The organism is Butyrivibrio sp. (assembly GCF_015056685.1).
GTDB lineage: Bacteria > Bacillota > Clostridia > Lachnospirales > Lachnospiraceae > Butyrivibrio.
The window spans coordinates 1-56,663 of the sequence record NZ_SVFW01000024.1; the positions used below are offsets into that span (position 1 = coordinate 1).

Genomic DNA, 56,663 nt, shown 5'->3' on the forward strand with positions numbered 1-56,663 from the left:
CTACACCCTTAGCAGGGGCGCCTCTTCAGCCACTTGAGTATTTCTCCATGCCTGAATCCCTCTACCAATATGTGGTTTTGAATTCATGCGCCTATGTCTAATAACCAAGACGCAAATGTAATTATACAAAGACCCAAAGGCTTTGTCAATTGTTTTCTCACTATTTATTATATACCAAATTTCTTTAAATCAACTTTTCCATTTATAACTTCAACGCCTTCTTTTAAAAGAAGACTCTCCTGCACACCTTCTCCAAAAGCAAAATTGCCCGCGAGCTTTCCCTGTGAATTAACCACTCTAAAGCATGGTATGTTATCAGGGTCCGGATTGTTATGCAAGGCATTACCTACAGCTCTGCACATTCTCTTATTTCCCGCCATTTCTGCAACCTGTCCATATGTAGCAACATGACCTTTTGGAATTCTTTTCACAACTTCATATATCCTTTTTGTAGGCGAGTCTGTAATAGGTAAAGACAGACCATATTGAATAACTTCTTCTCTCGACTTCATTTAGTATTACCTTCTAGTTTTTCTCATAAAGATTGTTTCCTTTAGAATCAATTACTACAATTGCAGGAAATCTCTCAACTTTAAGCTTTCTGATAGCTTCGGTGCCAAGGTCATCATAGGCAATTACTTCTGACTCTACGATAGCTTTGGACAAAAGAGCTCCCGCTCCGCCAATAGCTGCAAAGTACACTGCGTCATTTCTTATCATGGCATCTATTACTTCTTTTGATCTTTTGCCTTTTCCAATCATTCCGCCGAGACCAAGGTCAAGTAATGCCGGAGCATATTTGTCCATTCGGCTTGCAGTTGTGGGGCCAGCGGACCCTATTGGGCGTCCTTCTCTTGCAGGTGATGGTCCCATATAGTATATGAGATTTCCTTCCATATCAATCGGGAGTGGTTCTCCTTTGGCAAGCGCTTCAGACATTCGCTTATGGGCTGCATCTCTTGCTGTGTATATGGTTCCTGTAATATAAACCATATCGCCTGCCTTAAGTTCCTTCATTTTATTCTTATCTACGGGAGCCTGAATTTCTATATCCATATTGTTGTCTTCCATACTCTTTCAATTATGTATTTTTGCCGCTTCATTTATAAAAGCTTGTTGTCCACATTTAATGTACAATTACTTTTATTTATCCACATTACTTTGGTCAATATTCATTATTACAGTGTCTTCGTCACATGTCTGTTCACATGACAGCATATATTAACTGCTACAGGAAGTCCTGCAATATGAGTCGCATAAGTATTGATGTTTACTGCAAGAGCTGTTATTTTCCCGCCAAGACCGGCCGGGCCAATACCTGTCGAATTGATCATTTCGAGGATCTCTTTTTCCATATCACAAACGTATTCTATCTCAGAATGTTCTCCAACAGGTCTTGTCAATGCTTCTTTTGCCATTTCCGCGCACTTCTCAAAGGTTCCACCGATTCCAACTCCCACTACCATAGGAGGGCAGGCGTTTGGACCCGCATCTTTTACTGCCTGTACAACTGCTGCCTTGACGCCTTCTTCGCCATCAGCGGGCTTAAGCATGAATACACGGCTCATATTCTCTGAGCCAAATCCTTTAGGCGCGCAGGTGATCGTAACCTTATCACCAGGCACTATATCATAATGAATTACAGCAGGGGTATTATCTTTTGTGTTCTCTCTTATCAGCGGATCTCCTACAACCGACTTTCTAAGATACCCTTCTGTATATCCCTGACGAACGCCTTCATTTATGGCATCGTTTAAATTTCCGCCCACGAAATGTACATCCTGTCCAACCTTAAAAAAGAACACGGCCATTCCCGTGTCCTGGCATATTGGAATCTGATCATTTTCTGCAATCTCAAGATTTTCCTGAAGCTGAGCAAAAATCTTTTTCCCAAGTTCTGATTCTTCTTCATTCTTTGCTTTATCAAGAGCTCTCTGCATATCAGGTGAAAGCTTGTAGTTAGCACTGATACACATATCTTTTACTACCTGTGTTATTTCTGAAACGTTGATCTCGCGCATTTAAACCCCTTGTATATTATTTATAATCTGCCATATATTCCTTGATGCCATGATTTAACGCACTTTAGAATATATGGTTTATAGAAAAATAAGTAGACCCACAATGTGTGAATCTACTTAATATAATATCAGCCAATAATTGTATCTTTTATCTGAACAAGTTCTTCTGCTGAAGGACTTGTAGGATTCCAAAGAATCTTTTGTCCATCATTTTCATATCTTGGAATTACGTGAAGATGAAAATGCATAACAGTCTGACCTGCTACAGGTCCGTTGTTCTGCACAAGATTGAGTCCGTCACATGCAAGCTTCTCTTTCATAAGACCTGCTACTTTTTTAGCAACCTTAATTGCTCCTGCTGCCTTTTCTTCAGGAATTTCAAAAAGATCTGCGTAATGCTCCTTAGGAAGGACCAATGCGTGTCCCTTTGTGGCAGGGCCGTTGTCCAAAATTACTCTGAAATCGTTATCCTCATATATTGTGTTTGATGGAATCTCTCCATTTGCAATTTTACAAAAAATACATCCGTCCATTATGCCAAGCCCTCCATAACTTTATTATTGCTAAATACTACTATATTAATAACTCCCAGCACAAATCCTGTAAGGAATCCTCCCAGATGTGCCGGTGTATTTGCTCCTTTTTGAAAAAAGCACGCTTCAACTACAAACACCAATAAAAACAGCATTCTTACAGCAGTTCCTCTATTCTTGAGAAAGGTCTTTCTGTTGGCTATGATCCAGGCAGATAAAAAACCTACGATTCCCATGATAGCACCGCTTGCTCCAATAGAAAACCATGTAAGATTATTTCTGACCTCATAGGCCATGGAGAGGATGTTACCAAAGAATCCCGATAGCATGTAAAGAACTACATAATAAATATGACCTGTGTAATTCTCAACAACCGCTCCAACAAGAATCAAAATAGCCATATTGTTGCAGATATGGTCGATATCTGCATGGAGAAACATGGACGTGAAAATCCTGTAAAACTCTCCCTCGCCCAATATTTTCTCAGTTACCATGGCGCCGTCAGCATACATCCATTTGGCAAAGTGCTGACTCATAATAAATATGATCACATTCAAAAGAAATATGGCAATACTAATGTAAGCATGTTTATAGATTTGTTTCTGTCTTTCCCAAAATTCTTCTTCCTGCATATATGTCACCAAAAATTATCAGCCTTTTGTTTCCATAAGTTCAAAGAGTTGATCCATGCTTCTAAGGAGTTTAAAATCTCCCTTCATCTTTATGCTTCCGGCCATAAAGGCTCTTTGGAATGTCATATGACCATCAAGGATTTCTTCAAATATTTTCTGGTCTGTGGAAATAACCACGTCGCACCCTTCCTCTTCAGCCACACGGCAGCTGCACTTTGAATTGTTTATATCGATAATGATGGGTTTAAGCTTTCCTCCATCAATGAAGTTTATTCTGTACTTGGCATTTATGCCTGCCACAGGAGTAAACTTCTTTAAAAGAACTTTCGCATATTCCTCAGAATTACCTGATGCTGCGCCATCCTGTCCCATCTTATCCCTGAAGATGCTTGCAAGTTCCTGAAGATCTTCTTTTTGTTTCTTTACATATTTATCATCTGATGCATATTCCGAAAGCTGCTCAGATTCCTGAGGTGTGAGATCAATGCTGTTGGCAATTGCAACTTTATTGATAACCGCCTGATTGCTGGCAGGGAAAACAGGCATCTTTTGATTTATTGTCCTGTAAATGTTTTCAGCTTTTTTATCTATTATCTTGGTATACTCAGGGCTGTTCTCCAGCTTTGTTGTATCAGCGATGTATCCGCATATTCCCTCGCAGGGAAGTCCCCCAAGCATCTCCCAGGCAGCCGCAAGACTCATCATGCCTTCGCGCTCTCCATGGGTTGTAGACATGACAACCGGTGCCATGTATATCTGCTTTATCTTCTCTTTGTCGCCATAGAGCCAGCATGCATCCAAAAACTGCATCATGTAGCCGCCAACACCGAACCATTCAACTGTAGATGCAAGAATAACTCCATCCGCATCCTTCAAGGTGTTGGGCAAAGCCGTAATGCCGTTTCTCTGCTCATAGAGATTGTACTGCTGTACTTTAACATTTAATTCCTGTAAAACTGCTGTAATCTGCGAGATAACGCATAAGGTGGGATCATCGATGATTCCTCGTCCACCGTAATAGATATTAATCTTCATGAATACCCCTCCAACCAGTTAAGGATAGTATATCACATTTATCGAAGGTCAAAACATATTCTGCCCAATTTAACTTCATCCCCCTCATCAATATAGGTCTTTTTCTGTGCCGCAATCTTAAGGCCGTTAACGAACGAACCATTGGTAGATCCGAGATCGATCAGAGCGATTCCATTCTGATCCTTTACTATCCTGCAATGAAGTCTTGAAACGCTGCTGTCGGGTATAATTCTGTCAACGCAGCCCTCCATCTTTCCTATTGTTATAGGAAGCTTATCAAGCGCTATGCGTATGGTCTTATCAAGGTTTGTGCTGTATAGAGTCATCTCTTTTTCTTCATTATCTGTAAGAACTACTGTCTCTGCGTCGCAGTAGTCATTATGAGACCCGGATGTCATCTCGCCGGAAAAAGACGAAGTTACTCTGACCGGAGATTTGTAGGCTTCGTAATTTTCATCCTCAAAATCATCGTAATCCTCATAGGTCTCGTTATCATCCATTTCTTCTGTGGCTTTGTTTTCTTTTAAAGTCCCAGTTCCCTTCATAGTCTTTATCCCGCCAATAAGTGCCACAGCTCCCGTAATTCCTGATATTAGCATGATTCCTATAGACAAAAGATTCTCTTCCTTAGTTAGTATATAGTTCATTCTCACATACATTATTCCTGCAATAACAGCTATGAACATGAAAAAGAAAAGTATCTGAACTTTTCCACTAAGCTTCCTTTTTGAGCGCTCCATTCTGCTTTCTTCCACAGGGTCATCCTCAGGCTCATCAAAGCTATACTCATCCTCTGCGTAGAAATCCTCCTCAACCGGCTTTTGCTCTTTTTCCTCAACATTCTTCCCAAGAACATCTTCAAGAACATCCAAAAAGAGCATCTCTTTTATATGGGCTTTATCGCACAGATCATAGATCATATCAACAGCGCCCTCGTCGTCATGATCCACAATATCAAGAAGCTGCTCCGCAAACTCCTCAAAGCTCTTTTGTTCCTTAAGATAGGGGTAATACATAAAGCTGTACTCGCCTGATGAGAGATTTACAAAAACATTTTTTGTATCCAGAACTATCCCCTCTTCACCCATGAGAAATTCTGAGAGATTCTCCATCATTTCTTTCATATCTGAGAGGAGCTTTAAAAGCTGATCTTTACCAAGACCTTTAGCAGAAAACCTGTCAGCAATATTTATCATTGATGTAATGTCATAATATAAGAAGTTTTCCTGATTGATTGCTCGTATATTGCACTTTAGAAGCCTTTTTACTCTCCCGCTTTCAAGGATTTTCAGCTGATACTTTGCGTCTTTGTTCTCTTCATCGTTATCACAGTTACAGACCATGTAGCTATGCTTTAGATCTCTATAAAATTTAAATTCCATTTCTTCTCCTATTCCAAAAGTCCTTCCCCAAGATCTTTGTATCTCTTTATCTTTCTGATATGCCTGATGCAGTCCAGGTCTTTGGCTCTGCCTGCTGCCATGTAATCCCAACCGGTTTTTGGTTTCAGGAAAAAGTTGCCCATGGCACGGGTCCGCACATTCGCATATCCCCTAACAATCACTTCATTTCCATTTACTTCTGTCTTTATAACAGGCTTAGTACTCCCAAAATACTTATTTCCAAGCTTCTCATCTACCTTTAAATACTCTTTCGAATCGGCGATGCTTGTTCTGAATGCCAGAATATACGCATCCTGTGACAATATGCACCTTCCATATAAATAGTAGGCAAAAGATATTATGATTACGAAAACACATATGACCATGGGCACAATAAGTGAGGCCTCTAAGGTCATATACCCTTTTAATCTACGCAAACATACTCACCACCATTCCCGCAAATATAAATGGGACAAAGGGGAATGTGTCATTTCTTTTTGCCTTTCTTATTGTTATAAGGAGGATTGACATGATCCCACTTGTAAAAAGAGCTATCGCTATTCCAACAGCAAGTTTACTGATTCCAAAGGTCATACCTATTGCCAGGATTATCAGCCCATCTCCGTAGCCCATGCTTTGACGGCTCAAAAGAGCCAAAAGCATCATTACAGCTCCCGGAATAAGGCATATTGCCAGGTCCTCAATAGTTCTTTTCCCATTAAATAAAGCTATTGCTCCATCAGAAAGCGATAAAAAAGCCATACAGATGACAATCCATAGAGATATCTCCTTTTTTCGAATATCAGAAATAGCCGATAGCATCAGTAAAAAAAGCTGAGTTATATTAAAAATCATTTCCATATTATCCTCCGCATCCACTGCAGGAGTGCCTTCCTCCTACTTCAGAGATTGGTATTGTGTATATCTTTCTTTTAAGCCCCGGGCAGTCGACCTTGCTGTGATATCTGTTTCCATAGTCAGTTATGAACACGTTTCCACCATGCACCTGCTGCCCGCAGTATTCACAGGGGTAGTATTTTGAGCCATCATTATTTCTTGATTTCCCCAGTTCGTTATATGAAATGCTTCTGGTGCTTGTTTTCAGATATTTACAGTTTATGTCCCTGTGATAGACTTCTCCATGCTCGGTAACATAGACCATTTCTTCTTCAGAGGCTTCTTTATAGCCCCCACCTTCAAGGTCATATCCCGTCCAGGCATGGCCAAAAAATCTTCCTTCCACCGGAAACTCTCTAAAGCCCACAATTGGGATCATAGGCTTTACCTTGTAGGCCGCTACAATATCTATGTAGTCATTTCCTAAGAGAATCTGAGAGGACAAAAAGCTAAGTTCTCCTCCCGAAACAATCCCCTTTTTGAGTTCTTCTCCAAGGTAGTTTTCCACATTATTTTTGGCATATAGTGTAGATACAGCTCCGACAGCTGTGGAAAGGGCGGAGTTTTCTACGCCGACCACTTCTTCTGCGCTCTTTTCATCAAAAGCAAGAAGCATCATTTCACTCCCAGTCTGGTGCAAAGCTGCTTCTACATCGCACTGGATCTTGATGATGTTAAAAAGCATAAGGATGTTTGCAAAGAAGAACAAAAATAGGGGAAGTGCTATGGAGGCTTCAAGGGTCATAGAAGCAGTTAGAGACACTTCTTTTCTGATCACCTGGAGAAGCGACTGAATTATCCTTTTATTTTTTGTATAAGAAGTGCCTTTAGCTGCTCCTATTTTTGGTGTCTCACTCCTCATAACCATACACTCTTTCGATTGTTGCTCCATAACCATAACTTGTTCCTATTTCAATCTCTGCCCTAAAACAGTCAAGACAGTGATCTATTCTAAAATCTGCATTTCCTGCAGTTTTCCTTATGTCCATCTCCATTATGTCCATTAGCCTCTGTGTCTTTTTATCAAAATCAGTCATAAAAACTATCATCCGGAGATAATCCCTGTAATACAGCCCTTCACCACAGTCTCCTCCATCGCTGTCCCTGAAAGAGAACATGGCTTCTAATCCCAGGCGCCAGGTATCATCGCTTTTCATCAATGGAACCCTTCCTCCACTGAACAGGATTCGGAGGTCCGAAACACTCTCCGCAAAGGTCCATGCGAACAGTATTGAATATTTCACCAGTTCTTTTAACTCCGGAACCATCATCACTGCGGTCAAAAGAGATGCCATAAGATCTGCCGCATCGACTTTTGGCCTGCAGTTAAAAAGGTAAAGCATATTTGAGGCCTGCCTCCAGAAAAGAAGCGTCTTTGCTACCTGTTCAAGGTTGGCGTAGTCGCTGCTCTCGCCATAAGCCAGATACTCCATCTGATATTTCAAGAGAGATTTGTCCATCTCAGCGCCGAAATATCCGCACTTTTCATAGTAGTACTGCTCGATAAGAGCTCTTTTGGAGAGTGACATATCAAGCCCATCATCAAGACCTGTGCCTTTATTCTTTTCTCTGTGGGATACATATTCAGAAAGATTCACTGACGCATCTGATATGCGGGATTTGTCGGGAATAGCCAGACTTAAAGCGCCAATTCCTCTTTGAGAATTGACTGTATCTGCAGGGTTTCCAAGGCTTATCTGTTCCTCTTCGCCCTCTTCATTAACTATAGTAGGAAGTTCAACCGCATCTATCTGTTCCTGATTTTCTCTTGCCATCTCATCTACATCCGTCGTGTCAAATCCGGATTCCTTAAGGCTTCTGACATTCTCCTCAACATCTGTAACAAGACTCCCCATCACGTCTGCACCCATATAGGCAAGGATCTGCCGGTTCAGCACTGCGCCATCATTATCTGTGGCAAAAGAGCTGCCGGTAATCTTAGCATCCTTGCAGTACATGCCAAGCATGGTGTTTCGCCCAAGTGCCCTGCCCTGAAGCGATAGCTCGAGATTTTTTTGGACATAGTTTCTTAGATGTTCTTCTGTATTTACAATAGAATGACTTCCCGTTCCATAAGAAGTATCTACCATTAAAAGGCCATACTGCTCATAAAGCTGTCTGCTGTATTCTGCAAGAACAGAATTCATGGAGATGTCTGCCACGCATTCTGTCTTCATTTTTACTGCTCCGATCCTGGCTCCTTCATATAAAGCCAGGACCAGAGAAAGTATTATCGTGATAGAAAGGGATAGATAGACGGTGAGATACCCTTTAGTTTGTAACCGCACGGGTTTCCTGTCTGATAGTTTTAAAGACATCTTCGACAATTCCTGAAATCTGCTCCTTGAACACGATTACCAGGCCGATCAGAACTACGATTATCAGTATAACTTCTACTGTTCCCATTCCGGATTCATCATTCCAGAAATTTTTAATTCCTGTCATGATCCCTTCTCCGATTGCTTTTGTCTTTTTTACTAATTTATTCATTTTTCCTCCTTTTGCGCTCTGCGCTATATTTGTAAAAGCAGCATCTGCTATTACTTAAAATGCCATGTATGCCGGTATCATGATCATCACCATGACCACAAGAAGCATAAGTATCATGGGAAAAAGCAGTTTAGTTCCCGCTTCTTCACCAAGTTTCCTGACTGTATCCATTTTTTCATTGAAAGCGTTCTTTGATTCTTCATTAAGAACTTTTAATAGTTCTCCATTACCCTTTCTTAAGTTCTGTGAAAGAAGTGTGGAGAGTCTTGAGTATTGCTGACTTGCGCACCTTGCGCCAAACCTTTCATAGGCTTCTGCTTCAGATATTCCACTTGCCAGCTCTCTGCAGGTTCTCACCAGCTCTTCGTAGACGAAGCGCTTTTCTTCACCTTTTTCTCTTTCTTTAATGTAGTTTTTCCCAAGCTTTTCAAAAATATTTCTGACTGTCATCCCTGCTCCAAGGTAAAGAACAAGCTCAGACACCAGCTGCGGATAGTCTGTAAGCATCTGTAGATTTCTTTTTTCCATTTCTGCCTTAAGTTCTTTATCTTTTACCATGTAGCACAGGCAGGCGCCTATAATTGCCAGCGCCAATATGAGGATACTATTATCCTCAACATGCTCTGACCAGATGATCTTTTCTCCTTCAAGGTCTGTTGGGAGCTGTATTTTTTCATCATAAGTAGTCTTCCCGTCTGCTTCTTTTAGCAGATCTCCCAGATTTTTGGCTATTCTCTCCTTAGGCGAAAGAGCTTTTGGAAGCAAACGCATTACAAATTCCTGCTGCCATGTCTGTTCGTTATACTTGTAAATCGCCGTTACATTAACCAGTGAACCCTCTTTGGGAATCTTGTCCGTCTCAAGACTTCCGTCAGAATGCATGAGTTCAAAGTTATCAAGTTTCCACGAAATCAAAAATGGATATCCAGGAACGCTATCTATTAAATTTATGTCATCTCTTATCTCATCAAACGTTGGATTATCTTTTAGTATTAGTTGTTCAGCCTCTTTACTTGCTCTTTCAAAGAGCTCATTTGCTTCCTCGGCTGAATAAAGTCTCTCATTTACAAGGAAATCATATTCACCAATTTCCTCCCCGGTTTCATTTTGGGCCAAAAGACTGGCCTCAAACTCACCTTCCCCATAGTTTTTTCTGTAAATAATGCTTCCATTTTCCAGATACTTACTATTTCTGCTACTTATGAACACTGCTGCCGCCAAAAAACTTCCGGCAAGCATCATCGCCAAAACAATAGAGATCTTTCGTATAAAATACTCTGTCTCCATTTGTTCTATGTCTTTTCTGTTGTTTAGGGCCAAGAGATACCCTCTGATTTTTCCTTCTTCAATGGGCCTCTTTTTTCTACCAGTCTTTTCATAGATAAAAAGCGCTATCTTAAGAAATTCTCTGCTTATACCTTCTTCATTTATTCCTGAAGGCAGAGTCATATCTTTTGCCTTGATCCATAAGACAAAAAGAACTATCGGCGGTATAAAATATAAAACAATCATCTTTTCTTCCTTGCTTTGGGTATAGTTAAACTACGATATTTATGATCTTTTCAGATAATAGATATGCTGCAAGATACACGAGCATACAGATAGTCATAAGAACAATTCCAAACGGGTTATGATACAAAGGATTAAAGAAGCCTTTGCTGGTCAGACCTATATAAAAAATAATGAAAAATGGCACGCCATTCATTATTCTTGCTTCCATTCTCTTAGCACTTACCAGGACCTCGATTTCCTTTTCCACTTCTATCTTTCTTGATATTACAGAAATGGTCCTGCTTATAATTTCTGTCAGGTTTCCACCGGTTCTTTTGGCAACAGAAAAGACGATCGCAAACTCCAAAATATCTTTGTTTTCGCTTTCAACGCCAAAGTTATACAGAAGTTTTTCAAGTGGAATATTGTTTTTTAGTCCTTTGAGAATTCTGTGAAGATGATCACATATCAGACTCTTTTTTCCGTATAGAAGTTCTATGTCTCTTGTAGCCTCTTTAAAGGCATTTTCAACGGAATAACCCGCCTTAAGATTTGTAAGGACTGCGGCTATCGCGTCTTTAAACTGTATTCCTAAAAGTCTGCAGGCTCGTCTCTTTAAGATTTTTTTCTGGTAAAAGAACCAAAAAAGAGAAAGAGGCGACAATATGGCCATCGCCACATATGAGTCATAGAAAACTTTTCCGAAAAGTACAACCACTCCTATTCCCTGAAGTGCAATAGGGATGTCACTGATATTGGGACGGTAGTTTAAAACCTGCTGCCACAAGCTTTTCAGTATTCTTAAGTTCACCGGTTTTCCTCCATGATCCTACTATTCTCCCCTCTTTATCCACATCGTTTTCCTCAAACCTGAACAATTGGTTTACACATATTTTCCCGGTTAGAGGATCCAACTCTTTTTCAAGTTCACATATTTCCAGCAGTTTCCTTGATCTGTCCCTCAGCCTTCCAAGGTGTACAATAATGTCAATTCCAGAAGCTATCTGACCTCTGACTGCAGATAGGGGGATTTCCATTCCCATAAGGACCATGGTCTCCAGTCTTGAAAGCATGTCACCTGCGCTGTTAGCATGACCTGTTGACATTGACATGTGGCCGGTATTCATGGCCTGCAGCATATCAACTGTTTCCTCTCCTCTGACTTCGCCCACTACTATCCAATCCGGGCGCATTCGGAGGGAGGACTTGATAAGATCCCTGATAGTTATCTCTTTGCAGCCCTCAACATTGGCATTTCTGGCTTCAAGCTGAACCAGATTGGGAACCTGCCTTATCTGCAGCTCTGCATTATCCTCGATAGTTATAAGTCTTAGATCCTTAGGGATAAAATTGGAAAGTGCATTCAAAAAGGTTGTCTTTCCTGACCCGGTTCCACCTGAAATGAAGATGTTATACCCCGCCTTTACCAGGACTTTGAGGTATTCCTTAAGATATTCAGACAAAGCTCCAAGATTTATCAGATCATCCATGGAAAAGGGATTTTCCGGAAATCGCCTTATAGTTATGATTGGGCCGTTTAAGGCTATAGGATTGAGAACCACATTGATACGTGACCCGGAAATCCTTGCATCTACTATAGGCGATGCTTCATTAACTACTCTGTTGCAGGAGGCAACAATCTGCTGGACAACATCCTGAAGTTTTTCTTCTGACTCAAAGCGGCTTTCACTCTTAAATATTGAGCCATTTTTTTCAACAAAAATATTGTCTGTGCCGTTTACCATGATTTCCGTGACATCAGGGTCATCAAGCAGCTCCTGAAGAGCATCCAGCTTTCTTATAGAGTAAAAGACCTGCATTCTTACCTGTTTTCTTTGATTGGTGGAAATAGATAAGTGCCTTATTTCATCAAAGAGGGCCTTATCAATAAGCTCCAGCATCTCATCATCGGAAATGTCTTTGGAAAAATCCATGTCTTCGATTACTCTTTGCCTGACCCGAAGTTTTAGCTCATCAGCCTGCTTTGCCACTGATTATTTCCTCCTTCTTTAGAAGGTCACAGGTAAATCGGGAAAAAGAAGCAGTATCTTTTACGTCTGGAAGACTGATCTTTATGGTTGAAGCAAAAATATCTTCATATCCATTTTGCCTGAGTACATCTTCATACATCTCAATTCTGTAGGCATCAGCACCTGTCTGCCTTGTAATGGTAAACAGCTTGTCGCAGAGCTTTAAGATATCAAAGAATCCTTCAGGATATTCCGACAGATCAAGCAGTACATATTCATATCCCGCCTCGTGCACCAAAAGATCAATGAGCATCTTTAGTGATTCGGCGCTAATATCTCTGATCTGCATTGCAGTCCTTGCCGGCATGATAACATCAAGATTTCCAACTGCCTTTTTTATTTTTTCAAGATAAATACAAAACTTGTTTTTATCACCTTCTGAATAATACATAAGGTCGGTGATACTTCCATCAGATTCAACATTCAGGATTTTGGGAAGAGATGAGAAGCTGTCAAAGCTAAGCATGATTGTTCTTCCATAAGACGAGAGAATTTCTCCCATTTTCAGAGTTAAAGATGTCTGTCCACATTTAGATATTGGTGAAAAAAGCCCGATTACTTTTCCTTTATCGCTGTTAAAGCCTGCAGTCAGGCCATCAAAGGATTCTGCCTTTTCCGCACAGAAATCAACTATCGTATCAACTATCTTTCCAGCCTTTTGGTATTTTGTCGTATGGGCTATGTTCTGTTCGCCAAAAGAGCTTTCTTCCTCTTTTACACCTACAAAGTCTTCATCAAGGATCAGTATATTTTTAAAGTGCTCTGTTCCCGCTATTTCCCTAAGTTCCATAAGCGCTGACTCAGACACGATCAGGAGCGACGCCGTATTTTTCCTGGCGAAGTCCACCAAAATATCTACAGAAGTAAATGCTTCAATTTTAAATTTTAGTTTTAAGTTTTCTTTTAAATACTCGTAAAGCCTTCCGCAATAGGTCTCATCAAGATCACAGAGCGTTAGCAGTGGCCTTGTCATAATGTACCTCCAATAATAAACAATGCACTAATAAGCACCGGTACCGCAAAGTGTATCGTTCTTTTTTTGTTTCTTTTAAAGATCAAAATAAAAAGTGAAATAATACCAGCTATCAGGAATGATAGAATGATGCAGGAAAATGTGTCCTGCACTGACATAAAGGATGCTGCCGTCATGAATAACTTAACGTCTCCTGCGGCAATGCCTTTAAAAAGATATACAGGAAGCAAGATAACAAACGAAAAAGCGATTGCTGTCATTGCAGCCAGTAGAGATTCCAGCCCGCCCAAGGCTGCTGTGATGATTCCAACAAGTAATCCGGGAATCAACCAGAGATTATAAATCTTGTCTTTGTAAAGATCGGTAAATACCGCTCCAGACAAGAGGGTCAACAAAACCGTATCTATATAAGCTCACTCCTTTCTGTTTTTCTTCGAGCTCGCGAATATAGAATTTATCAAATTTGAGTTTTGTTGTAAACCCCCTTTTTCTGAATCGTCACTTTGCATAAATTAATTCAAACTACATAGCCTCTGTTCATGGAAAGTGCTGTAACATCTTCGTTTAAGCTGTGTTTTCCGTATGTGAGGCCTGCATAGACTTTCTGAGTGTTGTTCATCATAGGTTCACTGTTATCATTTTTTTCCAGCTCCCTGTAGGCTTCGTGAAGAGCTTTGATATTTTTCTTCACTCTCCAAATTCTATGAAGACTATGATTTGCTCCGGAAACAATTAATTCTTTTTTCGAAAAAATGTAAATTTTATGGAGCATTTTTCCCAAATCTGTGTGCAGATTTACTGAACGTATTAATTCGTCCAAACAGTTCTGAGCTTTTAATAAGCTCTTTTCACCCTCAGATTTCTGTCCGACGCTTATCTCATCCAGCGCATCGTTGAGATAGTCAATGATCATCTCGTAAAGAATAGTTATCATCTGGGTTTTGTTGGCCTGAGTTATTTTTAATGTGAATTCCTGTTTTTTCTCCTGAGTCATGTGGCACCTCGATTCGTTACAAGTCAGCGTTTACGGGTTACTGCAGAAGCTGTAACACCTGTGATGGTCTCTCATTGGCCTGTGCCATCATAGATGTTCCTGCCTGTGAAAGAACCTGCTGAGTTGAATAAACAGTCATTTCCTCTGCCATGTCTACATCCATGATCCTCGAATAAGCTGCAGTCATATTTTCAACTGTTATATCAAGTCCGCTTACTGTGTGTTCAAGTCTGTTCTGATAAGCACCAAGTCTGCTTCGAATTGCACTGATCTCTGAAATAGCATTCTTGATGCTGTCGATTCCCTCTCTCGCACCGACTTCATTGGCAAGATCAAGGTTATAAAGTCCAAGGGTCGTAAGAGAAATCTTATTTATTCTGATGTCAAGGGTCTGACCCTCGTTTGCGCCGACCTGCATTGTCATGGCGCCCGTTGTTGTAAGTTCCACATTGAGGTCACCGGCATATGGCTCATCAATCTGAATTGAGAGCTTTTTTCCTGTGCTGTCCGACAATGTAAGAACGTCCTCCTGGATTGAAACAAGCATATTGTTTGTCATGTACTCTTCGCCATCTTTATAGATCTTAATATCTTTTAGGACTTCTTCTTCGCAGAAGATTCCTTTTTTATCAACTCCGGTTGTACCAACAAGATTTATATAGCTGACATTTAGACCGGTTATCAGATAAGAGCCCTGATCCATGTTGTCAGAGTATGTGCTTACTTTAATGTTTGGATTGGTCTTTCCATCCTGATCGGTTACATATCCTTTCAGGTCAAAAGAGCCATCGAGAATGCTCTGGCCATTGAACTGAGTTGTGTCGGCCATTCTTTCTATTTCTTCTTTCAAAAGAGTTACCTCTGCCTGGATAGTCTGACGATCAGAGTCAGTAAGGGTTCCATTACTTGCCTGAACAGCAAGTTGATTCATTCTCTGAAGAACTTCATGAATCTCAGATAGCGTTCCATCTGCAACCTGAACAATTGAGATCGCATCATTTGAAGAAGCGTTTGCTACTCCAAGTCCTTCTATCTGGGAATTCATTCTTCTGGACATTGCAAGGCCTGATGGATTATCTTTGGCATTTGCAATCTTAAGACCACTTGATAATCTCTCTAGAGATTCAGAGAGAAGTTTGTCGTTTTTCTGAAGTGAATTATTCGCGATCATAGCTGATACGTTGTAGTTAACTTTCATTTTTACCTCATTTCTGCACGTACCTGGCTCTTATCAAAGAGCTTCAATAAATGCTTTTGCCATTCTAAGTAATGTACCTGTATTTGTAATTTTTCTTTCGCCGTCCATGGCCTTTGCATCAATCGTGCTGCTAATTTGAGGCACCTTCACTCCATAAAGGATTCCTATCTGATTTTGGTCTACACCCAGATCCTTTATCTTTTCTGAAAGTTTCCTGCACAGCTTCTCTTTTACACCTACAAGATATTCAGACTCTTCGCGGCTTTCCGACATGGAAGTGGTGATCATTCCTTTTATTGATCCACCTTCTTCGTAGAGACTGGCTGTTAAAAGCCCATACTCATAGGTCTGAATACTTGCGTCCATCCTTGTTTTTAAAGTGTCATCGCTTTTTAGGGTGACATGCATCGAAACGCTGGTTCCTTCTATTTCCACAGGAACATCGAAATCAGCATTACCCGATGCTTTTTTCATAACTGAAATCTGTTTCTGCATGAGCGTGATAGCTTTCACATCGATGTAGCTATCTTCTGTGCTCATCAAAGCCTCTGTCAGTTTTTCTGAAATCTGATCCAGCTTTTGTCTGTAAGAATCTTCATAATTATCTTCATCAAGAAGTGTCAAAAGATCTTCTTCGTCCTTCTTGATAGAGCCATCAATTTCCGAGGCTTTATCCCAAAGCTTTCCTCTTTTTCGCTCTCTCTTGTTTTCGATCATGGCTTCCAGGTTGTTGAAGTTTAACTCAACCTGCTCAGTTTCCATTTCATCTATAGCTGCCCCGGCTTCTTTGGATTCGCCGACCTCTCTGATATGCCTTAGATTTTCTTTTGTATACGCCTTCTCAAGTTCCTCATCGATGTCGCTTTCACTTAGCTTTTGGGAGAGCTGTGTTAAAAGAGTATTCTTTTTAGGATCTGCTGCCTTAAGTTTTTCAGGTTCAAGATTCTCGTATACTATATCGGCATGAGCCTTATAAAACATAAATGCCGAATTGATCTGTTTATCAATTCTTTCTCCTTGAGCGCTATTTATGCTCTCAAGGCCACCAAACGCATCGTCTACTGTATAATCAATTCCGCGATCTGCCTTCTTCTGAGTTCTTGTGGCATCAAGAAGATTTCCTAAGGTCATCTCTTTTCCTGTCTTTAAAAGATCACCTATTGCCTTGTGATCATTTGCCTTCAGGGTATGAAAGAGTCTGTAGATTCCTATAAAAGTTTTTCTTTCTTCTTTAGTTATTCCGTTGTTCTTTTCAAGCTTATATAAAAACTTTGAGTATTTCTCGTCGGATTTTTTACCGGAGTCATTCTTGTTATTTCCGAACTGGTTCTGATCAAGGTCTTTTGACAGCTCTTCTATGGTCATTCCGAGCGGATTTTTCCCGTTACGGATAAGATCCAGCACAGCTCCGGGCTTAAGTCTGTCCATAGTCTCTTTAAGTCTGAGATCATAAGCTCTTACTTTTTCAAAATTCTCTTCATTTATTTCAAGGGAATTGTAGCCAAGAATCCTTATTGCCCTTCTGTTTTCATCAGTGATCTCTTGTCCCAGATCCGCAAGTCTCTCATCAACATTTCTAAAGGCTTTTTTGATGCTGTCTCCAAGATCTGCTCTCGGAGCAGTTTCCATCTTTTCATAGCCTTCTCTTGCTGCCCTGAATTTCTGAGTAAGGTCAAAAGAGACACTGCTGATTTCCGAGAGAGTTGCTGTCTCAATATGATCAAGCATGGCCCCTGTCACATCTACAGGCCCCTGTTTTATAATATCTACTCTGGTCATAGTCATACTGAAAATGTATGCTTTATTTTCAGCATTGACCTGAGTTTTTTCGTCTATTATTCTTCCTGCCAACTCACCTGACAGGCTCTTTAGCTCTTCCTTTATAAGCTCTACAAATTTCTCCATCGGCTTTAAGTCGATTTCAAAATTCTTATCAGCCATTTTAGAGTTTGCCTCAGCACTCATCTTTATCCTGCTTTCTTCAAGCTGTAATCTCTGGGTCAGAAGCTTTTTTGATGAGCTTTCAGGATCATGAAGATTTGCTTCTTTGGCAGCTTTCCCATCAGCAAGAGCTGCTGCTATAGCCTTTGCTCCAAGCTCTGTTGTCACAGGAAACTCTATTTCTTTTATATCAATTACTGCTTCAAGATTCTCTTTAGTAAGAGGTATTCCCTGCTCAATAGTCCACTTTGCCTGCTCGATGTTAGTTTCATCACTCTCATCAAGGCCGCTTTCCTTAACTATCTTCTCTATCTGGGGGCGAACCTGCTCAAGATCAAGGTTATCAGCTTTTTTTGCGTAATACCCGTAGGAATCCTGGGCATAAAAGCCTCGACCATTTGCATTTTGTCCATTGGTACTATGCTGGGCCAAATAGATATTGTTGATGGTAGGCTCTTTCCCATTAAGAACAAGGTATTTGACCGCAGAGTCATCTATTTTTTCAATATCAGATATCTGCTCAAATGCCTGCTTTGCCTCACTAACATTTTTAGTTGTAACTGGAATATCGTTTTCTGAAAAGCTCTTTAAAAGAGCTGATGCAAAAGACCTGTTTCCAGTGATCTTTTCAAGCTTATCAAGGCTAAGATCATCGTTGTAACCTGTGATAACTGTCCCTGCTTCTAAGAGGACACTTTTTATCTTATCCATTATGGTTACAGTCTCTGCGCTATTTAGATTTCCAAAATCAAATCCACCTTCAAGGACAGCTGCGTAGTCCTCATCAGACATGGTATTTGATAAAAGAGCCATGTAATTATGCTTATTTTGAACATCCGTGTTCTGTGCCAGATTCTTTACATCATCAAGGCTTTTTGTGCTCTGCGCATATGCATCGCTGCTAAAAAAGCTTGAATCCAGATCAACCATAAAAGAGTTTGCCTTTGTCTGCTCTATTCTGTTTGATCCTGTATAAATCCTATTATCTGCTTCCGTGCTTTTGATAATCTGTTCATTAGCTGACCTCTTGTCGCTAATAGTCTGAAAAGTTAAACTCATATATGCCTTTCTACGGAAACTTGTTTGTACGAAAAAAGGTGATGGATATCATCCATCACCTTCTATTTCGGCTCTTAGGAAAAAAATCTTAAGATTTCTTTTGGGTTTTCTTAGTCTGGAAAACAAAGACCTCTGCTCCATAGGGCGGCAGATCAAAGGTTATACTGTAGTCCTTGTAATCGCAAAGTCCTTCAACCGCTTCTATCTTCTTTGGAATGTTACTACCAAATCCGCCAAATTTCTTTTCCGCGCTGTCTAATATATGAGTGTAAGTGCCAGCAAATGGAACTCCAACCATGAAGCCCTTTCTCTCAACAGGCGTCATGTTAAGAACAAACAGAACATTGTCCTTACCATTTATAGCTCTTCTATAGAAGCTGTAAGTACTGCGCTCCTTATCATCGGCATTTATCCACTCAAATCCGCCCCAGTCATCATCAACTTCATATAATGCAGGGTATTTTCTGTACATTTTAAGGAGCTCGCCCACATAGTCCTTCATTCCTCTGTTGAGATCATTTTCAAGGAGGAACCAGTCAAGCTCTCTCTTTTCGCTCCATTCTCTCTCCTGTCCAAATTCCTGTCCCATGAACAAGAGCTTTTTACCTGAATGTCCAAACATGAATGTGTATCCGGCACGAAGATTGGCGTACTTATCAACCTGATAGCCTGGCATCTTCTCAACCATAGAGCACTTCAAATGAACAACCTCATCGTGAGATAGAGGTAAAATATATTTCTCAGAGCTGTTGTAGCTCATGGCGAAGGTCATCATATAATGTGCGCCCTTCCTGAAATATGGGTCAAGCTTCATATATTCGCAGAAATCATGCATCCATCCCATGTTCCATTTAAAGGCAAAGCCCAGTCCGTCCTCTTCAGGCGCAGCTGTAACCTTAGGCCAAGCCGTAGATTCTTCTGCTATTGTAAGAACCTGTGGATAAGTTCCTCTTACTACGCTGTTAAAGTGTTTAAAGAACTCAATCGCCTCAAGGTTCTTGTTGTCGCCATATTTGTTTGGAACCCACTGACCATCTTTCTTACCATAGTCAAGGTAAAGCATGGAAGCAACCGCATCCACTCTAAGACCATCTACGTGGAATTTCCTTATCCAAAAAAGAGCATTTGCGATAAGGAAGTTTTTAACTTCCGGCTTTTCAAGATTGAATATCTTTGTACCCCAGTCAGGATGCTCTCCCTTCCTTGGGTCCGGATGCTCATAGATACACTGGCCATCAAAGCAGGCAAGACCAAACTCATCTGTTGCAAAATGCGCTGGTACCCAGTCAAGGATTACACCAATGTTATTCTTATGAAGCTTATTCACGAGATACATGAAGTCTTTAGGCTCACCATACCTGGATGTCGGTGCATAATAACCTGTAACCTGATATCCCCATGAGCCATCAAAAGGATGTTCTGCAATTCCTATAAGCTCAATGTGGGTGTATTGCATCTCTTTTAAATACTCGACAATTCTGTCAGCAAACTGTCTGTATGTATAAAATCCATCTTCTGTGCCATCGGGATGTTTCATCCAAGATCCTATGTGGCACTCATAAATTGATAAAGGTTGACGATTTATGTCTTTTCCCTTATTGTTGTCAAACCACTTTGAATCAGTCCACTTAAATCCGGAAAGATCTGTAGTCCTTGATGCATTGCCCGGACGAAGCTCTGCAAAGTTGGCATAAGGATCTGCCTTGTAAAGCTTTCTTCCATCCTGAGTTGTAATAAGGTATTTGTACAGTTCTCCTATTCCTACCCCCGGAATAAATCCTGTCCAGATGTTTCCTGTCTTTGTCCTCTCAAGACGGTTTGCATTTTCATCCCAGTTGTTAAAAGAGCCAACTACATGAACATCTGCAGCATTGGGCGCCCATACGGCAAAGAAGTATCCCTTTTTCCCATTTTCCGTTGAAGGATGCGCTCCAAGCTTTTCATATATTTCGTAATGCGTTCCCTGACCAAACAAATACTCGTCTGCTTCGGAAATAAATACTTTTTCTGCCATAAACAGCCCCCTCAAATTTTTAAAGTATTTAATGCATAAAGTCTTTTTCTCTTAAAATAACCATGTCGTTTTCGTCATAGCGCTTGTTGACGATAACATCTACAAAATGAGATATTGATCTCTTCTCTGCGTAGTAAATTGCGTCATCAATGATGTCTTTTACCTCAGAAACAGTTACCTCATGGTCAAGTGTCTGTCTCTCTGAAATTCTGGTGTGAAGAGCCAGAATTCCGAGGTTATCAATAGAATACTCTTTTTCAAGAGCATACTGTTTTGCGTACGCTACAAGTGAATCATCGTCGAGAGCTTCTATGTCAACTCTTACGTTAAAGCTCTGTTTGAGAGATGGATTCTTATCAAGGAATCTGTTCATATCCTCCTTGGTATCTTCCATTACGATGATAAGGCCCTTATTCTCTTCCTGAAGCACTTTTAGAAGTTCGTTTACTGTTTCAGGCTCAAGGTCCGCTGCTCTTTGTATGATAAGTGCTCCGTTTGCAAGTTTATCAAAGATGCTTCCAACACTCTTTTTATTGAGAGTGTTTGCTGTTATCTTGGCAACCTTACCACTGAAGTTGGAATCAGATGCCTGCACTGCCTTTATAAGACCCTTGGCAAGGTTAACTGTTCCTGCGCCTTCTTCACCGGTCACGATAGCATTTCCGCTAAATGCATCCATGCTCATGTTATCGATAGCATTGATAATCTGGCGTCTTGACTTTTTGTGGTGGATATATGGTCCAAAGAGCTGCTTCTCTTCAGGAGTCATTGTCCTTACGCGCTCTTCGATCTCTCTGTTTCCAATATGTCTCTTAGCTGCGCCGTTCTCAGCTTTTTTATTATTTTTATCTTTTTTCTTATCTGCCTTTTTATTCTTTTGAGGCTCTTTTGGCTCTTCAGACTCCTTGGACTTTTCAGGTGATTTTTCTTCTTCCTCATCATCCTGATCTTCTTCGTCTTCTTCAGAATCTTCTTTTTCTTCTGTAGCTTTCTCTTCTACAAGAGCTTCATCCTCTTCTTCATCTTCCTCTTCTGAAGATTTATTTGAGGTTTCTTTTTCCTCTTCCTTAGGCTCTTCTACGTCCTTGGCTTCTCCGTCATCAAGCTCCTTGGAGTCTTCTTTTTCAGGCTCCTTAGCATTTTTCTCTTCAGGCTTTTGGTCTTCTTTTGCCTCTAAAAGATCCTCTTCTACGATCTTCTCAAGCTCTGCTGTCTCATCAAGGAATACCTCTTCCTTGCTATCTGAAGCCTCATCGAGTTCCTCGGATTTAATAACATCGTCAACTGCATTGTCGATTATATCTTCTTTATTCTTGGACCAGTCGCCTCTTCCTGACGCTTTTTCATGACGTTCTCTCTTCAAAGCATCAGCAATTGCCTTCTCCATCTTTTCCTGAAGGCCGACTTTTGTCTTTTCATCGAAGTCAGCAAAAAGATCTCCTGTCTCCTCAGCTACAAGTTTTTTAACTCTCTCAAGCTGCTTCTCCTGCTGGCTCTTTTTATAGCTCTCCCAGTTGAGCATGTATTCGTCGATACTGATCTGACCTGTTATCTGCTTTTCAACTTCAGGCTCAGGCTCAACAGCCATCGATATCTGACCGTCGTATTCCTGTGAAAGGAAATTGTCGAAATGGCTTGGTGCCTGGTATGCAGCGTTAGGATGGATAACCGCTCCCGGAACTTCATCCTCAAGTGGCTTCTCATCATATACAGGAGTATGGCTTACTTTTTCCTCACCCAAAATTGGGCCGTTTCCACCATACTTAATCTCAATATTCATGGAAGGCTCTTCCGGAATAGCACTGTCTTCCTGCTCCTCAAGATCTTTTTCTGCTGTTGCCTGTGCAAAGATCTCCTGCATTCCCATATCAGATTCTTTTTCTACTTCAAAAATCTCTGATGTTATAGGCTGAACAGGGCTGACAGGGCTGGTTTCCTGATCTGTTACAGGAGTATAATTCAGCTCCTGATCAGGATCGCTGTCGTTCATGACTGCCTTTAGATTCTCGGCAAGTGCCTCCTGAAGGTTCATAGTGTTATACGCACTTACATCAACAGATGGCTCTTTTATTTCGCTGATATGTGGATAAACAATCCTGTCCATTTCTCTGGTAGGACTGTCTGAAGAAATATCTGATGTATAGGTTTCCTCTGCAGGCTGACTCTGTTCTGCAAAAGAATCCTCGTGTGCAGAAGCATTATATGCCGCAATATCTGCATCTGTTACAGGTGGCATTTCTTTGGTTGGCTGTTTGATCTCAACAGTGCGTGGATCATCATTGCCGACCTGATCAAGAGCCTTGTCTATAACAACGCTCTTATCAACGTATCCGCCGTGAGCCTGTTTATATCTGACATATCTGTCCTGCTGTTCCTTGGAAAGAGGCTCATGAAGCGCCTTAAGTTCAAGGGCCTTCATAACATAATTGCCATCACCAAGCCACAAAAACATCTCATCACAGGTCTCGATACACTCTGTTGTGAGACCTACGCGATGATACAAGTATGCCAGCTCATATACCCATTTTTCCTTGTAGTCGTGTTTTTTGTACTCTTCAAGAACAGCTATTCTCTCTTCAAGGCTTACATCCTGTGCCTCATAGAGCTTGTACTGAAGGATATACCTTCCTGTATCCCTTGGAGCTATTCTTACGAATTCTTTGTAATACTCAACTGCCTGAACAAACTCACCCATTTTAATAGCAAGTTCGCACAAAGAATAAACTATAGCCCTACCTGTAGGGTGTCTATCGTAAGCCATAAGGAGAACATCTCTGCTCTCTTCATAGCGCCTGTTTATCTTATACAGATCGCTTATCATGCAAAGCATCTGCACGCTTCTGACCTTTTTCCAGTCAATTGTGTCCGCGATCCTAACTGCTTCGGCAAATCTGCCTTCCCCCACCAGAGCTTTTATTTCGTCAGCTCTGATCTTGTACTCAACTTTATCCAAAATATCCACCTCTTTGGTGCCTAAAATACTATATATAGTGTTAGTTTATCATAGCACCACTGCTTTGTAAAATGTCTGAAAGCTCCGCAAACTGTGATAATGCGAGAACTTCGCCCCTTGCTTTTTCGTCAATCCCCATTTTTACAAGAGCATCCTTAACCTGGTCTCTTGTGACTCTCAAAGAAGGGTTATTTGAAAGAGAATTAGACAGCGTCTTTCTTCGCTGATTGAAGGCTGTTCTAATGATCTCGAACATATACTTTTCATCTTTTACCCGAACCGGTCTGTTCTCATGTCTTTTGAGATAGACAACTGCAGATCCGACTCCGGGCTGTGGAATAAAGCAACTCGGAGGAACATCCATGATGTTCTGTGCCTTTGCATAATATGCAACCGCAAGTGAAAGAGATCCATAATCCTTGCTTCCCGGCCCCATTACCATCCTGTCTGCAACCTCTTTTTGAACCATTACTGTTACGCTCTCGATTGGAACGCCGCTTTCAAAAAGTTTCATTATGATCGGAGTTGTAATGTAATATGGAAGGTTGGCGACTACCTTGATAGGCTTGCCTCCATTGTACTCTTTGACAATAGCCTCTATATCAACCTTTAGTACATCCTCATTTATGACAGTGACATTATTATACTCTGAAAGAGTATCTGCCAAAACAGGTATCAGTGTCTTATCTATCTCAACAGCAACAACCCTTCCTGCTGCCTCTGCAAGATACTGAGTCAGAGTTCCGATTCCGGGTCCTATCTCCAGAACACAGTCGTCTCTTGTAACACCTGCTGCCTCAACTATTCCATCCAGGACATTTTCATTTATCAAAAAATTCTGACCAAACTTCTTTTTGGCACTCATATTGTATTTGGCCAATACCTCTTTGGTCTTTGTACTATTTCCTAAATATGCCATTTACACCTCCGCAACAATACCATACATGCGCTTGGCATTCTCGGTTGTCTGTCTGATCACTTCTTCTTTTTCAATGCCCTTAATAGCTGCTATAGCATCTATAACATAAGGCAGATTCAAAGAGCTGTTCCTCTTTCCCCTGAAAGGTTCAGGTGAAAGATATGGACAATCAGTTTCAAGTAAAATCTTTTCCATAGGTGTCTGCTCAACAACCTCTTTTAATTTCTTGCCATTTTTAAATGTTATTACTCCGCCGACTCCTATATAAAAACCCATATCCACACAGATCTTAGCAACTTCTTTTGAATATGAAAAGCAGTGTACAACGCCGCCAATCTCCTCAGCGTGCTCACTCTTCATTATCTCAATAGTATCTGCAGCCGCGTCCCTTGAATGAATGATCACAGGAAGTCTTTCCTGCCTTGCAAGCTGCAACTGCCTTCTAAACCACTTTTTCTGAAGCTCAGGTGAAGGATCAGGCCAATGGTAATCAAGCCCTATCTCTCCTATAGCAACACACTTGGCATCTGTGCTCCATTCTCTTAAAAGCTCAATATTATCCTCATTAAGCTCTTCGACTTCACTGGGATGAACTCCAACTGCTGCATATATAAAATCGTATTTATGAGCAAGCTCTAAAGCCCTTGCTGTAGAATCTATACTTGCTCCCACGTCAACCACATGATCAACACCCGCTGCCTTAACAGCTTCAATAAGCTCTTCTCTATCTATATCAAATTGCTCATCATCGTAATGAGCATGTGTATCAAATATCATTATTTCTCCATAAAAAACTTCATCTTTTGGGTTACCATAAATACAATACCACAAAAAAAGCGGTCTGAAAACCGCATAAATACGCACTTTTTAAAAAAATTTAAAAAAACTTGAAAAAAGTACTTGCATTAATGTCTATGACGTAGTAATATATCACTTGTCGTTAAGAACGGCACACAAATAAATGCGCTGCTAGCTCAGTTGGTAGAGCACCTGACTCTTAATCAGGTTGTCCAGGGTTCGAGACCCTGGCAGCGCACGCCGAGTACTGTTTTCGCAGGTATATCCTGTGGGGATGGTACTTTTTTTCGCGTAAAAGTGAGCCACGCAAGACAAATAAACAGGATACGAGTTCGTGAGGAGTTTACTCATCTAAGAACTTGTATCCTGTTTATTTGGTTTATGCGGCGAACGCCGCGTAAACGAGAAATCAGCGCAGCTGATTTCGAGTCTTGCGCGCCTCCATGTCGGCATGGCTTATTTTGGGTCAACCGCGCATCACGCGCCCTTTATGCCTTCTTCATTTTCTGTTTTCGGCTTAGCTTTAAAAGCTGCTAAAGTTCCGTTTTCTCTCTTCTCTTTGATGTAGTTTTCATACTTCTTCTTGGTATGCTTCTGATGAGCCCAGATTTCATCAGCCACTGGCGCCCACTCTTTTGCATACTCATCACATTTTCCGCAAAGATGCTCTACATCCTCTTCAGATTCCTCATTTGTTCCATGCGCTCCCGATCTTTCAACCATTTCCCTAAGGAGCTGTGGATTCTCAAGCATTGGACAAGGTCTTAAGTGATTGCGATTAAATGGCTGGCCTTTGTGATACTCCATGAATAACGGGCTCTGAAGCATCTCAAGTATTGAATGCGTATGAATGTTTGTATTAGAAAAATGAATAAATACGCAAGGTTCTGCATCTCCGCTTGAATTGATGTGGAAATAGTTTCTTCCGCCGGCAATACATCCTCCAACTGACTCTCCGTCGTTTTGGAAGTCCATTGGGAAGAATCCTATATCACACTTATCACTTCTTAAGTATCTAATCTGATCTACCATCTTACGTCTCTGCTCAACTGTAGGCATAAGCTCAGGAACAGCATTATTTCCAACAGGCATGTAATGGAAGAAGAAGCCGAATCTTGCTCCTTTTTCAGCGATAAACTCTATAAACTTTGGATCTGTTACAGCTTCAATATTGTTCCTTGTATAACAAATTGAAGTTCCATAGACTATTCCATATTTCTTAAAAAGATCCATTGCTTTCATTACCGCATCGTAATGACCTATTCCTCGTCTTGCATCATTGGTTTCAGGTGTTCCTTCAATAGAAAGCTGGAATGTGATATTTCCAAGTCTTACTACTTCTTTACAGAAATCTTCATCAATGAGCGTAGAATTATCAAAAATTGAAAATTCCACATCGTTATGTTTCTCAGCAAGTCTTAGGATATCATTTTTACGTACAAGTGGTTCTCCACCTGTCATCATATATAAGTAAACTCCAAGTTCTTTTCCCTGAGTAACTATCTTGTCCATATCCTCAAAAGAGAGATTGTGCTTCGGGCCATATGTTCCAGACCAACAGCCTTCACAATGCATATTGCAGGCGCTGGTAGGATCGAAAAGAATAAGCCATGGAATATTACAATTATATTTTTCTCTGTTAGCTCTTATCATCTTGGTTCCCCTGAAAAATGCTTCATATCCAAGATTGAGCATCATCATTTTTGCTACATGTGGATCTGTCTCATCTACCACTCGATTAATAAACTTAACCCATCTGTTATTCGGATCCTGAAATGCTTTTTTAACGAGTTCAAGTTTCTCCTTGTCTGCTCCCTCACCCCAGAATTTCCCCGCTTCATCTACAAGTTTAAGATAAGTTGCTGTCCTGTCCTCTGATTTATCCAGATGTTTTAAAAATCTGTCTATAAGAATACTAAACGCTTGCCTTTGAGCTTTGTGTGAAACTTTTTCCACAAATGTTGTCATAATATACCTCCGTCCTTTTTACACACGTATTGGTCAATCTCTCCCTCTTATTTGGATTATATAATCGGAATTTTGTTATTACATCGGACAAAAAAATGGTCATGTGACATTTTGGGACAAATCACTCGATTTGTCCGTGTCCTTATAAATTTCATTTATCTACTATATATGTTGAAGTTATATTAACCGAGAAGGAAAAAAATGGATTCAACAAAGTTAACTGTAGCCATGATTGACACTGCCGTCAGTCGTGGATTAAAAGATATGGAGAATAATCCTAAAAGAACCATAAGAAACCTGGCGGATATGGGAAAACGGTTTTCTACAGGTAATTTTCAACAGGTTCTTTTTGAAATATTTCAAAAGCTACTCCAAAACGAAGAAAGTCCTTATTACGACCTTATTCAGTATGTTTTGCTTCACACTGATCATGAAAACCTAAAAAAATTTGGAATAAATATGGGATACTATAGTTGGACTCATTATGCCAAGGTTATAAGAGCAAATTCAAAAAAAGAAGGACGTATACTTCCATGGAAAGAAGACTTTATCTATTGCACTGATGATCAGCCAAATGCATCCACATCTTTAGCTAATATCAGAAAAAGGATTGCCGATGTCAGAAAAGAAGGCATCAATACCTTTTCTATCACACTGGCAGGTCAATCCACACCACTAAACGATCTGTTTTCAATTTTTGAAGACTTTGATGAAAGCGCCTTTTTATTATTTTTAGGTGACACTCAGATTACTGTGGCACAGCAGGGAATGCTTAAAAAATGTGGCAATGTTTTGCTTTGTATAAATGCTGCTTCAAACGATGCTGTTTCCACTTGTGAAGCTCTAACATCATCCGGCAATCTTTATTCCATATATTACAATTATGTGGATCAGGATATCGTTTTATTGAAGGAAAGGAGTTTTTACGAAAAGTTAAAGGCCTTTCCATCATGTATGCTCATTCTTATTCCAGCCAATGAGAGCGTGATGAGTGCAGGCCCCATAGTAAAAGAAATACGCCTGGAGCAAAAATCCCCTTATTTTATTTGGGATTTTCCTTATGACAACAATCTTATAAGTTCAATCATCTGTAAATAAATACAACCCGTATAGGCTCTTTTAGCCTATACGGGTTAATTCATGTTCTCATCTTCTATTACTTTTTCAGCCAGCCCTAATGTGATTTTATGAATCTTTTTCATAAACTGATCCGGAGTAAGGTTCATTCCCTCTTTTACCCAACGCATAATTGCTGATAAAAAAGCATCGCCAAAAAAAGTTACAAAAAACTCTTCATCATCACCAATAACCTTACTGCCTTGTAAAAAGTATCGTGTTATTGGTTCAAAAGTCTCTAGAGCATACTCCCTTAACGAGTTCTGTCCCTCAATTTGAAATGCTGTACTATAAAATTCTCTATCAGCATAAAAGCTCTTGCAAAGGTCATACATAACGTCCCAGCCTCTCTCATATGCTGAAAAGTTGAGCTTCCCTATACAACCAACATAGAATATCCAATTAACCAGATCATACTTGTCCTTGAAATGGTAATAAAAGCTCTTTCTGTTCATTCCACAGTCATCGCATATATCAGATACACTTATCTTTTCAAAAGGCTTTTCCCGCATTAGCTTTTTTAGTGATGTAGCCAGTGCATTTTTAGTGATATTTGAATCTGCCATATTTCACCTACGATTTAGCTTTTCTGCGCCTTGTCCGGGTTCTCCAACATCTCCTGCATGGTATGCCATCCAAGAACTGCACATTTAACCCTCGCAGGCATGTGTGCAACATCCTGAAGGGCTGCTGCCTCATCAAGCTCTTCAAGGCTAGCCTCGTCATTGATATCACCTTTGATCATTCCCATGAATGTTCCTGCAAGTTTAATAGCCTCTTCTTTTTTCTTTCCAATGATCTGATCTACCATCATATCAACAGATGCCTGTGAAATGGCACATCCACTGCCATCATACATGCCATCTTCTATTACTCCGTCTTTTAACTTAAGCTGCAGTGTAATATCATCTCCACAGCTTGGGTTTACACCACGAAGTACCAGATCCGGATTCTCCATTTTGCCCTTGTGAACCGGATGAAGATTGTGTTCATTAACTATCTCACGATATAACTGCTTAAGCTCCATAGCCCATGACCTCTCTTACCTTTGAAAGCTTATCGAGGAAGACTTCCACTTCCTCTTCCGTATTGTAGAAATAAACACTTGCTCTTGCTGTTGAGCCCGCTCCTATGAACTGCATGAGAGGCTGTGCACAATGATGTCCGGCTCTTATGCAAACATGGTCATCATTAAGTACTGATGCCATATCATGTGGATGAACTCCTTCCATTGTGAAAGTAACAATTCCGCAGTGTTTAGCAGGATCCTCAGAACCATACACTTTGATATAAGGCATCTTTTTAAGGCCTTCCATCAAAAGAGTTGTAAGTTTTTCTTCCTGCTCTTTTATTGTATCAAATCCTACGTTTTTAAGATACTTAATTGCTTCAGCAAGTCCTACTGCATCACCGGCATTAACTGTTCCAGCTTCGAACTTGTGCGGAATCTCTGCATATGTAGCACCTTCTCTTGTTACATATTCGATCATCTCACCACCTGTTAAAAATGGCTGCATCTTCTCAAGAAGCTCATATCTTCCGTAGAGTGCTCCTATTCCCATCGGTGCAAGCATTTTGTGTCCTGACAGAGCAAAGAAATCTGCTCCGAGATCCTTAACATCAACATGCATATGTGGTGCAGACTGAGCTCCATCAACAACCATGATAGCACCCTTTGAATGAGCGAAAGCCGCAATTTCCTTTATAGGGTTAGTTACACCCATAACATTTGAAACATGGCCAACTGCTACTATTTTGGCTTTGTCCGTTATCTTACTTTCGTATTCTTCTTTGGTGATTGTACCGTCTTCTGTAGGCTCCATATATACAAGATTAGCCTTGCACTTTTTGGCAACCATCTGCCATGGAAGCATATTGCTGTGATGTTCCATTACAGTTATTACGATATCATCACCCTCATGAACATTCTCAAGCCCATAGCTGTACGCAACAAGATTAAGAGACTCCGTTGTATTGCGGGTAAAAATAATCTCTTCCGGTCTGCTTGCTCCAATAAAATCCGCAACAACAGCCCTTGCATTTTCATACTGTTCTGTTGCCATCATGCTAAGATCATATAAGCCACGAAGCGGGTTTGCATTAGAAGTTTTATAAAAATTTGATACTGCATCCAGAACCTGCCTTGGTCTCTGAGAAGTCGCAGCATTGTCAAAATATACATAGTCGCCAGAATTTAAAATATCGAAATCCTTACGAAAGTCTCCCAAACTAGCCATTGTTTCTCCTATAATAACGAAATATTTTTACCCTTAGACAATTCCCTGAATATAATACAGAACTTTCTGCATGATCTCCGGATCTGGGATCATACGTGCAACACTCTCAAGCCTTGCCTTGGTAATAATCCTCTTTGCCTCTTCCTCATCAATGCCTCTTGTCTGCATGTAAAACAGAATATCCTCGCCAAGCTGTCCAATGGTAGCGCCATGTCTTCCATCAACATCTTCTTCCTGGCAAAGAATTACAGGCATTGTCTTATTCACTACATCCTCGCTAAGAAGCAAAGCATCTTCCTGCTCATCACCTACAGAGCCAGAACTACCATTTTTAAAATCAATAGTTCCTCTGAAAGTTTTGGATGCATTGCCCATGAGAACGCCCTTAAACTGCATAAGCGCTTCAGTCTTTTTGCCTCTGTGGTCAGATACATAGTTTATATCCAGTGAATGGTCATCTCTGCAAAGATATCCCATATTGCTGTTAAACACAGACTCTTTTCCCACAAGATTTGTGTAACATCCTGTCCAGCTCTTTTTAGCTCCAAGTTCAAGAGAAACCAGGTCTATCTGGCCCTTCTCAAAACATGCTCCGCCTATATCGTCAAAATGAATAAATCCATTTCCAAGAAGCTGAACTTTAACAAGCGTGATTCTGGCTCCCTCTTCCGCAAGAAGCCTTGTACTAACACCATGGAATCCTGTAGCATCTTTTTCAGATGAATACTCCATAATGACAGTTACTTCAGAATTCTTTCTTGCATGAACAACCTGTGAAGAAAGACTTCCCTGTCCATTTGCAAGATCATATCTGATCACGATAGGTCTTTTTTCTTTTACATTCTCAGGAACAGTATAGACTACAGCTTTTACACCAGCAGATATCATAAGCTCATCTATATCGATTCCCATTCCTGTGCGAAGCGCCTGCTTTTCATCTCTGTAAGACATATCGCCATTGGGAGTTCCCTGAACTCCTGTTGTCTTAAGGATTTTTTCCTTGTTAGCCCTAAATATTTCTCCAGCTTCCTCGAAAGTCACATCTCTTTTTACTTCAATTTCATCAGAGATAACTGATTCTACAGGAGTACTAAGGCTATCTATTGTAATATCTCCGGCATTTAAAGTACTGTCATTAACATGCAAAAAATTGTATGTAAGAACAGGCAGTACATTAACCTTCATATTTATATCTTTATTCATAGCTATCCTCACATGTTTCCACTCATCTCAAGCTTGATAAGATTGTTCATTTCAACGGCATATTCCAAAGGAAGTTCCTTGGAAACCGGATTTGCAAAACCGCTGACGATCATCGCTTTAGCATCTTCTTCTGAAATTCCGCGTGACATCAGGTAGAATACAGCTTCATCGCTAATTCTTCCGATCTTAGCCTCATGTCCTACATCAGCATCGTTAGTTCTGATATCCATTCCAGGAATAGTATCTGCTCTTGAAATACTATCAAGCATCAAGGAATCACATGATACAGAAGCCTTAGCCTTTTTAGCGCTCTTTTGTATAACTACGCTGCTTCGGTATGTTCCGATTCCGCCATCCTTTGAAATAGACTTTGTTGATATAACTGATGATGTATGTTTACCCTGATGGACAACCTTAGCTCCGGTATCAAGGTTCTGACCCTTTCCGGCAAATGTGATTCCTGTGAATTCCATCTGAGAATTATCACCCTTAAGGATTGTCATAGGATAAAGATATGATGTATGGGATCCAAAAGAACCTGATACCCATTCCATTCTTCCGTTTTCCTCAACGATTGCTCTCTTGGTGTTGAGGTTATACATATTTTTGGACCAGTTCTCAATTGTTGAGTAACGAAGTCTTGCATTCTTGCCTACATAAAGCTCAACGCAACCTGCATGAAGGTTGGCAACATTGTACTTAGGAGCTGAGCAGCCTTCTATGAAGTGAAGATCTGCACCCTCATCTACTATGATAAGAGTATGCTCAAACTGTCCTGCGCCGGCAGCATTCAATCTAAAGTATGACTGAAGAGGGATCTCAACCTTTACTCCCTTTGGAACGTAAACAAAAGATCCACCAGACCATACTGCTCCGTGAAGGGCTGCAAACTTATGATCAGTTGGAGGAACAAGCTTCATAAAGTGTTCCTTTATCATATCTGCATATTCACCGCGAAGCGCTGACTCTAAGTCCGTATAAATAACGCCCTGAGCTGCCACTTCATCTTTTACGTTGTGGTAAACAAGCTCTGAGTCGTACTGTGCTCCAACACCTGCCAGTGACTCTCTCTCCGCCTGAGGGATTCCAAGTCTTTCAAAAGTGTTCTTGATATCCTCCGGAACCTCTTCCCAGCTGCCCTTCATATCTGACTTATGTCTTACATAAGAAGAAATCTTATCCATGTCGAGTCCCTCTATACTTGGGCCCCAATCAGGAATCTTGATATCGTTGTATAATTTCAGGCATTTAAGTCTAAAATCCCTCATCCATTCAGGATCATTTTTCTCTTCTGATACCTTTAAAACAGTTTCTTCTGTAAGACCTTCCTGAAGACGGTAGAAATCTTTGTCATTCTCTACGTCTTTGAAATCATACATACTGTGGTCTATATCTGCCACAACCTGCTTGTTATCGCTCATACAAACCTCTCAAATCCGTGCTCGTTAATCTCATCTACAAGTGTTCCGTCACCGGTGTGAACTATGCTTCCCTTTACAAGAACGTGAGTATAGTCAACATGCAGTGACTCTAAGATCTTGGTACTGTGTGTAATAATAAGGAGTGCTCCATCCTTCTTTTTCTGGTACTCCTCTATTCCCTTTGAAACTGTACGAACTGCGTCAACATCAAGTCCTGAATCTGTTTCATCAAGGATTGCAAATTTTGGATTAAGCATAAGGAGCTGTAAGATCTCAGCTTTCTTTTTTTCGCCGCCGGAAAATCCTACATTAAGATCTCTGTCTGCGTATGACTCATCCATTGAAAGAAGCTCCATTGCAGCCTTAAGTGACTTCTGGAAAGCCATAAGCTTAACAGGTGCTCCTGTCTGTGCGTGATAAGCGTTTCTGATAAAGCTGCTAAGAGAAATGCCAGGTACTTCATATGGATTCTGGAAAGATAAGAACATTCCTGCTTTAGCTCTTTTATCAGCTGAAATATGTGTGATATCCTCTCCATCAAACATGATGTTTCCTTCAGTTACCTGGTAATGAGGATTACCCATGAGAGTAAAACCAAGAGTAGACTTACCTGCACCGTTTGGTCCCATAAGTACATGGGTTTCTCCCGGTTTGATGTCCAGGTTTATCTTATTTAATATAGGAAGCTCATTATCAATTGAAACTGATAAATCCTTTACGGTTAAAAGAGACTGATCTGACATGATAAAAACCCTTTCTATTTATGAAAAATCTTAAACTAATGTAATTCCTAGTAAGTTAGTAGGAATCATAATAACACCACTAAAATTGTCTGTCAATCGACAAACACATAAAGTTTATCATAAAAGCCCTTGACATACCACATAAACTTAAGTAAAATACATACTTGTCAGCACCGTGCGGGTGTAGTTCAATGGTAGAACACTAGCCTTCCAAGCTAGATACGTGGGTTCGATTCCCATCACCCGCTTTACTGATATTTTTTTTGCATTTTTTCTAAATGCTAATGATTTGCATTTGCATTTAACGAGACAGGAGGTCAAAATGGATTTAATCATTGATGTTGTAATGGACGCCGTAATTGATTCGGTTAAGATATTGCCATTTCTTTTTATCACATATCTGGTAATGGAATTTTTAGAGCACAAGACAGAGGAATTCACTTCAGATGTGGTTCAGAAAACTGAGCATTTCGGGCCTTTGTGGGGCGGTCTTATCGGTGTATTCCCACAGTGTGGCTTTTCTGCTGCCGCTTCAAACCTCTATGCCGGCAGAGTAATAACATTAGGAACTTTGATAGCTATCTACCTCTCAACTTCAGATGAGATGATTCCGTTATTTATATCCAATCAAGTTCCACTTAGCACCATGATACCTGTTCTGGCGCTCAAGGCAGTTATAGGAATCATCGCAGGATTCATAATTGACGCTGTAGTTCATTATTATCACCGAATCCACAACAAAAGAGCTGATGATCCTGTAAGAATTGACGAGCTCTGTGAAAAAGAGCACTGCCACTGCGACGGCGAAGAGTCTTCAGGAGTATGGGGCATCGTAAAATCAGCCTTTGTCCACACCATCCACATTTTTATCTTTGTACTTGTGTTGACACTTGCCCTCAATCTTGTAATTGAAGTGATCGGAGATGACAAGCTCTCAATGCTGCTTAAGACAAGTCCTGTTATCAGCCATCTCCTTGCCGGACTTATCGGACTTATTCCAAACTGCGCAGCTTCAGTTATTATTACTGAGCTCTATCTCGATCAGATGATCACACTTGGAACAATGATGTCAGGCCTTTTGGTTGGAGCCGGAATTGGACTTTTAGTTTTATTTAGAGTTAATCCTGAGAAAAAAGAAAACATCAATATAGCTCTTTTGCTTTTCGTGATTGGTACTGTGTGCGGTCTCTTGATCGATATTCTGGGAATAACACTTTAATGGAGCGGTTATGAATTGTAAGATACATGCTGAAAGCTATGATTCAATAATAGATAGGAACTGGCCTGAAGGCTTTAAAAAGACTCACCAGAGAAAAGACATATTCATTCTCTTATTTTGTAGTGACGAACCCATTTCCGCCGCTGAGATCTATGATCAGCTAAACTCCGGAGATTCAAAAGAAAAATATGCATTCTCCACTGTATATAGGAATCTTCTTGCTTTTGAAAAAGCCGGAATTGTCACAAAGACCATTCTCTCAACAGAAGCTGAAGCGGTTTATGAGCTTAAGAAAAGCAGTCACAAGCACTATGCAATATGCACTGTCTGCCACAAAAAGATTCCGATAAAGACCTGTCCTTTACATGATATCTCAAAGGTCGTTGAAGGTTCACTTCCTGGATTTGAGATCACCGGACACCAGCTTGAGATATTAGGAATATGTAGCGAATGTCAGAAAAAAAGATAATAAAAAAGCCTTTCAATCAAATGATTGAAAGGTCTTTTTTTATTGTACTGGCTAAAGCAATTGATTATTAAAAAAATCTAATTGAATTAGTTGTTAGCTGATGTAGCTTCTGTAGCAGCTTCTTCTACAGATGAAGCGTCTGCTGCAGCATCTTCTGAAGTAGCTTCTGTAGCTGCTTCCTCAACAGATGAAGCATCTGCTGCTGCGTCTTCTGATGAAGCCTCAACTGAAGCGTCCTCAGATACAGCCTCTACAGCCTCTTCTACTGATACTTCTTCAACAGCCTCAACTGATGTCTCTTCTACTGCTGTCTCTGTTGTAGCTGCTTCGCCGCAACCAGCAAGAACTGCTGCTGAAAGTGTTAAAACTGAAAGTAATGTTACGATATTCTTCTTCATAATATTTTCTCCTCTTTTCGTACTAATTATTCTAGTCTGCATAGCAACAATTGCTATACATAATAGTGTGCAATTGCTTCAGTACAAAAAAAGATTATATACTCCAAAAAGAATATTGTCACGGACATAACTGTGCATAATATCTTAAGATTTTCTTAAGATATTGTGCATTTTTTACAAAAACTGTCACATTTAACCCTCAGAAGAGGCACTTGAAGCTTCAGATGGAGCCTCATTTTCGGTTTCTGTATCTTCTGAAGTTGTATCGCCGGAATCACTTCCAAATAATGATACCGATCCTGTTTTGGTTTCAGAATCGTATCTGAGTGTTATCGAAGTCTCATTTATTTTTAAACTTCCCAGATCATCACAAGGCAAAGAAAAATCGGTGTTATTGTCGTTCGTAACTACAAACTCATACTCAGTGCTGGCCTTTGTAAGATCAAGCACAACTCCCATAAGTGTGTATCCAGAATTAAGTGTTACATTATCACCTAAAAGGTTATCTGAATATGTGTCCGTTGTTTTATCATGCAATACAACACTTACAAGGTTCATTCCTGTTTTATTGACAAGATAGCACTGAACATCTCTGTGTTTTTCAGCTTCCTTTTTTTCTTCAGTTTCTTTTGCAAGAACATCCTCAAATCCGCTCTGAAGGCTCTGATACTCTGCTGTTATTTCATTTATCTCAGCTATCGCCTCATCTATCTTTGTATCATTATATTTCTTATGGTCGATGTTCTCGTACTCTTTTGTCTTTTCATCGAGCTCCTTTAGTTTTTCCTCCATAGATGAATCTGTAATATCGAGGTACGTCTCTTCAGCGCTCTCTTTTGCCTCCATCATAAGGCCAACTGCGGTCTCGAGCTCCATGATCTTTTCATCTGTAGGTCCACAGGCTGATAAAAGAGCTGATGACATGATTAGTATCGTTGCTATTATTCCAAACTTTTTCTTCATTATATTTCTCCCTTTAGGGGATATTTTATCACACCCCCTCTGGGAAATTGTAATAGTAATCCATGATTAGTGCAACCACGTGTGAGTAACTGCATTTACCGGAAGAGACTCCGTTTACTTTTAAATTGGTATCTATAAATGTTTCAGCTGCCTTCTTCACTGTTTCTGTTTTTACAACAGCTTTTTCTTCCACCTTAATCCAGGCTTCATCTGTCATAAACTGATTATCATATTTTACTCTGGCTGAGATTTTTACATGGGAATTGTACTCCGCCTTACTCACAGCATTGTAAAAATCATTGTTTATATAGTTTAAAACCCCAAGATAACCGCTGTACTGAAATACCGGATCGTCAGAACTAATGCAGGCAAGAAATCCAAGGAAATTTGCCTCGTCCTCATATATGTACCCATGAGTGTGGGCAAGTTCATGACACATGGTAAAAGGCTTGTTCATTATAGACATTGTGTCGTTGTAATTTGCTTCCATTGAAAACGGGAAATAGTAGCCTTGCATATATTGCTGGCTCATGAAGTCAGAAAAATACAATGCCTTGGGAGTCACATAATAGCCACCTAAACGCGGAAATCTGTCCGAGATATTTGACATAGCCGCAATAGCTGTCTTTTGCATATCACCTTCATAAATTACATTTCCGTTCTCGTCATGCGGAACTTCTTTAGCAAGTTCATTGCACTTTTTTACCACATAATCTCTTAATTCTGCCAGCTGCTGAATGTCACATTCTGTTGAGTCTGCCCCGGAAAAGAGCTGGATTTTAGATGTATGATAAAGAATAAAGCAGTTAAGTGTCATAACTGTGCATATAATGGCCATTAGCACGGGGGAAATCTTATAAAGCGCATTAGAAATTCGCTCGAAAACCTTCTGGGCTTTGAAATATCTTTTGCCAACGGAAGCTGCGCTGTTGCCATAAATAAGGAAACAAGAGTGAACCAAAACAAAGATTACTGAGAACAGCACAAAAAGGACTATGAAAACAAGCATGATCTCGCCTACGGAAAATGGAAATACACTTGTCAGTCTTCCATATAATAATGTTATTGCCGGAAAAATATTTTTGACATAGAAGTCAGAAAAAGCCGCACTTTTCCATGCGACAAAGTTAAGCAAAACACAGATTAAGATAATGAATAAAACCGGAACTGGTATTATAGATTTTCTTTCCTTCATGTAGCGCTCCCCCGAGTATTATGTATTAATTCTAATAAATAAATATGTACTCATGATGTCTAAAAAAAATCTAAAATGTTCATAATTTATACATATCTTTGTGATTTGTCCAAAAGTTCTTGTGTTAAAATTAATGAAACATTTCTACTATATTAAGAGGTATTTTATGAGACTATTATTAGCAGATGATGAAAAAGAACTGACTAACGCTTTAGTAGCAATCCTTAAGCATAGCAACTACACTGTTGATGCAGTTTACAATGGAACTGACGCTCTGGATTACGCTCTTAGCGGTGAGTATGACGGCATTATTTTGGATATCATGATGCCCGGGCTTGATGGCATGGAAGTATTAAAAAAACTCCGTGAAAAAGGTATTTCTACTCCGGTTCTTTTCCTCACAGCAAAAACAGAAGTTGATGACCGCATACGAGGACTTGATCTTGGAGCCGACGACTATCTGCCCAAGCCTTTTGACATGGGAGAGCTGCTTGCAAGAGTCAGAGCCATGCTCAGAAGGAAAACCGATTTTGCTCCTACAAACCTCACCTGTGGAAACCTGACTTTGGACCGCGCCGGCTATGAGCTGATCACTCCAGATCATGAAAAGATCCATCTGGCAAGCAGAGAATTTCAGATGATGGAAATGCTCATGACCAGTCCCGGCAGAATCATCTCCGTAGATACTTTCATGGATAGAATCTGGGCTGACGGGGACGCCGATATCAACGTGGTTTGGGTATATATTTCAAACCTCAGGAAAAAGCTGTCAGCACTTGAGGCCACCTGCGAGATCAAGGCTTCCCGAGGCGTTGGTTACTCCATCAACGAAACAAACTGATTTCTATAAAGAGGGCAGGTGTCATAAATGGTAAAAAAACTCAGAAAAAAATTTGTAGTAACGGCCATGCTGTCACTTCTTTTGATACTGGTCATCATGATTGGTGTAATTAATATCATAAATGTCAGGCATGTTATTTCCGAGGCAGACAATCTGCTGACAATGCTTGCTGACAACGACGGATACTTCCCGAATCTCAAAAAAAATATGATGTTTGACCCTGAAAATCCGGATAATCCTGTTAACCAGAATATGCCGGCAAGTGATTCAGCATCTAGTGAATCCACTACAGATCAAGCTTCAAGCGAGACGTCAAATAGTGTTAATGCACCGCGTCCCGGAGATCCTAATAATCCTTTTCAATTTGACAGATTAAATAATAACCGTGATGCAGAGATGCCCTATCAAACCAGATATTTCTGGGTAAAGCTTGATTCTTCGGATAATATAACTGAAGTGAACTTCGGGCATATAGCCGCTGTCAGTGAGGAAATCGCATCCGAATATGCTATAGATGTGGCAAAAGAAGGTAAGCAGCACGGATACTACCACACTTACAGATACATTGTTTCAACCAAGGACGATGGTTCAAAGCTTATCATCTTCGCTGATCAAAGTGCTGCAATTCTAAATGCCCTTACTCTTTTGCTTCAATCCGTTTTGGTTGGCCTTTGCGCACTTATAGCAATGTTCATTTTAGTTTATATCTTTTCAAGTCAGGCTGTTGCTCCTGTTGTTGAATCACTTGAAAAGCAAAAACGCTTCATCACTGATGCAGGGCACGAATTAAAAACTCCTCTTGCTGTTATATCTGCCAATGTAGATGTCCTTGAAATTGAGTCAGGGAAAAGTGAGTGGACTACCAGTATAAAAAATCAGGTCTCCAGAATGAACGGCCTTGTAAAGAACCTTTTAACTCTGTCACGAATGGACGAAGAAAGAATGCATGTTGTCTTTTCTGACTTTGACATGAGTAAGACTGTAAAAGATACTGCTATTTCCTTTGAAGCCCTTGCAACCTCAAAAGGGAAAAAGTACCAGATGGATATTGAAGATGGAATTCATATCACAGGAGATAAAAATGCAATAAATCAGCTTGCATCTCTCCTTTTGGACAATGCAATGAAGTATTCTTCTGAAAACGGAAGCATACATGTACTGTTAAACAAAGGAAATAAATACATTACTTTTGAAGTTTCTAATACTTGCGACAGCATTCCTTCCGGAAATCTTGATAGGCTCTTTGACAGATTCTACCGTGCTGATTCTTCCAGAGCACGCGAAACCGGCGGCTATGGCATCGGTCTTTCTGTTGCCCGTGCAATCGCAAACTCACACGGTGGCTCAATTGAAGCCCTAAGAGATGGTGACAAGATAATACGTTTTGTAGTAACGCTACCAAAGGAACTACCAAAGAACCTGCAGAAAAAGTAATACATAAAAATAAGCCAGGAAGTCACTGCCATTGACTCCCTGGCTTCTATATTTTATTAAAGCTCGTCGCTCTTATATGCTACAGGTCTTGAGCATGTGATCTCAAGGTTTCCATTTCTCTGACGTATCTCGTCGATCATTCCCTTTGTTGATGCCTTTGCTCTCATTGCTACTTTATAGTTGAGCTTGTAAAGACTTCCCATTCCTGATGTCTTAACTTCCTGAAGCTCAGCTCTTGTTGTGTATCTCTCAAAGATGTCATCAAAAATTCCTTCAAAATCAAGGCTTTCAGGTACTGTGATCTTAACTGTCTTTTCCTCATTGGCACCTTCGCCAAAGCTGCAGTTTGAAAGGATAAGGTTTGCTACTGAAATGATAACTGCAAAGATCGCTGCAATTCCGATATATCCCATACCTGTTGCAAGACCAACTGCCATAGCAAGGAAGATGATAGCTATTTCTTTTCCTGAACCAGGTGCAGAACGGAATCTTACAAGTGAGAAGGCTCCTGCTACTGCAACACCAGCGCCAACATTTCCGTTAACCATCATGATAACTACTCCAACAATTGCCGGAAGTAATGAAAGTGTTATGATAAAGCTCTTTGAATAGCTATTCTTGATTGAATACATAAATGCGATGAAAATACCAATCGCCAGGGAGCAAAGAGTTGCTATAAGGAATGTTGCTCCTGTTATTGTTCCATTTGTAAAAATTGATCCAAAAATTAAATCTGTCTGTGTTGTCATTTTTATATAATCTCCTTCCAATTATCCTTTTGTTTAGACTGCTTTGCGAAACACGGCCACCTTTGATTCCTCTTTTTTCTGATCAGGTACAATGCCCTTCATGATCATCTCATTGGTCTGGCCATACATATATTCGAGATACCCTCTTCCATATTTGGAAAAAGAAATCTTTCTGATATTAAGTTCATCGAGAATTCTTGCAAGTTCCATTGACATAGCTCCTGCAATCTTAAGCTCCATAAGGTGCTGGCCGGGAAGAAGGATATCTTTTCCCACATTTCCCTGTGAAAGGCTTAAGTTCTCTGTTCTCCATCTGATATTTCTATCAAATGTGATCCTAAGATCAGGATCTGAAATGCCTGCCATTGCTATTCTGTCGTAAGAGATGGCCATTGCTGGTCTGATTCCCTTGTAGTACTGGAGGAAATAGTCGATCTCATTTGAGATCTGTGATCTGTTTTCAATTTCCTTTCCATTTACAAGGTAGTCAATTGCTTTGGCGTAAGGCATTGAGATTCTTCTTTTATAGACAACTCCTGCATATTTTTTCTTGATCTCTATAAAAGCATTTGTGTCATCACTTGCAACGCCGTATGTACGAAGCCTTAGCTTTTCTTTGTACTTTGGTTTTTCAAGAGACCTTTCAATAAGTTTAAAATCAGGAGTGTCGAAATATATATTTAAAATGGAGGTCTCTCCATAGCTGTCTATAGCAGCCATTCCTTCAAGCCTTTTCATAAGCTCGTTGTACTGAATGTCATCCAGCAAATATTTAACTTCGATTCTCTGAAACACATCTTTGAAACCTGCCATGATTTTTCTCCATTTCTTTGTGTGTTGTTTTATCTTATGATGCCATTCTAAATTTGAAACCTAAAAATAACTTAAAACGAATCAGAGTTTATAATTTATTAATAAATAATTGACAAAAGCCCATATTTTCTAGCTTTTTCGGGTACGACATGTATGATATAATGTCATTAAGTAACACCTAATTACATCAATTGTTTTCTATTTACTAAAGGGGGAGGTGTCTATGTACAAAAAGGGCGATAAGGTAATCATTCTCGATTACAATGGAAAACCCGCAATTCCAAAGGTTGTTGCAGAAATTGAAGATGTTTACGGAGAAGACAGAGTAAGACTTCATCTGCCTGACAATGCATGCTGTCTTGAATTTACAGATCGATTTGAAAAGATCGATGATGACACTTATGATGAGATTCTACATGCAGTTCACGAGAGAGAGAAAGAAATGCCTGTTGATCTTCAGCTGGATATCCGCAAGTTTGCTTCCAAGCATCCTCGCAGAAGAAAAGACGAGATCATTAAGATGTTTGATCAGGATAAACGCTATGTTTCAATCCTGAATGCCTATATGGGCAGAGTTATGATGTACGGAAAAGAAAATATCAATGAGAGATTTCTTTTTGAATATAAGGAAGCTCTTTTCGGAATAGTTGAAACCAGAACCTTCTTTCATGAACTTGATGATTCCATTCCTATTCCTGAGCTGACTTAAGAGAAAGGCCAATTCCAATAGCCATAAAAAGAAATGTTGTTGAAACGGTTGTGGAAAAAGACACAGCACTATTAAATAAATATGAGATTATAGGGAGCGAGCAGATAATAGCTGCTGGCTCCTTTTTTATTATTCTTTTTAGTGAGTATACGATAAATCCATAGTAGAGAGTCGCTCCTACTATTCCTCTTTCTATCAGAATTGTCAAAGGTTCGCAGTGGGCATTTGTAAGCCTGTTGCCCTCAAGGACATTTAAGAGGGAATCTGCCCACATCGGATTGTGATAAGCATATGAATAATAGCAGTCCTGACCTACTCCAAATATCTTTTGCCAGGATGACAGATTAAGGAACATGTCAAAAGAAATCTGCCAGATAAATAGTCTGCCATTTCCAAAGTTGTAGGGAATCTTTCCTAGAGCAATAATCACAATGGTAATTGCCGCAAAGACCAGGAGCAATCCACAATACACCTTCTTATACAGATCCTTTTTCCAGAAAATACTGATCTCATCCAGAAAAGCTGACAATCTGTATATAAAAAATGAAAATGCAATAATAACAAGCCCTGTGTGATTGCTGCACAGAGTAATGAGATAGTTCTTTTCATAATTATAAGCAGCTGGGTAAAAGAGCATTATAAGATTAACTATTTCTATTGCCAGTCCCAAAAGCGAAAGCTGCACCAAAAATCTGTGAAAATAATTCCTGTCAGAAAGTGACAGATAAAAAAGAAGGCCATAGGTTCCAAGTAGCACCAGTAAGCCACTGTCAGCTCCCTGTAGCAAAAGAGCCATGAGCCCAACTACTGTATAGGCGCTGCATGCATAAAAGCTTTTGTTTCCCGGCTTTTGAAGGTAAGTTAAGCCCACACCGGCAGGGACAAATATAGATAAAAATCCCACATACCAGTTGATATTTCCTATGGTTGCAAGAAAAGATGTGTCGCTCCCGTAAATTTCAATCGGATAAATTCCGAACCTTCCAAGGACTCCCATGACAAATATAAGAAAGGGTGTTATGAATACTGCCGCAAGGACGTACTCATCAACATACAGGCCTTTTGCCAGGAAGTAACAATCAAGGATCATTATGGCATTGGTCAAAAAACCTACTCTCCACCCTTCCAGTCCGAGAAAAGAAGTTTTGATATCGCAGGAAAATAGAAGAGTTACAAGGTTCGTTAGCAGCAGCGCTCTTAAAAGAATGTCATGAACGCCTTCGCTTTTTTTATTTAGTCCCACAAGAAAAGAGGAGGCAAGGATAAATGCTCCGCCGATCAGCATGTACATTATCCCTTTTGCCTCACCAAGTTCATAATACCCCTGCTCCATATACAAAGGCAGAATGGAGCACAGCATTATCACATGTATAGTTGAAAAAATTTTTAGAATCTTAGTTCTCATGGTCTATGAATTCCGGTTTAATTTCAAAAAAGACTCTTTTCCCTGTTGCAGGGTGCTTAAAGCCAAATTTATAGCAGGCAAGGCAAACTGTCTTTATGCCTTTTTCCTCTGAATACTGCAGTGACTCTTCGTTCCCATATTTGGTATCGCCAATAATAGGATAGCCAAGTCCTGCCATCTGAACTCTGATCTGATGGAATCTTCCGGTCAGAAGCTTGATTCTCAAAAGAGTTGTCTCCTTACCGGTAGATACTACTTCATAATCAAGAGCAGCTATTTTCACATCACCGTTTATAAGCCGTATCTTCTCACCATCTCGGCTGGTAATAGTGCTTTCATTAAGAGTATCTTTTTCATCATCAGAAAAGATAGCTGCCAATCCACTATCTTCTCTTCTCCCAAGATAGTTTTCCACATGTCCTTCCCTTGGTTCCACATTTCCAAAGCAAAGAGCGTAGTAGTACTTATCTGTAGTGTGCTTTTTTATCTGCTCTGCAAGACTTGATGTTGCTTTTTTATTTTTGCCCATAACAACCACACCCTCAACAGGCTGATCAAGTCTGTACACAGTTCCCACGTAAGCAGGGCCTTTTTTGCCTTCCTGTCTGCTCTTTCTTGTGAGGTAGTTTCTTACCTGACTTACAAGGTCCATTTTCCCGGGGCCTGCCCCCTCTGTGGCAATCCCTGCGGGTTTATGGCATACAATTATGTCTTCGTCTTCGTATATATACTCTATTTTTTTCATTCTTAACAATAAAAATTACAATCCTATAGATTTTCTAATATATGAAAATAGCGGCAGTGTTACCTGCCGCCACAAAATCAATGGTTATCAAACTTTAAATCTGTAACCGACGCCCCAAATTGTCTCAATATACTGAGGGTTTGAGGTATCATATTCGATTTTCTCACGGATCTTTTTGATGTGAACTGTTACAGTCGCAATGTCTCCGATTGAGTCCATGTTCCAAATCTTACGGAAGAGTTCTTCCTTAGTAAACACATGGTTCGGGTTCTCCGCAAGGAAAGTGAGAAGATCAAACTCTTTGGTTGTAAAGCTCTTCTCTTCGCCATCAACATATACTCTTCTTGCTGTCTTATCAATTCGAAGTCCTCTGATCTCTACATAGTCATTAGACTCATGGCCTGATCCAACAAGCCTTGAATATCTTGCCATGTGTGCCTTAACACGAGCTACCAGCTCTGATGGGCTAAATGGCTTTGTAATATAGTCATCAGCTCCAAGACCAAGACCTCTGATCTTATCGATATCATCTTTTTTAGCTGATACCATAAGGATCGGCACATCTTTCTTTTCTCTGATATGTTTGCAAACCTCGAATCCGTCCATGCCCGGAAGCATCAGATCCAATATAATAAGATCAAAATCCTCTGCAAGGGCAGTCTGAAGACCTGCATCTCCTGTGTTCTCGATTGCCACCTCAAAATCACTAAGTTCCAGATAGTCTTTCTCGAGGTCAGCAATAGCCTCTTCATCCTCAACAATAAGAATTCTACTCATACACGTTTCTCGCCTTTCTTTGGATTTTTATGTTTCGTTATCGACTGTAACTGCTTCTGAACCATTTGCAAACTCTATGTACTTTCTGAGTACAAAGTGCATGCAGGTTCCTTCTCCCTCATGACTGGTCGCCCAAATATAACCGCCATGATCTTCTATTATCTTTTTAACTATAGATAAGCCGATTCCGCTTCCGCCCTGCTTGGAATTGCGGGAAGCATCTGTTCTGTAGAACCTGTCGAAGATATTTGGAATATCTTTCTGTGCTATTCCTTTTCCATTATCTTCAAGCTCTATCCTTATGGAATCAACTTCATCCAAAATCCTTATATCAATCTGCTCTTTTCCATCGCTTCTCTGCATGTACTTGACACTATTGCTGACAATGTTGTTAATTACACGCTTGATCTGCTCAGGATCTGCAACAATCTGTGTATCAGGTCCAGTGAGATTGGAATAATTGAGTTTGATCTGCTTGCTCTCAAGATCAGCTCCAATCTCCTCAATACAGTCTCCAAAATACTCTGCCACATTAAGCTTAACAAAGTTATAAGGGATTCTGTTGTTATCAATACTTGAGTACAAGGTAAGTTCATTAATAAGGTTGTTCATATCATTGGCCTTACTATTAATGATCCTTATGTACTTCATCTGCTTTTCAGGGTTGTCCGCAACACCTTCCAAAAGGCCCTGTGAATATCCCTTGATAGCAGTAATAGGTGTCTTCAGATCGTGAGAGATATTACTGATAAGCTCTTTGTTTTGCTTTTCTCTCTCAATCTTTTCATCAGCAGACTCTTTTAACCGAAGTCTCATGTCTTCGTAATTACGATACATGGCTCCAAGCTCACCTTTTTCCTTCACATCAGTAGGAAGCATGTAATCAAAGTTTCCATCCTTGATATGCTGCATCGCAACATTGAGTTCACTGATAGGCTTAAATATGCTCCTTCCAATCCAAGTTGTCAAAAGGATACTTGTAACAAGAAGAATGATCACTATCGCAATGGTCATATAAACTACAAGTGATGTAGTAAGACCAGTTCTGATACCGGATATGATATAAAGGCTACCCTCATCACCATCTGAAAAGTAAAAATCAAGCTGCCTTACAAGATGCTTAGAGGTGGTATAGTAAATACCCTTAATATCCGTTCCAAATCCCGGAAGTTCATAAATAACTTCTTTCGCCTTGTTCTTATCTGCTACGTAGTAGACCGTAAAGCCTTTTTTTACAATTATAAATGAATAGCTTGGTGCAACTTCTTCATCCAATTGCTGAAGATAGTTCTCATCCTCCAAAATGAATGGATCAGCCAACATAGTAACCAGAATTTCTTTTACCAGCTGCTCTGTCATCTCGGAGAAGGTTCCTCCGGGATCCGAAATCATTCCATAATCTACCACTTTGGAATACTGATCAATCTGCTGATCATATATCAGATACCTTCCAACAGCAAAATATGTCGCCATTGCAAGTATTATCGGTATGATTACTATCGCCAGTGAGGTAATTAAGAGTTTTGTACGGAATCGCATAATTCCTCCTATGCTCTTTTAGTATACCATATTTTGTTAATTGTTTGGATAGTTCTCTTTTAACCTTTTATACTCTTCATCAGTAATTTCCATAACTGTTCCATGTTTGAAGCCATACGGAAAACTGAATACTTTGTCTGAACGCACGAATTTTCCTGTAGAAATGTCCTTTGCCACGAATGGAACATAACCCTGTTTTTCTTTTTCACATCCGTAAAAATCAAGCATCAGACACCAGCTTCCATCAGGAAGTTTATAGCAAGTAGGTGCTTCGTACTGTCCATCCTCAAGTTTGTTCATCTCTTCATCAAAAAGAGGCATTCTCTCATATTCGCCTGTAAGAGATGTTCCTCTCTCGAGAATTATGTGTGCAGGATTGAAATCGCTCTTTGTAAATCTATAATAGTAGCCATTTTCATATACAATGTTTGAGTCGATTATTCCTGTATCTGACTTATGACAAAGCTCTTTTGGCTGAGTGTAGGTCTTGAAATCTTTGGTCTTGGCATAATAAATAGCCATTTCGTTAGTAGAATCTGCTGGGTATCTTGATGACCAGTGAACCATATAGTCCTGATTTTCCTCATCATAGATGATATCAGGAGCCCATGCGCATCCGTAATTGTCATCAACAACTTTTATAAGTTCCTGCTCCGACCAGTGAACAAGGTCGTCAGATTCCCATTTTGAGAGGTATTTACTACCCTCTCTGTTTACTTTATTCCAATTGCTTTCATATTTTTCCTTGAAATTATAAGCAAGAGAAAGATCTGTAGCCAGAATAACAAAGGTGTTGTCTTTTTTTCTGGTGATGGTAAAATCTCTTACTCCCTTCTCACCCATAGTGCTCTCCAGAACAGGTTTCCCATTATTTACCTGTTCCCAGTTAAAACCATCTTTAGAAATACCGAAATAAACCTGTTCCCCATCCGGTGTAACTTTTTCTTTAAAGTGTGCAAATAAATATGCGCTCATGTAACCCTCCCAAGACTGATCATAATGTATTTCATAATTATACAATATAAAAGACTTCTCCTTCAACGGAGAAGCCTTTATAGTATATATTTCTTTATCAGATATTTAAAAGTTTGCTGTACTCAGCAAGTGCGCCATCTGTCTCGTGCGCGAGAACTTTCTTGGCAAGAACCTTACCAAGCTGAACGCCTTCCTGATCAAAGCTGTTGATGTTCCATACAAAGCCCTGGAACATAACCTTATTCTCGAAGTGTGATAAAAGAGCTCCAAGAGACTTAGGGTTAAGCTCTTCACCAATGATGATGCTTGATGGACGTCCACCCTTGAAGTTCTTGTTAAGATTCTCATCTTTTTTACCACATGCAAATGCAACGATCTGAGCAGCAACGTTAGCGCAGAGTTTCTGCTGGCTTGTGCTGTCCTGGATGTTAACATCATTCTGAAGCTGGCTGTTCTTGAAGCCAATGAACTGAAGAGGAATGATGTCAGTTCCCTGGTGAAGAAGCTGGTAGAATGAATGCTGTCCGTTTGTACCAGGCTCACCGAAGATGATTGGTCCTGTAACATAGTTTATAGGCTCGCCGAAGCGGTTAACGCTCTTACCGTTAGACTCCATGTCAAGCTGCTGAAGGTGTGCAGGGAAACGGCTAAGTCCCTGTGAGTATGGAAGTACAGCTGTGCTGCCATATCCAAGGATATTTCTCTCATATACACCGATCATAGCATCGAGCATAGCAGGGTTTTCGAAGATGTTCTTGTTTGCTGCAAGCTTATCCTCTTCTGCAGCTCCATCAAGGAACTGAGCAAATACGTCAGGTCCGAATGCAAGAGAAAGAACTGCTCCGCCTACTCCTGATGTTGAAGAATATCTTCCACCAATATAGTCATCCATGAAGAATGCTTCAAGGTATTTGTCACTCTTTGCAAGTGGTGATGTCTCTGAAGTTACAGCAATCATGTGCTTGGATGAATCAAGTCCTGCCTTCTTAAGAGCATCAATAACGAAGGACTCGTTTGTAAGTGTCTCAAGTGTTGTACCTGACTTAGATACAAGGATAAAGATTGAATGCGCAACATCAATTCCGTTAAGTACAGCTGAAGCATCATCAGGGTCTACGTTGCTGATGAACTTAGCTTCCATCTTGAAGTTGCCTGTTCTGTGTGCCCAGTTCTCAAGAGCAAGATACATAGCTCTTGGGCCAAGGTCTGAGCCGCCGATACCAATCTGTACTACTGTTGTAAACTTTTCGCCCTTTGCATTAGCAATTTCACCTGAGTGAACCTTGTTTGCAAACTCAGCGATTCTCTTCTGTTCATTTAAGTAAAACTCTCGCTTATTAACACCGTCAGCCACTACGTTTTCGCCAAGCTGACCTCTTGTTAACTGGTGAAGGACCATTCTCTTTTCACCGGTATTTATTACCTCTCCGTTGTAGAGGGCTTCGAATTTCTCTGAAAGCTCTGCCTCTTTTGCAAGAGCTTCGAGAGCCTTTAATACATCGTCATCAACTTCTTTTGCAGCGTAGTTGTATGAAAGTCCGGCAGCCATCTTTACAGAATAGTTCTTTACTCTGTTTGCTCCGTTTTCACCTGACATAGCTGATACAAGATCTACATGTTTAACATTTTTTAAATCATCAAAAGTTTTTAGTGTGTCAAGATTTTTCCAATTGGCCATTATAAAATCCTCCTATAGTGATGCACGGAAAACGTATTCCGCCATCAGCTAAAAGTGTATCAAAGAACTTTTTTCATATCAAGCATATAACTATAAAAAATAGGTTAAATCATTCATATGAAAAGACTCCTCCGATTAATATCTCGAAGGAGCCTTTAAACTTAAATTACAGATTTTTTATAAGTTCCATTGTAAGAGCTGCGCAGTCTTTTGCTGCTTTTGCTTCGAATGTAGGATAGTCTACATCTGCAGTTCCATCGGCCTTATCAGAAATTGCTCTGATGATAAGGTATGGAATGTTGTTGAGATAGCAGGCCTGGGCAATTGCTGCGCCTTCCATCTCCGCGCACATGCCGCCAACATCAGCTATGATCCTCTCTTTTGTCTCCTTACCACTGATGAACTGATCACCACTGGCAACTCTTCCTTCAAAAACTCCGATGTCAGGAGCAACTTTCTTAATAGCTGCTTTTGCTTTTTCTCTCATATCAGCGTCAGCTACAAAAGATTCCACTCCGAGCTGAGGAACGACACCCATTTTATATCCAAATACTCTTACATCCATGTCATGATAAATAGCATCTGTTGAAAGAACCACGTCACCAATGTTTATATCGTTGTTAAGTGAACCTGCTATTCCTGTGTTGATGATTCTTTCAACTCCAAAGATATCTGCAAGGATCTGGGCGCAGATTCCGGCATTTACTTTACCGATTCCGCTTCTTACTACTACAACTTCAGTATTCTCAATTGTTCCTTCATAAAACTCCATGGAAGCTTTTTTGACTACGTTTTTAACGTTCATTGAGCCTTTAAGAGTCTCGACTTCGACTTCCATAGCTCCAATTATTCCAATTTTCATTGTAGCTTCTCCTTTAATTATGAATCAAAGAACTGACGACCATCATCTGTTACAAGTCTCTCTGACTTAGGATATTCGAAAATCATGGAGTTATTAGCATTTTCAGCAAGGTAAGCAGCAAATTTACGTGCATACCATTTAGCTATCTCAAGATTGTGCATGAGGTAATTACCACAATTAACAGCCGATGCACCCGGTACTTCCTCTGTATTTTCTACTGACTGAAATGCTCTTAAAAGAAGATCATGAATTTCTTTTGGTTCACGATTGCCTTTCATAATGAGATAAAAACCTGTAAGACATCCCATTGGGCCCCAATAAATAATCTGATCTTTCCAATCAGGATCGTTTCTGAGGAAAGTTGCAATGATGTGCTCTAAAGAATGCATTGCAGCTACATCAACTGCCGGTTCAACATTTGGTCTTGTTACTCTGATATCATAAGTTGTAACCTTATAGTCACCAAGAGTATCTACTCTGCTGGTAAATATTCCCGGTATGATTTTGGTGTGGTCTACAGAAAAGCTAGGGATTAAATCCATATCTGTATCTCCTTTCAAATAAATTTAGTCTTTGGGCATCTCATTGAATACCTCGTAGGAATCTCTGAGATACTCTCTTATATTATCATAATCTCTATTGGCAATGGCAGTATAAAGTGTATCAACTAAGAAAAGTTGAGCAAAACGTGAACTTGTAATACCGCTCTTTTTATCTATTTCCGGAGAAGTAGCAAATAGAACATGGTCACAGCTGGTAGTAAGAGTGTTATTTCCAAGCTTGGTGATTGCAATTGTTGTCGCGCCGGACTCCTTTGCAATATTGAAACACTGCATGACTTCTTTATTTTTGGCATTGTCACTAAAGAATAAACATACATCGCCCGGTGCTGCCTGAGATACTGTCATTAAACTCATATGAAAATCCTGATTAAAGACAACATTATAATGGATTCTCAAAAGCTTACAATATAAATCATAAGCAGCTACGCTGGCAGTTCCTATTCCAAAAAGCTGAATCTGTTTCGCCCCAACAATCTTGGTTACCGCATCATTAAAGGTTCCCACATCGAAAAGTCTATAGGTTGTCTGAACAGCCTGTACACTCGTTGCACAGATATTATCAGCAATTGACTGCAGTGATGTGTATTCATTTACATCCTTAAATGCAATCTTCGGTCCTTTGTCTGCCTGTTTTAATGATGTATTAGCCTCAGCATAATAAGCGTTTTTCAGGTCTTTAAGACCATCATATCCGATTGCCTGGGCAAAGCGGGTCCATGACGCCTGTGTTGTGCCTGATTTTTGAGCAAGCTCTTTTATAGGGAAAAGAAACAGATCGTCCTTATTCTGCAAAACATAATCAGCAACCAGTTTTTCTGAAGCAGGGAGAGAGTTATAGCAACTTTTAATTCTTTCACTTACAACATTCATAAAAATTGGCCTCCAAACCATTTCAATACTATATTTCTAATTGTAAACCATTTTGAAATAAAATTTCATAAGTAATTATAAAATATTTGTGAAAACCATTTAATTTTCTGACTATTATGCTATGCTCGATATAGGCAATTTAATTGTGGGTAGCTAGTTTTTTTGTTTCGCACGAAAGGAGATTTTAGTTTATGAAATGGGTATGTCAGGTTTGTGGATACATTCATGAAGGCGATCAGCCACCAGAGAAGTGTCCTGTATGTAACGCTCCAGCTTCTAAATTCCAGAAACAGGAAGGTGAGAAGGTTTGGGCATGCGAGCATGTTGTTGGTGTAGCTAGTGAAGCTCCGGAAGAGATCAAGAATGGTCTCCGTGAGATGTTCAACGGTGAGTGCTCAGAAGTTGGTATGTATCTTGCAATGTCAAGAGTTGCCATCAGAGAGGGTTACCCTGAAATCGGTGCTTTCTATGAGAAGGCTGCCTGGGAAGAGGCTGAACACGCTGCTAAATTTGCAGAGATGCTTGGTGAAGTATTAACTGATTCTACAAAGAAGAATCTTGAACTTCGCGCAGAAGCAGAATATGGCGCTACTCAGGGTCGTGCAGATCTTGCTAAGAAGGCAAAAGAGCTTAATCTTGATGCAATCCATGATGCAGTTCATGAGATTGGCCGCGATGAAGCTAGACATGGAAAAGGCTTCCAGGGACTTCTTGATAGATATTTCAAATAATTGAATAGTATGCAAAGGGCTTCTCTGAGGTGATCAGCGAAGCCTTTTTTATTTCATATCATCTTTCCAATATGTATTTATTTCTTTGGTTTCAAAGCCCGTTATCCTGATTCCGTCATAGGTATGCTCAGCAGTAAAAAGAGCTTCTTCTCCAATTTTAGTTTCTTCAGAAAAACCCTGATCAGCTCTGAAATTTCCAAGAGAATAAAAAACTATTGTATTGTTTCCATCAGGTCTTATTATCTCTTTTGTCTCCTGAACCACATGTGGGTGCGTACCTATAACTACATCCGCATTTCCCTCTGCGAAGAGCTCTGCAAAATGTTCCTGAAAACTGCTTATTTCTGTCTGATATTCATCTCCCCAATGGACGAACACAACTACAATATCCGCTTCTTTTCGGCTTTCCGTCAGGTCTTTGACCAGCTCTTTTTCGCCATCTTCATCCTGTGGAAGGTAATGGACCAGATTTGGATATTTCTCAGTAGCTTTTTTCACATTAGTATCATAAGTATAGGCAAAGAGCGCGAATTTTATGCCATTTCTTGATATCAATTCATAGGGCCTGTAAGTTTTGTCAGTACTTTTCTGAATTCCAACAGTTTTTAATCCACAATCCTCGTAGAAGTCCTTTGTAAAATCAACAGCACCTATGCCTTTATCCAGAGTATGATTGTTGGCGCACACTGCTATATCAAATCCTGCATCAGCCAGAGCTTGTCCCACTTCTTTGGGTGAACCAAATGTGGGATAGCCGCTTACCATGGATTTTTTATCCACAAGTACTGTCTCAGCTTGAAATGCCGCTATATCAGCATTCTCAATTTCTTTTTTGAAAGGTTCATATAAAAAGTCAAAGCTTCCATTTTCATTGGAATAGGCGTGTTTATAAATCTCTTCGTGGATGATATTATCGCCAAATGCTATGAACCTTACCGAGTTATCCACATTCTTAAGGCCAAATCCATCCCATCTCCACAGGGAATTGGTTTTATCTACATCTTCTACGAGGATTATTTTTCCGCTTTCATCCTCAAGCTTCATCCGCCTGATAAGGTGCCCTGTTTCAGACGCAAACCACTTTGGCCTTACCTTGTTTTCATCCTCGATCTCATATATGAAGATATGCTGCGAATAATTTCTTTCATCTTTATCAACCCAGAAGGGCCTGTACTTCCCGTACTTTCCTCTTTTCCACACAAGGGCGATCATGTCATCATGCCCATTTCCATCAATATCAGTCAAAAGAAAATCCTGAACCTTAACAGTTCTCTCTGTGGAAAAGATTTTATTTCCCTGCTCATCATATAAGGTGAGCATTTTATCTTTAAGCACTAAATGCCCATCATTCACGACCTTTTCATTCCATGTAACCCAGCGTGGAATGTAATTATCCTTTATCAGGAAAAAGAGTATACAAAGAACTACTGCCACTCCAAGGAGTAGCAGCAGTCCTATAGATATTCTTAATTTGGTTTTACTATTGTTTGTAACCTGCATCAATTATTTTTTATCCTGTAACTCTGAGTCCATGAAGGCTGCTCAGGTGCTCTCTCAACTTCAACCCAGTTCCATTCATCGTCCAAATATCCACCGGACAGAGCATTTTTCCATTCTTCGTCTGTCATTCTGTCTGTAATCGAAGTTGTAAACTGATAAAAACTATATGCACTTCCTCTTCCAACATGAAGCTCTCCATCTATTGGGAAAATCACATAAATTGTTGCAGCATAACCTGAACCAACTTCAAGGACGCTGCCGTTTGGATCAGTTGCAATATCAGCAATTACAGGGCAAGGAGCCTGTGTACTGTCAATCGTATCCTCGCCTAAGGAGTCTTTAGTAACTTCTTCCCAGAAGTGCTCAATATATCCACCATAACATCTGATAAACTCATACTCATCTTCTGTAATCGTGTCGTTTGTCAGCTCTTTTTCAGAAATCGTAATAAGTGTTCCTGCTATCTCTGACAGTTTATCAAGGTCATCACTTGCTCCATCTGACAGCATATTGCAGCTACTAAGCATTTCTTTTGTCTTCTCAGAAAGAGCCTTGAATCTGCTGTATACTACCGGCTGTGTATCAACATAACCTCTGTCATCAAGTGGTTCAAAATCAGGTCCACCCATCTCAGCCATAGGCTGTTTGGTATAAAGGATTGTGTCATGTTTAAGCTCAGCATAGGAGCCCGCAAAGGTCTCAAGATTCTTTTTATCCCATTCTTCGCTCTGCATATATGAAGGATAGCCATCTCTCTTTTCTTCAAAAAGAGGTCTTAAGGTATACAGCCATCCTGAATAGAGGCTTGCGTTCCACAAATCCTGCTCATCGTTATTAAATAATGCCTTAAGAGCCTGAATATTCTCGTTGTAATTCTCATATTTTGTATCGCCCTGCTCATCAAGGATCTCGTAAGCTTTTTCTGAACCGAGAACTGCTGCTGTATCAAGGGTGTCAGGTAGGCATCTTCTCTCGCCCTCCGGATTTTCTTTTACTGAGCTGTATATGAGTCTCTGCATTATTGCAGCGTCAATAGTAAATCTCTGTCCCATGAATCTGTAGGATGGAATTATTGGGTCTTCTCCATCGTAGACAGGAATTGAATTGACTGCAGGTGGATCGATCTTCTTTAAAGCAGGCAAAATGCTATCTTTAAATGTCTTTTCATCTGTTACTGCCTGAAGTGACGGCGCCTCTGCGCAGCTCTCTTCCAGAGCATCATAGATTTCCTTAAATCCCGCATCATCAGATTTTCCTGCAAAAAAGCTTGTGACTTCGTAGATGTTACTCCACTCTTTATTATCTGCTGAAAGTGCAATTGTCTGAAGGATCGCGCTCTTTGCCATCTCCTCGTTATCAAGCTCAAATGCAATTCGTCCGTACCACATCATAGCGCGGAAATAGTGCTCTAGCTGGTCATCTCCGTCGTAGTAGCCTCTTGGTTTGTACTGGGTATAATCCTCATTCAAATCTGTCAGAGCGCATACCTCAATTCCTTCTGCAGCCATTACCTTGTCATATTCGCCCTTAACTAACAGATCAAACTGAGGGTCGCTTACAGGTGCTGTAACGCTTTCGTCCTGCAACAGACTTCCTACATAGAAAAATGCAAGGTTTCTGAATGCCGCATTTTCCCAATCTGTTCCCTTCAGCTCCTCATACTGTTTTGCAGATTCTGCCAGCATATTTGAGCTGACTTTTTTTAATTCATCAGACAGATACTGCTGCTCGCACTTTTTCATAAGGTGGGCAAAATACAGATGATATGTATGCATCAGTGAATCCACTGTTATAAAATTAGGGAACATAACATATCTGTTATCCTCATAAATGTCAAAAAACTCTCTACTACTGTCAGCTGTAACAGCAAAATTATTTTTGATAAGTGCATTTCTGAGAATTGAAGGATGATTATATTCGCTTTCATATTCATCACTAAAAAGATAAGCAAAATCAGATGCATATACTACATTAGAAAAATCTTCATTCACGCTGTAATGTGCGATTGAAGGGATAAGGTTTGGATCATAGTAGATCTTTTCACTTGAGTCTGAGCTCTTTTCTTCATTAACTGTTGCAGGCTCACTGCTTTCTCCAATGGCAGCATTCTGCTCGTTTCCTTCAGAAACTTCTGTTGTTTCCTGCGCTGACTGCGCGTCAGGGCTTTCAACTGGGGTTGA

At 40.1% G+C, this 56,663-nt stretch carries 53 protein-coding genes, 2 tRNA genes and 1 pseudogene; 9 read left to right on the forward strand and 47 right to left on the reverse strand.

The features are described 5' to 3' along the window. Positions 1-167: 167 nt before the first annotated feature. The 24 genes and pseudogenes from E7303_RS09855 to E7303_RS09970 form a co-directional block, all read right to left on the reverse strand. A pseudogene (locus E7303_RS09855) lies at positions 168-467 on the reverse strand (MGMT family protein); the annotation flags it as partial. 58 nt (positions 468-525) lie between these two features. Then, complete coding sequence (locus E7303_RS09860; RefSeq protein WP_292145094.1) at positions 526-1,056, reverse strand: Fe-S-containing hydro-lyase; 531 nt, start codon at positions 1,054-1,056, stop codon at positions 526-528. A 122-nt stretch (positions 1,057-1,178) separates the two neighbouring features. Further along, complete coding sequence (locus E7303_RS09865; RefSeq protein WP_292145096.1) at positions 1,179-2,021, reverse strand: fumarate hydratase; 843 nt, start codon at positions 2,019-2,021, stop codon at positions 1,179-1,181. 128 nt (positions 2,022-2,149) lie between these two features. Continuing rightward, complete coding sequence (locus E7303_RS09870) at positions 2,150-2,554, reverse strand: HIT family protein (protein ID WP_022772093.1); 405 nt, start codon at positions 2,552-2,554, stop codon at positions 2,150-2,152. Continuing rightward, complete coding sequence (locus E7303_RS09875; protein ID WP_292145097.1) at positions 2,554-3,186, reverse strand: rhomboid family intramembrane serine protease; 633 nt, start codon at positions 3,184-3,186, stop codon at positions 2,554-2,556. Before E7303_RS09875 ends, E7303_RS09870 begins: the two co-directional genes overlap by 1 nt. Positions 3,187-3,204: 18 nt before the next feature. Beyond that, on the reverse strand, positions 3,205-4,221 hold the full coding sequence (locus E7303_RS09880) for an SCP2 sterol-binding domain-containing protein (protein ID WP_103869894.1): 1,017 nt from the start codon (positions 4,219-4,221) through the stop codon (positions 3,205-3,207). A 38-nt stretch (positions 4,222-4,259) separates the two neighbouring features. Beyond that, positions 4,260-5,603 carry a DUF6382 domain-containing protein gene (locus tag E7303_RS09885; protein ID WP_292145098.1) on the reverse strand — a complete coding sequence of 448 codons (1,344 nt, stop codon included), beginning with the start codon at positions 5,601-5,603 and terminating at the stop codon, positions 4,260-4,262. 8 nt (positions 5,604-5,611) lie between these two features. Further along, complete coding sequence (locus tag E7303_RS09890; RefSeq protein WP_292145099.1) at positions 5,612-6,040, reverse strand: hypothetical protein; 429 nt, start codon at positions 6,038-6,040, stop codon at positions 5,612-5,614. Beyond that, positions 6,033-6,464, reverse strand: a complete 432-nt coding sequence (locus E7303_RS09895) for a prepilin peptidase (RefSeq protein ID WP_292145102.1) — start codon at positions 6,462-6,464, stop codon at positions 6,033-6,035. Before E7303_RS09895 ends, E7303_RS09890 begins: the two co-directional genes overlap by 8 nt. Before the next feature lies 1 nt (position 6,465). Further along, the gene (locus E7303_RS09900; protein ID WP_292145104.1) at positions 6,466-7,362 is read right to left on the reverse strand and encodes a hypothetical protein; all 897 of its coding nucleotides are present in this window, start codon (positions 7,360-7,362) and stop codon (positions 6,466-6,468) included. Further along, positions 7,352-8,677 carry a DUF5702 domain-containing protein gene (locus E7303_RS09905; protein ID WP_292145105.1) on the reverse strand — a complete coding sequence of 442 codons (1,326 nt, stop codon included), beginning with the start codon at positions 8,675-8,677 and terminating at the stop codon, positions 7,352-7,354. The genes E7303_RS09900 and E7303_RS09905 overlap by 11 nt, the downstream gene beginning before the upstream one ends. A gap of 94 nt (positions 8,678-8,771) precedes the next feature. Continuing rightward, positions 8,772-8,990 (reverse strand): Flp1 family type IVb pilin, encoded by a 219-nt coding sequence (locus tag E7303_RS09910; protein WP_330405673.1) that lies wholly within the window; start codon positions 8,988-8,990, stop codon positions 8,772-8,774. 54 nt (positions 8,991-9,044) lie between these two features. Continuing rightward, a complete protein-coding gene (locus tag E7303_RS09915) occupies positions 9,045-10,502 on the reverse strand; it encodes a type II secretion system F family protein (RefSeq protein WP_292145106.1) in 1,458 nt (485 codons plus the stop codon). Between the two features lie 25 nt (positions 10,503-10,527). Continuing rightward, positions 10,528-11,292: a type II secretion system F family protein gene (locus tag E7303_RS09920; RefSeq protein WP_292145107.1), complete on the reverse strand. Its 765-nt coding sequence runs from the start codon at positions 11,290-11,292 to the stop codon at positions 10,528-10,530. Next, on the reverse strand, positions 11,228-12,415 hold the full coding sequence (locus E7303_RS09925; protein WP_292145156.1) for a CpaF family protein: 1,188 nt from the start codon (positions 12,413-12,415) through the stop codon (positions 11,228-11,230). Before E7303_RS09925 ends, E7303_RS09920 begins: the two co-directional genes overlap by 65 nt. A 40-nt stretch (positions 12,416-12,455) precedes the next feature. Continuing rightward, positions 12,456-13,484, reverse strand: coding sequence for a hypothetical protein (locus E7303_RS09930; RefSeq protein ID WP_292145108.1), 1,029 nt, complete (start codon positions 13,482-13,484; stop codon positions 12,456-12,458). Continuing rightward, entirely contained in the window at positions 13,481-13,879 is a 399-nt protein-coding gene (locus E7303_RS18170) for a prepilin peptidase (RefSeq protein ID WP_442861650.1), read from the reverse strand. Before E7303_RS18170 ends, E7303_RS09930 begins: the two co-directional genes overlap by 4 nt. Before the next feature lie 122 nt (positions 13,880-14,001). After that, positions 14,002-14,478, reverse strand: coding sequence for a flagellar protein FliS (locus E7303_RS09940; RefSeq protein WP_292145111.1), 477 nt, complete (start codon positions 14,476-14,478; stop codon positions 14,002-14,004). Positions 14,479-14,515: 37 nt separating this feature from the next. After that, positions 14,516-15,676: a flagellin N-terminal helical domain-containing protein gene (locus E7303_RS09945; protein ID WP_292145113.1), complete on the reverse strand. Its 1,161-nt coding sequence runs from the start codon at positions 15,674-15,676 to the stop codon at positions 14,516-14,518. Between the two features lie 33 nt (positions 15,677-15,709). Then, on the reverse strand, positions 15,710-18,676 hold the full coding sequence (locus E7303_RS09950; RefSeq protein ID WP_292145114.1) for a DUF6240 domain-containing protein: 2,967 nt from the start codon (positions 18,674-18,676) through the stop codon (positions 15,710-15,712). Positions 18,677-18,764: 88 nt separating this feature from the next. Then, positions 18,765-20,690, reverse strand: coding sequence for a 1,4-alpha-glucan branching protein GlgB (gene glgB / locus E7303_RS09955; protein ID WP_292145115.1), 1,926 nt, complete (start codon positions 20,688-20,690; stop codon positions 18,765-18,767). 28 nt (positions 20,691-20,718) lie between these two features. Further along, on the reverse strand, positions 20,719-23,643 hold the full coding sequence (locus tag E7303_RS09960; RefSeq protein ID WP_292145116.1) for a tetratricopeptide repeat protein: 2,925 nt from the start codon (positions 23,641-23,643) through the stop codon (positions 20,719-20,721). A gap of 40 nt (positions 23,644-23,683) precedes the next feature. Beyond that, positions 23,684-24,562: a 16S rRNA (adenine(1518)-N(6)/adenine(1519)-N(6))-dimethyltransferase RsmA gene (gene rsmA / locus E7303_RS09965; RefSeq protein WP_292145117.1), complete on the reverse strand. Its 879-nt coding sequence runs from the start codon at positions 24,560-24,562 to the stop codon at positions 23,684-23,686. Beyond that, positions 24,563-25,339 (reverse strand): TatD family hydrolase, encoded by a 777-nt coding sequence (locus tag E7303_RS09970; RefSeq protein WP_292145118.1) that lies wholly within the window; start codon positions 25,337-25,339, stop codon positions 24,563-24,565. Positions 25,340-25,525: 186 nt separating this feature from the next. On the opposite strand from E7303_RS09970, the gene E7303_RS09975 reads away from it, so the two are divergent. Then, positions 25,526-25,598: transfer RNA gene (locus E7303_RS09975), tRNA-Lys, on the forward strand. 239 nt (positions 25,599-25,837) lie between these two features. On the opposite strand, the gene E7303_RS09980 is transcribed toward E7303_RS09975, so the two are convergent. After that, positions 25,838-27,328 carry a radical SAM protein gene (locus E7303_RS09980; protein ID WP_292145119.1) on the reverse strand — a complete coding sequence of 497 codons (1,491 nt, stop codon included), beginning with the start codon at positions 27,326-27,328 and terminating at the stop codon, positions 25,838-25,840. Between the two features lie 201 nt (positions 27,329-27,529). Between E7303_RS09980 and E7303_RS09985 the strand changes: the two genes are divergently transcribed. Next, a complete protein-coding gene (locus E7303_RS09985) occupies positions 27,530-28,426 on the forward strand; it encodes a hypothetical protein (RefSeq protein ID WP_292145120.1) in 897 nt (298 codons plus the stop codon). 35 nt (positions 28,427-28,461) lie between these two features. On the opposite strand, the gene E7303_RS09990 is transcribed toward E7303_RS09985, so the two are convergent. The 6 genes from E7303_RS09990 to sufC are packed head-to-tail and all read right to left on the reverse strand — an operon-like array spanning position 28,462 to position 34,048. Continuing rightward, complete coding sequence (locus E7303_RS09990; protein WP_292145121.1) at positions 28,462-29,010, reverse strand: TetR/AcrR family transcriptional regulator C-terminal domain-containing protein; 549 nt, start codon at positions 29,008-29,010, stop codon at positions 28,462-28,464. Between the two features lie 14 nt (positions 29,011-29,024). Continuing rightward, positions 29,025-29,471, reverse strand: a complete 447-nt coding sequence (sufU, locus tag E7303_RS09995; RefSeq protein ID WP_292145122.1) for a Fe-S cluster assembly sulfur transfer protein SufU — start codon at positions 29,469-29,471, stop codon at positions 29,025-29,027. Next, a complete protein-coding gene (locus tag E7303_RS10000) occupies positions 29,461-30,681 on the reverse strand; it encodes an aminotransferase class V-fold PLP-dependent enzyme (protein WP_292145123.1) in 1,221 nt (406 codons plus the stop codon). The genes sufU and E7303_RS10000 overlap by 11 nt, the downstream gene beginning before the upstream one ends. 33 nt (positions 30,682-30,714) lie before the next feature. Beyond that, positions 30,715-31,884, reverse strand: coding sequence for a SufB/SufD family protein (locus E7303_RS10005; protein WP_292145125.1), 1,170 nt, complete (start codon positions 31,882-31,884; stop codon positions 30,715-30,717). Positions 31,885-31,892: 8 nt separating this feature from the next. Beyond that, positions 31,893-33,305: a Fe-S cluster assembly protein SufB gene (sufB, locus tag E7303_RS10010; protein WP_022772118.1), complete on the reverse strand. Its 1,413-nt coding sequence runs from the start codon at positions 33,303-33,305 to the stop codon at positions 31,893-31,895. Next, entirely contained in the window at positions 33,302-34,048 is a 747-nt protein-coding gene (gene sufC, locus E7303_RS10015) for a Fe-S cluster assembly ATPase SufC (RefSeq protein ID WP_292145127.1), read from the reverse strand. The genes sufB and sufC overlap by 4 nt, the downstream gene beginning before the upstream one ends. 177 nt (positions 34,049-34,225) lie before the next feature. Between sufC and E7303_RS10020 the strand changes: the two genes are divergently transcribed. The 3 genes from E7303_RS10020 (at position 34,226) to E7303_RS10030 (ending at position 35,736) form a co-directional block, all read left to right on the forward strand. Further along, positions 34,226-34,296, forward strand: a tRNA-Gly gene (locus tag E7303_RS10020). Positions 34,297-34,370: 74 nt separating this feature from the next. After that, complete coding sequence (locus E7303_RS10025) at positions 34,371-35,267, forward strand: putative manganese transporter (protein ID WP_292145129.1); 897 nt, start codon at positions 34,371-34,373, stop codon at positions 35,265-35,267. A gap of 10 nt (positions 35,268-35,277) precedes the next feature. Then, positions 35,278-35,736, forward strand: coding sequence for a Fur family transcriptional regulator (locus tag E7303_RS10030; protein ID WP_292145130.1), 459 nt, complete (start codon positions 35,278-35,280; stop codon positions 35,734-35,736). A gap of 86 nt (positions 35,737-35,822) precedes the next feature. Here the strand turns inward: E7303_RS10030 and E7303_RS10035 are convergent, their stop codons facing one another. From E7303_RS10035 to E7303_RS10045, 3 genes are all read right to left on the reverse strand, one after another. Beyond that, on the reverse strand, positions 35,823-36,134 hold the full coding sequence (locus E7303_RS10035; RefSeq protein ID WP_022772123.1) for a hypothetical protein: 312 nt from the start codon (positions 36,132-36,134) through the stop codon (positions 35,823-35,825). Positions 36,135-36,326: 192 nt separating this feature from the next. After that, positions 36,327-37,097 carry a hypothetical protein gene (locus tag E7303_RS10040; RefSeq protein WP_292145131.1) on the reverse strand — a complete coding sequence of 257 codons (771 nt, stop codon included), beginning with the start codon at positions 37,095-37,097 and terminating at the stop codon, positions 36,327-36,329. Between the two features lie 28 nt (positions 37,098-37,125). Next, positions 37,126-38,292 carry a DUF3810 domain-containing protein gene (locus E7303_RS10045; RefSeq protein WP_292145132.1) on the reverse strand — a complete coding sequence of 389 codons (1,167 nt, stop codon included), beginning with the start codon at positions 38,290-38,292 and terminating at the stop codon, positions 37,126-37,128. Positions 38,293-38,458: 166 nt separating this feature from the next. Between E7303_RS10045 and E7303_RS10050 the strand changes: the two genes are divergently transcribed. Next, positions 38,459-39,133 carry a response regulator transcription factor gene (locus E7303_RS10050; protein WP_292145133.1) on the forward strand — a complete coding sequence of 225 codons (675 nt, stop codon included), beginning with the start codon at positions 38,459-38,461 and terminating at the stop codon, positions 39,131-39,133. Positions 39,134-39,160: 27 nt separating this feature from the next. Further along, entirely contained in the window at positions 39,161-40,567 is a 1,407-nt protein-coding gene (locus E7303_RS10055; protein ID WP_292145134.1) for a sensor histidine kinase, read from the forward strand. 56 nt (positions 40,568-40,623) lie between these two features. On the opposite strand, the gene E7303_RS10060 is transcribed toward E7303_RS10055, so the two are convergent. Together E7303_RS10060 and E7303_RS10065 are read right to left on the reverse strand one after the other, a co-directional pair. Continuing rightward, on the reverse strand, positions 40,624-41,316 hold the full coding sequence (locus E7303_RS10060; RefSeq protein WP_292145135.1) for a DUF4956 domain-containing protein: 693 nt from the start codon (positions 41,314-41,316) through the stop codon (positions 40,624-40,626). A gap of 33 nt (positions 41,317-41,349) precedes the next feature. Next, positions 41,350-42,129, reverse strand: a complete 780-nt coding sequence (locus tag E7303_RS10065) for a polyphosphate polymerase domain-containing protein (protein ID WP_103869923.1) — start codon at positions 42,127-42,129, stop codon at positions 41,350-41,352. A 223-nt stretch (positions 42,130-42,352) separates the two neighbouring features. On the opposite strand from E7303_RS10065, the gene E7303_RS10070 reads away from it, so the two are divergent. Further along, complete coding sequence (locus tag E7303_RS10070; RefSeq protein WP_292145140.1) at positions 42,353-42,838, forward strand: hypothetical protein; 486 nt, start codon at positions 42,353-42,355, stop codon at positions 42,836-42,838. Here the strand turns inward: E7303_RS10070 and E7303_RS10075 are convergent. The 9 genes from E7303_RS10075 to E7303_RS10115 all read right to left on the reverse strand — a co-directional run bounded on the left by E7303_RS10075 (position 42,819) and on the right by E7303_RS10115 (position 52,252). Continuing rightward, complete coding sequence (locus E7303_RS10075) at positions 42,819-44,243, reverse strand: O-antigen ligase family protein (protein WP_292145141.1); 1,425 nt, start codon at positions 44,241-44,243, stop codon at positions 42,819-42,821. The genes E7303_RS10070 and E7303_RS10075 overlap by 20 nt on opposite strands. Then, entirely contained in the window at positions 44,233-44,988 is a 756-nt protein-coding gene (locus E7303_RS10080; RefSeq protein WP_292145157.1) for an RluA family pseudouridine synthase, read from the reverse strand. Before E7303_RS10080 ends, E7303_RS10075 begins: the two co-directional genes overlap by 11 nt. Positions 44,989-45,075: 87 nt before the next feature. Next, complete coding sequence (locus tag E7303_RS10085; protein WP_022772142.1) at positions 45,076-45,765, reverse strand: response regulator transcription factor; 690 nt, start codon at positions 45,763-45,765, stop codon at positions 45,076-45,078. 27 nt (positions 45,766-45,792) lie between these two features. Beyond that, positions 45,793-47,304: a sensor histidine kinase gene (locus tag E7303_RS10090; protein ID WP_292145143.1), complete on the reverse strand. Its 1,512-nt coding sequence runs from the start codon at positions 47,302-47,304 to the stop codon at positions 45,793-45,795. 36 nt (positions 47,305-47,340) lie between these two features. Next, positions 47,341-48,279, reverse strand: coding sequence for a glycoside hydrolase family 43 protein (locus E7303_RS10095; RefSeq protein WP_292145145.1), 939 nt, complete (start codon positions 48,277-48,279; stop codon positions 47,341-47,343). Between the two features lie 97 nt (positions 48,280-48,376). Continuing rightward, entirely contained in the window at positions 48,377-49,957 is a 1,581-nt protein-coding gene (locus E7303_RS10100) for a glucose-6-phosphate isomerase (protein ID WP_292145146.1), read from the reverse strand. 166 nt (positions 49,958-50,123) lie between these two features. Continuing rightward, on the reverse strand, positions 50,124-50,819 hold the full coding sequence (locus E7303_RS10105) for a 5'-methylthioadenosine/adenosylhomocysteine nucleosidase (protein ID WP_292145147.1): 696 nt from the start codon (positions 50,817-50,819) through the stop codon (positions 50,124-50,126). A 17-nt stretch (positions 50,820-50,836) separates the two neighbouring features. Continuing rightward, positions 50,837-51,361 (reverse strand): S-ribosylhomocysteine lyase, encoded by a 525-nt coding sequence (locus E7303_RS10110; protein ID WP_292145148.1) that lies wholly within the window; start codon positions 51,359-51,361, stop codon positions 50,837-50,839. A gap of 24 nt (positions 51,362-51,385) precedes the next feature. Further along, a complete protein-coding gene (locus tag E7303_RS10115; protein ID WP_292145149.1) occupies positions 51,386-52,252 on the reverse strand; it encodes a MurR/RpiR family transcriptional regulator in 867 nt (288 codons plus the stop codon). 191 nt (positions 52,253-52,443) lie between these two features. Between E7303_RS10115 and E7303_RS10120 the strand changes: the two genes are divergently transcribed. Continuing rightward, positions 52,444-52,983, forward strand: a complete 540-nt coding sequence (locus tag E7303_RS10120) for an NADH peroxidase (protein ID WP_022772152.1) — start codon at positions 52,444-52,446, stop codon at positions 52,981-52,983. 48 nt (positions 52,984-53,031) lie between these two features. Here E7303_RS10120 and E7303_RS10125 read toward each other — a convergent pair whose 3' ends face one another. Both E7303_RS10125 and E7303_RS10130 read right to left on the reverse strand, forming a co-directional pair. Then, positions 53,032-54,483 carry a CapA family protein gene (locus E7303_RS10125; protein ID WP_292145159.1) on the reverse strand — a complete coding sequence of 484 codons (1,452 nt, stop codon included), beginning with the start codon at positions 54,481-54,483 and terminating at the stop codon, positions 53,032-53,034. Further along, on the reverse strand, positions 54,483-56,663 hold a 2,181-nt coding region (locus E7303_RS10130), incomplete at its 5' end, for a DUF3160 domain-containing protein (RefSeq protein WP_292145151.1). The genes E7303_RS10125 and E7303_RS10130, both read right to left, overlap by 1 nt.

Coding starts and splice junctions, on each gene's coding strand:
- E7303_RS09860 (WP_292145094.1), bottom strand. CDS start 1,056: ATGGATATAGAAATTCAGGCTCCCGTAGATAAGAATAAAATGAAGGAA.
- E7303_RS09865 (WP_292145096.1), bottom strand. CDS start 2,021: ATGCGCGAGATCAACGTTTCAGAAATAACACAGGTAGTAAAAGATATG.
- E7303_RS09870 (WP_022772093.1), bottom strand. CDS start 2,554: ATGGACGGATGTATTTTTTGTAAAATTGCAAATGGAGAGATTCCATCA.
- E7303_RS09875 (WP_292145097.1), bottom strand. CDS start 3,186: ATGCAGGAAGAAGAATTTTGGGAAAGACAGAAACAAATCTATAAACAT.
- E7303_RS09880 (WP_103869894.1), bottom strand. CDS start 4,221: ATGAAGATTAATATCTATTACGGTGGACGAGGAATCATCGATGATCCC.
- E7303_RS09885 (WP_292145098.1), bottom strand. CDS start 5,603: ATGGAATTTAAATTTTATAGAGATCTAAAGCATAGCTACATGGTCTGT.
- E7303_RS09895 (WP_292145102.1), bottom strand. CDS start 6,464: ATGGAAATGATTTTTAATATAACTCAGCTTTTTTTACTGATGCTATCG.
- E7303_RS09900 (WP_292145104.1), bottom strand. CDS start 7,362: ATGAGGAGTGAGACACCAAAAATAGGAGCAGCTAAAGGCACTTCTTAT.
- E7303_RS09905 (WP_292145105.1), bottom strand. CDS start 8,677: ATGAAGACAGAATGCGTGGCAGACATCTCCATGAATTCTGTTCTTGCA.
- E7303_RS09910 (WP_330405673.1), bottom strand. CDS start 8,990: ATGAATAAATTAGTAAAAAAGACAAAAGCAATCGGAGAAGGGATCATG.
- E7303_RS09915 (WP_292145106.1), bottom strand. CDS start 10,502: ATGATTGTTTTATATTTTATACCGCCGATAGTTCTTTTTGTCTTATGG.
- E7303_RS09925 (WP_292145156.1), bottom strand. CDS start 12,415: ATGGATTTTTCCAAAGACATTTCCGATGATGAGATGCTGGAGCTTATT.
- E7303_RS09930 (WP_292145108.1), bottom strand. CDS start 13,484: ATGACAAGGCCACTGCTAACGCTCTGTGATCTTGATGAGACCTATTGC.
- E7303_RS09940 (WP_292145111.1), bottom strand. CDS start 14,478: ATGACTCAGGAGAAAAAACAGGAATTCACATTAAAAATAACTCAGGCC.
- E7303_RS09945 (WP_292145113.1), bottom strand. CDS start 15,676: ATGAAAGTTAACTACAACGTATCAGCTATGATCGCGAATAATTCACTT.
- E7303_RS09950 (WP_292145114.1), bottom strand. CDS start 18,676: ATGAGTTTAACTTTTCAGACTATTAGCGACAAGAGGTCAGCTAATGAA.
- glgB (WP_292145115.1), bottom strand. CDS start 20,690: ATGGCAGAAAAAGTATTTATTTCCGAAGCAGACGAGTATTTGTTTGGT.
- rsmA (WP_292145117.1), bottom strand. CDS start 24,562: ATGGCATATTTAGGAAATAGTACAAAGACCAAAGAGGTATTGGCCAAA.
- E7303_RS09970 (WP_292145118.1), bottom strand. CDS start 25,339: ATGATATTTGATACACATGCTCATTACGATGATGAGCAATTTGATATA.
- E7303_RS09980 (WP_292145119.1), bottom strand. CDS start 27,328: ATGACAACATTTGTGGAAAAAGTTTCACACAAAGCTCAAAGGCAAGCG.
- E7303_RS09985 (WP_292145120.1), top strand. CDS start 27,530: ATGGATTCAACAAAGTTAACTGTAGCCATGATTGACACTGCCGTCAGT.
- E7303_RS09990 (WP_292145121.1), bottom strand. CDS start 29,010: ATGGCAGATTCAAATATCACTAAAAATGCACTGGCTACATCACTAAAA.
- sufU (WP_292145122.1), bottom strand. CDS start 29,471: ATGGAGCTTAAGCAGTTATATCGTGAGATAGTTAATGAACACAATCTT.
- E7303_RS10000 (WP_292145123.1), bottom strand. CDS start 30,681: ATGGCTAGTTTGGGAGACTTTCGTAAGGATTTCGATATTTTAAATTCT.
- E7303_RS10005 (WP_292145125.1), bottom strand. CDS start 31,884: ATGAATAAAGATATAAATATGAAGGTTAATGTACTGCCTGTTCTTACA.
- sufB (WP_022772118.1), bottom strand. CDS start 33,305: ATGAGCGATAACAAGCAGGTTGTGGCAGATATAGACCACAGTATGTAT.
- sufC (WP_292145127.1), bottom strand. CDS start 34,048: ATGTCAGATCAGTCTCTTTTAACCGTAAAGGATTTATCAGTTTCAATT.
- E7303_RS10025 (WP_292145129.1), top strand. CDS start 34,371: ATGGATTTAATCATTGATGTTGTAATGGACGCCGTAATTGATTCGGTT.
- E7303_RS10030 (WP_292145130.1), top strand. CDS start 35,278: ATGAATTGTAAGATACATGCTGAAAGCTATGATTCAATAATAGATAGG.
- E7303_RS10035 (WP_022772123.1), bottom strand. CDS start 36,134: ATGAAGAAGAATATCGTAACATTACTTTCAGTTTTAACACTTTCAGCA.
- E7303_RS10040 (WP_292145131.1), bottom strand. CDS start 37,097: ATGAAGAAAAAGTTTGGAATAATAGCAACGATACTAATCATGTCATCA.
- E7303_RS10045 (WP_292145132.1), bottom strand. CDS start 38,292: ATGAAGGAAAGAAAATCTATAATACCAGTTCCGGTTTTATTCATTATC.
- E7303_RS10050 (WP_292145133.1), top strand. CDS start 38,459: ATGAGACTATTATTAGCAGATGATGAAAAAGAACTGACTAACGCTTTA.
- E7303_RS10055 (WP_292145134.1), top strand. CDS start 39,161: ATGGTAAAAAAACTCAGAAAAAAATTTGTAGTAACGGCCATGCTGTCA.
- E7303_RS10060 (WP_292145135.1), bottom strand. CDS start 41,316: ATGACAACACAGACAGATTTAATTTTTGGATCAATTTTTACAAATGGA.
- E7303_RS10065 (WP_103869923.1), bottom strand. CDS start 42,129: ATGGCAGGTTTCAAAGATGTGTTTCAGAGAATCGAAGTTAAATATTTG.
- E7303_RS10070 (WP_292145140.1), top strand. CDS start 42,353: ATGTACAAAAAGGGCGATAAGGTAATCATTCTCGATTACAATGGAAAA.
- E7303_RS10075 (WP_292145141.1), bottom strand. CDS start 44,243: ATGAGAACTAAGATTCTAAAAATTTTTTCAACTATACATGTGATAATG.
- E7303_RS10080 (WP_292145157.1), bottom strand. CDS start 44,988: ATGAAAAAAATAGAGTATATATACGAAGACGAAGACATAATTGTATGC.
- E7303_RS10085 (WP_022772142.1), bottom strand. CDS start 45,765: ATGAGTAGAATTCTTATTGTTGAGGATGAAGAGGCTATTGCTGACCTC.
- E7303_RS10090 (WP_292145143.1), bottom strand. CDS start 47,304: ATGCGATTCCGTACAAAACTCTTAATTACCTCACTGGCGATAGTAATC.
- E7303_RS10095 (WP_292145145.1), bottom strand. CDS start 48,279: ATGAGCGCATATTTATTTGCACACTTTAAAGAAAAAGTTACACCGGAT.
- E7303_RS10100 (WP_292145146.1), bottom strand. CDS start 49,957: ATGGCCAATTGGAAAAATCTTGACACACTAAAAACTTTTGATGATTTA.
- E7303_RS10105 (WP_292145147.1), bottom strand. CDS start 50,819: ATGAAAATTGGAATAATTGGAGCTATGGAAGTCGAAGTCGAGACTCTT.
- E7303_RS10110 (WP_292145148.1), bottom strand. CDS start 51,361: ATGGATTTAATCCCTAGCTTTTCTGTAGACCACACCAAAATCATACCG.
- E7303_RS10115 (WP_292145149.1), bottom strand. CDS start 52,252: ATGAATGTTGTAAGTGAAAGAATTAAAAGTTGCTATAACTCTCTCCCT.
- E7303_RS10120 (WP_022772152.1), top strand. CDS start 52,444: ATGAAATGGGTATGTCAGGTTTGTGGATACATTCATGAAGGCGATCAG.
- E7303_RS10125 (WP_292145159.1), bottom strand. CDS start 54,483: ATGCAGGTTACAAACAATAGTAAAACCAAATTAAGAATATCTATAGGA.